This window comes from uncultured Roseibium sp., from assembly GCF_947494555.1.
Classification (GTDB): Bacteria; Pseudomonadota; Alphaproteobacteria; order Rhizobiales; family Stappiaceae; genus Roseibium.
The window spans coordinates 57,672-114,313 of the sequence record NZ_CANLVF010000003.1; the positions used below are offsets into that span (position 1 = coordinate 57,672).

The 56,642-nt window shown below is 54.7% G+C and carries 53 protein-coding genes, 1 tRNA gene and 2 pseudogenes (1 of these 56 only partly in view); 27 read left to right on the forward strand and 29 right to left on the reverse strand.

Annotation, left to right across the window (positions count from 1 at the left end; all coding sequences use genetic code 11):
- Positions 1-189: 189 nt before the first annotated feature.
- Together Q0915_RS15020 and Q0915_RS15025 are read left to right on the forward strand one after the other, a co-directional pair.
- Entirely contained in the window at positions 190-1,437 is a 1,248-nt protein-coding gene (locus tag Q0915_RS15020) for a Zn-dependent hydrolase (protein WP_299474915.1), read from the forward strand.
- Positions 1,430-2,383, forward strand: coding sequence for an ornithine cyclodeaminase family protein (locus tag Q0915_RS15025; protein ID WP_299474918.1), 954 nt, complete (start codon positions 1,430-1,432; stop codon positions 2,381-2,383). Before Q0915_RS15020 ends, Q0915_RS15025 begins: the two co-directional genes overlap by 8 nt.
- Before the next feature lie 268 nt (positions 2,384-2,651).
- On the opposite strand, the gene Q0915_RS15030 is transcribed toward Q0915_RS15025, so the two are convergent.
- Complete coding sequence (locus Q0915_RS15030) at positions 2,652-3,662, reverse strand: LysR family transcriptional regulator (protein ID WP_299544337.1); 1,011 nt, start codon at positions 3,660-3,662, stop codon at positions 2,652-2,654.
- Positions 3,663-3,749: 87 nt separating this feature from the next.
- Between Q0915_RS15030 and Q0915_RS15035 the strand changes: the two genes are divergently transcribed.
- Positions 3,750-4,094, forward strand: a complete 345-nt coding sequence (locus Q0915_RS15035) for a RidA family protein (protein WP_299474924.1) — start codon at positions 3,750-3,752, stop codon at positions 4,092-4,094.
- Between the two features lie 143 nt (positions 4,095-4,237).
- Here the strand turns inward: Q0915_RS15035 and Q0915_RS15040 are convergent, their stop codons facing one another.
- From Q0915_RS15040 to Q0915_RS15050, 3 genes are all read right to left on the reverse strand, one after another.
- Positions 4,238-5,173 carry a HEAT repeat domain-containing protein gene (locus Q0915_RS15040; protein WP_299474927.1) on the reverse strand — a complete coding sequence of 312 codons (936 nt, stop codon included), beginning with the start codon at positions 5,171-5,173 and terminating at the stop codon, positions 4,238-4,240.
- Positions 5,173-6,318, reverse strand: coding sequence for a peptidoglycan-binding protein (locus tag Q0915_RS15045; protein WP_299474930.1), 1,146 nt, complete (start codon positions 6,316-6,318; stop codon positions 5,173-5,175). The genes Q0915_RS15040 and Q0915_RS15045 overlap by 1 nt, the downstream gene beginning before the upstream one ends.
- A gap of 264 nt (positions 6,319-6,582) precedes the next feature.
- Positions 6,583-7,362, reverse strand: coding sequence for a FadR/GntR family transcriptional regulator (locus Q0915_RS15050; RefSeq protein WP_299474933.1), 780 nt, complete (start codon positions 7,360-7,362; stop codon positions 6,583-6,585).
- Positions 7,363-7,611: 249 nt separating this feature from the next.
- Between Q0915_RS15050 and Q0915_RS15055 the strand changes: the two genes are divergently transcribed.
- The 4 genes from Q0915_RS15055 to Q0915_RS15070 all read left to right on the forward strand — a co-directional run bounded on the left by Q0915_RS15055 (position 7,612) and on the right by Q0915_RS15070 (position 13,611).
- Positions 7,612-8,661: a TRAP transporter substrate-binding protein gene (locus tag Q0915_RS15055; RefSeq protein WP_299474936.1), complete on the forward strand. Its 1,050-nt coding sequence runs from the start codon at positions 7,612-7,614 to the stop codon at positions 8,659-8,661.
- A gap of 123 nt (positions 8,662-8,784) precedes the next feature.
- The gene (locus Q0915_RS15060; protein WP_299474939.1) at positions 8,785-10,851 is read left to right on the forward strand and encodes a TRAP transporter large permease subunit; all 2,067 of its coding nucleotides are present in this window, start codon (positions 8,785-8,787) and stop codon (positions 10,849-10,851) included.
- Between the two features lie 55 nt (positions 10,852-10,906).
- Positions 10,907-12,625 (forward strand): D-lactate dehydrogenase, encoded by a 1,719-nt coding sequence (gene dld / locus Q0915_RS15065; RefSeq protein ID WP_299474942.1) that lies wholly within the window; start codon positions 10,907-10,909, stop codon positions 12,623-12,625.
- 359 nt (positions 12,626-12,984) lie between these two features.
- Positions 12,985-13,611: a LysE family transporter gene (locus Q0915_RS15070; RefSeq protein ID WP_299474945.1), complete on the forward strand. Its 627-nt coding sequence runs from the start codon at positions 12,985-12,987 to the stop codon at positions 13,609-13,611.
- 153 nt (positions 13,612-13,764) lie between these two features.
- Here Q0915_RS15070 and Q0915_RS15075 read toward each other — a convergent pair whose 3' ends face one another.
- Entirely contained in the window at positions 13,765-14,145 is a 381-nt protein-coding gene (locus Q0915_RS15075) for a VOC family protein (RefSeq protein WP_299474948.1), read from the reverse strand.
- Between the two features lie 69 nt (positions 14,146-14,214).
- Positions 14,215-14,955 carry an AraC family transcriptional regulator gene (locus tag Q0915_RS15080; protein ID WP_299474951.1) on the reverse strand — a complete coding sequence of 247 codons (741 nt, stop codon included), beginning with the start codon at positions 14,953-14,955 and terminating at the stop codon, positions 14,215-14,217.
- Between the two features lie 241 nt (positions 14,956-15,196).
- On the opposite strand from Q0915_RS15080, the gene Q0915_RS15085 reads away from it, so the two are divergent.
- Positions 15,197-15,796, forward strand: coding sequence for a hypothetical protein (locus tag Q0915_RS15085; RefSeq protein ID WP_299474954.1), 600 nt, complete (start codon positions 15,197-15,199; stop codon positions 15,794-15,796).
- Positions 15,797-15,863: 67 nt separating this feature from the next.
- Here Q0915_RS15085 and Q0915_RS15090 read toward each other — a convergent pair whose 3' ends face one another.
- Positions 15,864-16,925, reverse strand: a complete 1,062-nt coding sequence (locus Q0915_RS15090) for a hypothetical protein (RefSeq protein ID WP_299474956.1) — start codon at positions 16,923-16,925, stop codon at positions 15,864-15,866.
- 170 nt (positions 16,926-17,095) lie between these two features.
- Entirely contained in the window at positions 17,096-18,019 is a 924-nt protein-coding gene (locus Q0915_RS15095; protein ID WP_299474959.1) for a hypothetical protein, read from the reverse strand.
- Between the two features lie 81 nt (positions 18,020-18,100).
- On the opposite strand from Q0915_RS15095, the gene Q0915_RS15100 reads away from it, so the two are divergent.
- Together Q0915_RS15100 and Q0915_RS15105 are read left to right on the forward strand one after the other, a co-directional pair.
- Positions 18,101-19,111 (forward strand): GlxA family transcriptional regulator, encoded by a 1,011-nt coding sequence (locus Q0915_RS15100; protein WP_299474962.1) that lies wholly within the window; start codon positions 18,101-18,103, stop codon positions 19,109-19,111.
- Between the two features lie 282 nt (positions 19,112-19,393).
- Complete coding sequence (locus Q0915_RS15105) at positions 19,394-19,960, forward strand: DUF1638 domain-containing protein (RefSeq protein WP_299474965.1); 567 nt, start codon at positions 19,394-19,396, stop codon at positions 19,958-19,960.
- 186 nt (positions 19,961-20,146) lie between these two features.
- Here the strand turns inward: Q0915_RS15105 and Q0915_RS15110 are convergent, their stop codons facing one another.
- Both Q0915_RS15110 and Q0915_RS15115 read right to left on the reverse strand, forming a co-directional pair.
- Positions 20,147-20,713, reverse strand: a complete 567-nt coding sequence (locus tag Q0915_RS15110; protein ID WP_299474968.1) for a TetR/AcrR family transcriptional regulator — start codon at positions 20,711-20,713, stop codon at positions 20,147-20,149.
- A gap of 3 nt (positions 20,714-20,716) precedes the next feature.
- Positions 20,717-21,250: a dihydrofolate reductase family protein gene (locus Q0915_RS15115; RefSeq protein WP_299474971.1), complete on the reverse strand. Its 534-nt coding sequence runs from the start codon at positions 21,248-21,250 to the stop codon at positions 20,717-20,719.
- Positions 21,251-21,563: 313 nt separating this feature from the next.
- Here Q0915_RS15115 and Q0915_RS15120 point away from each other — a divergent pair, with 313 nt between their 5' ends.
- Both Q0915_RS15120 and Q0915_RS15125 read left to right on the forward strand, forming a co-directional pair.
- Positions 21,564-21,863, forward strand: a complete 300-nt coding sequence (locus Q0915_RS15120; RefSeq protein WP_299474974.1) for a hypothetical protein — start codon at positions 21,564-21,566, stop codon at positions 21,861-21,863.
- A gap of 21 nt (positions 21,864-21,884) precedes the next feature.
- Positions 21,885-22,223, forward strand: a complete 339-nt coding sequence (locus Q0915_RS15125; RefSeq protein ID WP_299474977.1) for a TfoX/Sxy family protein — start codon at positions 21,885-21,887, stop codon at positions 22,221-22,223.
- Positions 22,224-22,322: 99 nt separating this feature from the next.
- Here Q0915_RS15125 and Q0915_RS15130 read toward each other — a convergent pair whose 3' ends face one another.
- Together Q0915_RS15130 and Q0915_RS15135 are read right to left on the reverse strand one after the other, a co-directional pair.
- Positions 22,323-23,306: a LuxR C-terminal-related transcriptional regulator gene (locus Q0915_RS15130; RefSeq protein WP_299474980.1), complete on the reverse strand. Its 984-nt coding sequence runs from the start codon at positions 23,304-23,306 to the stop codon at positions 22,323-22,325.
- Positions 23,293-23,562 carry a hypothetical protein gene (locus tag Q0915_RS15135; protein WP_299474983.1) on the reverse strand — a complete coding sequence of 90 codons (270 nt, stop codon included), beginning with the start codon at positions 23,560-23,562 and terminating at the stop codon, positions 23,293-23,295. The genes Q0915_RS15130 and Q0915_RS15135 overlap by 14 nt, the downstream gene beginning before the upstream one ends.
- Positions 23,563-24,005: 443 nt before the next feature.
- Between Q0915_RS15135 and Q0915_RS15140 the strand changes: the two genes are divergently transcribed.
- Positions 24,006-24,704, forward strand: a complete 699-nt coding sequence (locus Q0915_RS15140; RefSeq protein ID WP_299474986.1) for a type VI secretion system tube protein Hcp — start codon at positions 24,006-24,008, stop codon at positions 24,702-24,704.
- Between the two features lies 1 nt (position 24,705).
- Here the strand turns inward: Q0915_RS15140 and Q0915_RS15145 are convergent, their stop codons facing one another.
- The 9 genes from Q0915_RS15145 to Q0915_RS15185 form a co-directional block, all read right to left on the reverse strand.
- A complete protein-coding gene (locus Q0915_RS15145; RefSeq protein ID WP_366525298.1) occupies positions 24,706-25,173 on the reverse strand; it encodes an IS5 family transposase in 468 nt (155 codons plus the stop codon).
- Between the two features lie 411 nt (positions 25,174-25,584).
- On the reverse strand, positions 25,585-26,580 hold the full coding sequence (locus tag Q0915_RS15150) for an alcohol dehydrogenase catalytic domain-containing protein (RefSeq protein WP_299474989.1): 996 nt from the start codon (positions 26,578-26,580) through the stop codon (positions 25,585-25,587).
- A 7-nt stretch (positions 26,581-26,587) separates the two neighbouring features.
- Positions 26,588-28,063, reverse strand: a complete 1,476-nt coding sequence (locus tag Q0915_RS15155; RefSeq protein ID WP_366525288.1) for a mannitol dehydrogenase family protein — start codon at positions 28,061-28,063, stop codon at positions 26,588-26,590.
- Between the two features lie 11 nt (positions 28,064-28,074).
- On the reverse strand, positions 28,075-28,839 hold the full coding sequence (locus tag Q0915_RS15160; RefSeq protein WP_299474995.1) for an L-iditol 2-dehydrogenase: 765 nt from the start codon (positions 28,837-28,839) through the stop codon (positions 28,075-28,077).
- The gene (locus Q0915_RS15165) at positions 28,836-29,840 is read right to left on the reverse strand and encodes an ABC transporter ATP-binding protein (RefSeq protein WP_299474998.1); all 1,005 of its coding nucleotides are present in this window, start codon (positions 29,838-29,840) and stop codon (positions 28,836-28,838) included. The genes Q0915_RS15160 and Q0915_RS15165 overlap by 4 nt, the downstream gene beginning before the upstream one ends.
- An 11-nt stretch (positions 29,841-29,851) precedes the next feature.
- Entirely contained in the window at positions 29,852-30,685 is an 834-nt protein-coding gene (locus tag Q0915_RS15170; RefSeq protein ID WP_299475001.1) for a carbohydrate ABC transporter permease, read from the reverse strand.
- Positions 30,686-30,698: 13 nt separating this feature from the next.
- On the reverse strand, positions 30,699-31,571 hold the full coding sequence (locus tag Q0915_RS15175) for a sugar ABC transporter permease (RefSeq protein ID WP_282047409.1): 873 nt from the start codon (positions 31,569-31,571) through the stop codon (positions 30,699-30,701).
- Positions 31,572-31,712: 141 nt separating this feature from the next.
- Positions 31,713-33,041 carry a sugar ABC transporter substrate-binding protein gene (locus Q0915_RS15180; RefSeq protein WP_104705224.1) on the reverse strand — a complete coding sequence of 443 codons (1,329 nt, stop codon included), beginning with the start codon at positions 33,039-33,041 and terminating at the stop codon, positions 31,713-31,715.
- 112 nt (positions 33,042-33,153) lie between these two features.
- Positions 33,154-34,200, reverse strand: coding sequence for a LacI family DNA-binding transcriptional regulator (locus Q0915_RS15185; RefSeq protein ID WP_299475011.1), 1,047 nt, complete (start codon positions 34,198-34,200; stop codon positions 33,154-33,156).
- 119 nt (positions 34,201-34,319) lie between these two features.
- Here Q0915_RS15185 and Q0915_RS15190 point away from each other — a divergent pair, with 119 nt between their 5' ends.
- Together Q0915_RS15190 and Q0915_RS15195 are read left to right on the forward strand one after the other, a co-directional pair.
- Positions 34,320-35,279 carry a sugar kinase gene (locus tag Q0915_RS15190; RefSeq protein ID WP_299475014.1) on the forward strand — a complete coding sequence of 320 codons (960 nt, stop codon included), beginning with the start codon at positions 34,320-34,322 and terminating at the stop codon, positions 35,277-35,279.
- On the forward strand, positions 35,276-36,538 hold the full coding sequence (locus tag Q0915_RS15195; RefSeq protein WP_299475017.1) for a class II D-tagatose-bisphosphate aldolase, non-catalytic subunit: 1,263 nt from the start codon (positions 35,276-35,278) through the stop codon (positions 36,536-36,538). The genes Q0915_RS15190 and Q0915_RS15195 overlap by 4 nt, the downstream gene beginning before the upstream one ends.
- Before the next feature lie 176 nt (positions 36,539-36,714).
- Here the strand turns inward: Q0915_RS15195 and Q0915_RS15200 are convergent.
- The 3 genes and pseudogenes from Q0915_RS15200 to Q0915_RS15210 all read right to left on the reverse strand — a co-directional run.
- Positions 36,715-37,167 (reverse strand): annotated as a pseudogene (locus Q0915_RS15200) (3-keto-5-aminohexanoate cleavage protein); the annotation flags it as partial.
- Between the two features lie 11 nt (positions 37,168-37,178).
- Positions 37,179-38,093 carry an alpha/beta hydrolase gene (locus Q0915_RS15205; RefSeq protein ID WP_299475020.1) on the reverse strand — a complete coding sequence of 305 codons (915 nt, stop codon included), beginning with the start codon at positions 38,091-38,093 and terminating at the stop codon, positions 37,179-37,181.
- Positions 38,080-38,385: a metalloregulator ArsR/SmtB family transcription factor gene (locus Q0915_RS15210; protein WP_299475023.1), complete on the reverse strand. Its 306-nt coding sequence runs from the start codon at positions 38,383-38,385 to the stop codon at positions 38,080-38,082. Before Q0915_RS15210 ends, Q0915_RS15205 begins: the two co-directional genes overlap by 14 nt.
- 534 nt (positions 38,386-38,919) lie before the next feature.
- Here Q0915_RS15210 and Q0915_RS15215 point away from each other — a divergent pair.
- The 7 genes from Q0915_RS15215 to Q0915_RS15245 all read left to right on the forward strand — a co-directional run bounded on the left by Q0915_RS15215 (position 38,920) and on the right by Q0915_RS15245 (position 45,582).
- A complete protein-coding gene (locus tag Q0915_RS15215) occupies positions 38,920-39,393 on the forward strand; it encodes a hypothetical protein (RefSeq protein WP_299475026.1) in 474 nt (157 codons plus the stop codon).
- A 344-nt stretch (positions 39,394-39,737) separates the two neighbouring features.
- A complete protein-coding gene (locus tag Q0915_RS15220) occupies positions 39,738-40,271 on the forward strand; it encodes a hypothetical protein (RefSeq protein ID WP_299475029.1) in 534 nt (177 codons plus the stop codon).
- Between the two features lie 215 nt (positions 40,272-40,486).
- On the forward strand, positions 40,487-42,316 hold the full coding sequence (locus tag Q0915_RS15225) for a hypothetical protein (protein WP_299475032.1): 1,830 nt from the start codon (positions 40,487-40,489) through the stop codon (positions 42,314-42,316).
- Positions 42,317-42,472: 156 nt separating this feature from the next.
- Complete coding sequence (locus Q0915_RS15230) at positions 42,473-43,198, forward strand: NAD(P)H-dependent oxidoreductase (protein WP_299475035.1); 726 nt, start codon at positions 42,473-42,475, stop codon at positions 43,196-43,198.
- Between the two features lie 82 nt (positions 43,199-43,280).
- Positions 43,281-43,571, forward strand: coding sequence for a hypothetical protein (locus Q0915_RS15235; RefSeq protein ID WP_299475038.1), 291 nt, complete (start codon positions 43,281-43,283; stop codon positions 43,569-43,571).
- Positions 43,572-43,836: 265 nt separating this feature from the next.
- Positions 43,837-45,285, forward strand: a complete 1,449-nt coding sequence (locus Q0915_RS15240; protein ID WP_299475041.1) for a hypothetical protein — start codon at positions 43,837-43,839, stop codon at positions 45,283-45,285.
- 162 nt (positions 45,286-45,447) lie between these two features.
- Entirely contained in the window at positions 45,448-45,582 is a 135-nt protein-coding gene (locus Q0915_RS15245) for a hypothetical protein (protein WP_299477019.1), read from the forward strand.
- A 438-nt stretch (positions 45,583-46,020) separates the two neighbouring features.
- Here Q0915_RS15245 and Q0915_RS32105 read toward each other — a convergent pair whose 3' ends face one another.
- Entirely contained in the window at positions 46,021-47,094 is a 1,074-nt protein-coding gene (locus Q0915_RS32105) for an acyltransferase (RefSeq protein ID WP_366525289.1), read from the reverse strand.
- A 727-nt stretch (positions 47,095-47,821) separates the two neighbouring features.
- On the opposite strand from Q0915_RS32105, the pseudogene Q0915_RS15250 reads away from it, so the two are divergent.
- A pseudogene (locus Q0915_RS15250) lies at positions 47,822-49,031 on the forward strand (integrase core domain-containing protein); the annotation flags it as partial.
- A gap of 47 nt (positions 49,032-49,078) precedes the next feature.
- On the opposite strand, the gene Q0915_RS15255 reads toward Q0915_RS15250, so the two are convergent.
- From Q0915_RS15255 to Q0915_RS15270, 4 genes are all read right to left on the reverse strand, one after another.
- Positions 49,079-49,155 (reverse strand) — tRNA-Arg (locus tag Q0915_RS15255).
- A 226-nt stretch (positions 49,156-49,381) separates the two neighbouring features.
- Positions 49,382-50,866, reverse strand: coding sequence for a HAMP domain-containing sensor histidine kinase (locus Q0915_RS15260; RefSeq protein ID WP_299475044.1), 1,485 nt, complete (start codon positions 50,864-50,866; stop codon positions 49,382-49,384).
- 50 nt (positions 50,867-50,916) lie between these two features.
- Positions 50,917-52,347: an FAD-dependent oxidoreductase gene (locus tag Q0915_RS15265; RefSeq protein WP_299475047.1), complete on the reverse strand. Its 1,431-nt coding sequence runs from the start codon at positions 52,345-52,347 to the stop codon at positions 50,917-50,919.
- 54 nt (positions 52,348-52,401) lie between these two features.
- Positions 52,402-53,187 carry a TVP38/TMEM64 family protein gene (locus Q0915_RS15270; protein WP_299475050.1) on the reverse strand — a complete coding sequence of 262 codons (786 nt, stop codon included), beginning with the start codon at positions 53,185-53,187 and terminating at the stop codon, positions 52,402-52,404.
- Positions 53,188-53,547: 360 nt separating this feature from the next.
- On the opposite strand from Q0915_RS15270, the gene rpmH reads away from it, so the two are divergent.
- The 4 genes from rpmH to Q0915_RS15290 all read left to right on the forward strand — a co-directional run.
- Entirely contained in the window at positions 53,548-53,682 is a 135-nt protein-coding gene (gene rpmH / locus Q0915_RS15275; protein ID WP_006934271.1) for a 50S ribosomal protein L34, read from the forward strand.
- 56 nt (positions 53,683-53,738) lie between these two features.
- Positions 53,739-54,140 (forward strand): ribonuclease P protein component, encoded by a 402-nt coding sequence (gene rnpA, locus Q0915_RS15280; protein WP_299475053.1) that lies wholly within the window; start codon positions 53,739-53,741, stop codon positions 54,138-54,140.
- A 6-nt stretch (positions 54,141-54,146) separates the two neighbouring features.
- Entirely contained in the window at positions 54,147-55,982 is a 1,836-nt protein-coding gene (gene yidC / locus Q0915_RS15285; RefSeq protein WP_299475056.1) for a membrane protein insertase YidC, read from the forward strand.
- A 192-nt stretch (positions 55,983-56,174) separates the two neighbouring features.
- Positions 56,175-56,642: the 5' portion of a CatB-related O-acetyltransferase gene (locus tag Q0915_RS15290; RefSeq protein ID WP_299475059.1), read on the forward strand. The gene runs 213 nt beyond the window's last position; only the first 468 of its 681 coding nucleotides appear in the window; it begins with the start codon at positions 56,175-56,177; the stop codon falls past the right edge of the window.

Below are 56,642 nucleotides of genomic sequence, written 5' to 3' on the forward strand. Positions count from 1 at the left end.
CTCAGAAGCTTGAGGTTCGGGTTCGTTTTGGAGCTGCCAATGCCTCCCGGTAGCGAACCATATCGACACGCTTTGCAACGCATAGCTTCTGTCTATTTGCCGGCCGACAGCAGCCAACCGCAATATGCGCCGGACGAGAAGCGAGAAGCGTCTTTTTTCAACAGCTTACAAAACCACGAAAGGAAAATCATGTCTGTTTCCGCTGATACGAAAGTCAATATCGACCGCTTCTGGGGTACGATCGAGGCATCTGCGGAAATTGGTCCGGGACGCCCGGGAGGTCTGTCGCGCCTGACGCTTTCCGACGCGGATCGTCAGATGCGGGATCTTTTTTGCCGATGGAGCGAGGAAGCGGGCCTGACCGTCACCGTCGACGAGATCGGAAATATCTTTGCGCGGCGCAACGGGCTGGACGACGCCCTGCCGCCGATCCTGATCGGAAGCCACCTCGATACACAGATCAATGGAGGCCGTTTCGATGGCATCGCCGGCGTGCTCGCGGGTCTGGAAGTCGTGCGTTCCCTCAACGACGCCGGTCATGTCACCAAAAGGCCTATCACCGTCGTGAACTGGACAAATGAAGAAGGCGCAAGATATTCCCCGCCGATGGTCGCCTCCGGATGTTTCGTCGGACGATATACTCCGGATTGGGTCAGAGACCTGATCGGCGACGACAACACGCGCTTTGGCGAGGAGCTCGAACGGATCGGCTATGCGGGCACCGTGGACTGCCGCGCAGGAGACATAGACGCCTATTTCGAACTTCATATCGAGCAAGGCCCCATTCTCGACGCGGAATGCCGCGAGGTCGGGATCGTTACAGGTGCATATCCAACCCACGGCATGCGCGCCTCGTTTTCCGGGCGGACCGCACACTCCGGTCCGACACCCATGGATCTTCGGCAGAATGCACTGGCTGCCGGTGCACGCTGGCTGACCGCGGTCGACGACATCGGCTGGGATTTTGCCGTGCATGACGGCAAGGCAACCGCTGCCCGCCTGACGGCTTGGCCCAACAAGTCCGGCATCTTGTCGGACACAGCCGAAGCGATCTGCGACGTTCGCCATCCCGATCCGGCAACGGCAAAAGTCATGGCGGAAAAAATGCGGCGTGCGCTCTTTGCAAGTGCGGCAAAATCGGGTTGCTCAGTGAATATTGAGGACGAGTGGCACTGGGGTGGCGATATTTTCGATGAAGGCCTGATCGACTCGATCCGTTCGCAGGCAATCCGGCTTGAGTGCAACTGGCAGGACATCAAGAGCCAGGCGGGCCACGATGCCTATCACATGGCACTTCATTGCCCGACGGTGATGATCTTTACACCCTGCAAGAACGGTATTACCCACAACAATGAAGAGCACTGCGAGCCCGGCGACTTCGATGCGGGCCTGAACATTCTGTTCCACGCTGTAGTTGAAAGAGCGGACCGTGACTGAATACGTCTCACACGACGCCGTCGTAAATGCGCTCGATTGGACCGATCTGATCGAACAACTCCGCGGCTGGTTTACGACCGCCAACGTCAATGCGCCGCCGCGACAGGTGCTTGCTGTTCCCGCACCAGAAGAGAGCAATTCGCACCAGTCCGGCTCGCTGTTGATCATGCCGGCCTGGCTCCCGGGCAAGTCGGTTGGCGTCAAGGTCGTTACATTCTTTCCATGGAATGCGGACTTGGGGCAGCCGACGATCAACGCGGGGTACATGCTGTTCGACGGGTCGAGCGGCAAGTTGACATCGATCCTGGACGGCGATGCGCTGACCGAGCGCCGTACTGCAGCAGCCTCCGCGCTCGCTGCAGATTATCTGGCAAGAAAAAACGCCAAGCATCACTTGATCATCGGCACCGGTCAGCTGGCGAAAGCCGTCGGCGAGGCCTATGTCAGGATACGCCCAATCTCAAAAACCATTGTCTGGGGACGTCGTCCTGAGAAGGCCGAGGAAATTGTCCGAGACCTTCGGAGTGCCGGCATTCAGGCAGAAACTGCGCCAGACCTGGAGGAGGCCTGTGCAAGGGCAGACATTGTCACAACAGTGACCGCCTCAAAACAGCCGGTTGTCTTGGGCAGTTGGCTCAGGCCCGGCACACATCTGGATCTGATCGGTTCCTTTCGCGCCGACATGCGTGAATGCGACGATCAGGCAGTAACCCAGGCAGAGTTGTTCGTTGACGACTGGGCCGGCGCTTCCCAGGCGGGCGACCTCTCGCAACCGCTCGAAGCAGGACTTATCGGCAAAAAAGATGTCGCGGCTGATCTGCGTGAACTTTGCTGCGGAGCCCATCCGGGACGCCGGGACGAGACAAGCTATACTCTTTTCAAGTCTGCAGGGCTGTCACTTGAGGATCTGGCCGCGGCCAGCCTTGCTCAAGAGAAAAGAAAGTAACGGCTTATACCAAGCACAAGAAATAAGAACCGATCTGACCGTGTTTGAAGGCTGTTCGGCAAGGAGCAGGTTGCAGGGCGATATGGTTTATCGTCCAAAACCTGCGACGCGGCAGAACAGCCTTCAAACGTGGCCTTCGGTGGCCTGTTCCGGCTCTCCGGACGGCGTTGCCTTGTTTGAACGGCCAACCAGGCCGTCCTGCACAAAGCGCCTTGCCGGCAAACCGGAACAGCGCCATCAGATAGGTCCTTATTTCTTGAGATTGGTATTACTCCAGATCCGGGTAAAGACCTTTCAGCTCTCTGACGAGCTCCACGAATTTGCGCTCCGAAGACTTGAGCTCCTTTTCCGGCGCGTGGATCAGATACACGTCTGCCCCGATCGCCTCATCGGCAATTTCGATCGGCCAAAGAACACCATTGGCGACATCATCCTTGACGGCTGGGCAGGGAAGGATTCCGATGCCCAGTCCGGCGACGATCATCCGGCGCACTTCTTCAAAATTCGTGCTCTCACCCGTGGTGCGCTGACCGATCCTTGCCCGATTGCGCAGGTCAGTCATCGGCTCGAGACCGCTTATGTCCGTCGCACAGGAAAACGAGATGAACGGCTCGCGGCGGAGATCCCTCAGACTGATTGAGGACCGGCCGAAATAAGCGTGCTCCGCTCCGCAGAAAACCTTGAATTCCTCCCGGAACAGTCGGATCGACGGCAAATTGACGACGGGTTTGGGCAAAAGGCAAATGCCGATCGCGACACTCCCTTTCAGAATGTTTTCCAGGATTTCCTGGCTGTTGCGGACGGTGCCGCGAAACATCACCGAGGGATAGCGCTGGTGGTAGAGGCGGAACAACTCGTCGAGGAGCGATGAGTTGAGATGACTGATCACCTGATAGTTCAGCTCGCCCTGTTCTTCGTCGGTCGCATCGCGCACGAGCGAGTGAATGCGTTCAGTAGAGAGAAAAATCTCCTTGCATTCCTGAAAGACCTTTTCACCGCGCAAGGTCAGCTCGAAACTGCGGCTATCCCGGAATACGAGCTGACATTCCAGCTGTGTTTCCAGTTTTTGCAGCGCGTTGCTGACCGAGGGCTGGCTGAGCCCGAGCCGAACCGCGGCTCCGGTAATGCTCCTTTCCTCTGCAATGACGAAGAAGGTGCGCAGCAGATTCCAGTTCAATTCCTGTCCCGCTATTTCCTTCACGCGTTTGCGCCTTGTGTTTTCATTTTGGCCGGAGCTCGCTTTGCCTGAATTCAAATAGACATAGCGGATGTCACGCATAGTTACCAACTATCCGAAGCCATTGGACAAGCCACTCGTCCGAGCGCTAGAACCGGCCCCTATTCCAACTCAGAAGGAGGCCCGACCATGGATCCCAAATACATCCGTTCCGGCAAACGCATGAGCCAGATCGTCATCCACGGCAACACAGTTTATCTTGCCGGTCAGGTTGGCACCGCAGGCAAGGACATCGCGGCGCAGTCCCGGGATGCCCTGGCGGAGGTCGACAAGCTGCTGGCGGAAGCCGGCACAAGCAAATCCAAGGCCCTGCAGGTGATTGTGTGGCTCGCAGACATGTCGGATTTTGACGCCATGAATGAAGTTTACGACGCATGGATTGATCCGAAGAGCCCACCTGCGCGCGCCTGCGGTGAAGCCAAGTTGGCGACACCGGAGTATCTTGTCGAATTCATCGTGACCGCAGCAACCTGACGCGAACACGGTCAGTCCGCTTCCAGGGCACAAAGGTCCTGTAGAAGCGGACTGTCTTGATGCTCTGCGGCACTCCCAGGTTTATGTGGCAAGACAATCGTGACGTCCCGCTTTTGGCTGGCCAGGCGCTCTGTCAGGCCAGCCTATCTTGCAGCAGCGAGATAGTTCTCCAGTTCCGCCTTTACCGCCTCGATCGTCTGATCCGGCAGGCGCTCGTCGGCCAGGTCGTCAATACCTGCAGCGAGGTCGAAACGTGCTGCAAACCGTGTCGCGGCGAGGTCGGCGAGGCGCATACCGGTTTCAGCGCCAGAGGGCGCATCGCCCTGCACCGGTCGGGAGTCGGCCAGCGTTACCGCCGCCAGGGCCTCGATAACGCGGGGACTGTCAATCTCGCGCAATGCTGACAGCAGGAATTCAGCTGTAGCAAGATCCCCTGATCCGGCAGCTGCGGTCAGACGATCCTCTGCCTGAGCGTCTCCCAGTTTCGCTAGTGCGGTATCCACCATCAATCCCATAGAAACGGCAGGAGACGGCGGGGAAACTTCGGTGAGTTCATCGCCTCTGGCGTCCCGCAGTTCCCGAAGAACCGCAATCGTCTCTTCCGTCGCCGGATCATGGGCCAATATTAGGATTGCACCGCCTGCCGTCAGGCCATTTTCGACAGCCTTGCGGATCTGATCACCGACACCTGGCTGTATCGCGTCCGGTCCAAGACGGTAGATCGCAGCAGCAGCGCGTGTTGCGATATCGTCAACCGGGTCCGAGAGTGCACCGGCGAGCACCGGTGCAGTTGCAGGATCGTCTATCCGTCCAAGCATCGTTACGGCCTCACGCCGGACCGTTTCGTTGTTGTCGGCAAGCAAACGCTCCAGTGCGGATATGGCAGCTGCCGTTGGTGCGGGCAGCTGACCGAGCGGCCCGTAGTCACCGGTTTTTACTGCTTCGAACGCCTGAAAAAGGCTGGCTTCGTTGAAGGAATTGGTCACAGTCGACCTCCTTTGCTCTGCGCCCACACCGCCCGACACGACGGTTATGGCGGTGGCGATTGCCACAGCAACAATTGCGAGTTTCCAGCGCATCACGGGTTCATGACATTTGCATGTGCCCGTGGAATGAAAGCGCCAGCGCCCTGGCCACCGACCATCAGGTCCCGCGCATTTACGGTATGGGCACTCACCCCAAGGTGATGCCCAATCTCATGCGCCAGAACATGCCAGAACGGCCAGGCAAGATCGTCTTCAAGCAGACAATTGCCACCGGCCGTACCTGCATCGGCTCCGTCGCCCAGTTTCTCGTCCTGCTCATAGCGCCAGACGAAAAAGACATTGAGATCTGATGCCGCATCTCGATTGGCGACGACCTTGCGCCACTCGTCCGTCCCAGGCACGCCGGTCCATTTGACAATCTGCCCGAGGTTGCCGGCGACGGAGTAGCTCGGATTGACGGAACGCTTTACCAGTTCGACGTTGATCTGATCCTGAAAAAGCTTGTTGGCGTGGTCAAATGTGGGCTGCAGACTACCCGGCTTACGTCTGGTCTGGTGACCGGAGGTATCGCTCACATAGTTGAAGGTCATTGTCACGGTCTTCTTTGACTTCACCGAAACGTCGAGCCTGACAACGGTCGCGGGGCCTTTCTTGGCCAAAATCTGGATGTTCGATTTTGTATGGCCCTTGATGATGAACTCGCGCCCACCGTGGACGAAACACTTCTTCACTTCATGAACAGTCGCAACGCCGGTGTTGGCGCTTACCACCGTAAGATCCGCACCGTCCATCAGGCGAATGCGCCGTTCGCCGTTTAAGGGGACCATTTGCCAACGGGGAATAGTGGTGTTGTCGAACCCTTGAAGCTCTTGTGCCGCCTCGAAGCGTGGCGCGTTCGGACCGGGTGGAGCGGGTGAAACGGGATTGGCACCACCTGGCATCTTCTGAAAAATCTGATCGAGACGGTTCAAGGTATCGCGGCCGACGATGCCGTCGACTGAGCAACCGTCCTGCTCGGTTTGGAACTTGCGTGTCGCGGCATAGGTCTCCTGACCAAAAATGCCGTCCATAACGCCGCCTGCACCGGTGGAATTCGGGAGATTGAAATTGAGATCGACGTAAGCTTTCTGCACAAGGGCGACTGCATCGCCCCTTTCACCCCACTTCATGTATGGAGAATTTTGTGCCGCGGACTGGAGCCGCACGTTGTCCTTAAAGCGATCAGATGTCAGAGCCATTCCGGCAGTCCTCTTCTACGTACGCCCTGAACTGAAACACCCCCAGTCGGCCTGCCTAAGATGCTTCACGTTACGTCAGAATATCGCAAAGGAGGACTTAGCGCGAGTCGAGATTGCGCAATCAACCAAGGGTTAGCCCACGAAGTCTGGCGTGTGATCGGCCAATATCAAGGATCGGCGTTTACCCGGCCAAGCCTTGCCACGGGGCAGTACATCCTGCCACGTTTCCGGCGCCGCACTCACCTGGAAATGATGCTTTCCGCCTTACAAGCCAATGGCTTGCTTTCGTTTTTTTGCCAGTGCTTCCCGGCGATCCCGGTTTTCTCCCACCCGGAATGACATTTCCACGAAGTCAAGATGGTCTCTTGCAGCCGCATCCGCTTCGTCTGCATCACCGGCAAGCACAGCATCGGCGATACGCTTGTGCTGTTCCATCAAACGGTCGCCTGATCCGTCGATGCTGCGCAGGAAGCGGCGATTGTAAAAAACGCCGCGGCGTGTGAGATCATATATGGAGCGCATCATGTGGATCAGCATGGCATTGTGGCTGGCATTGACGACGATGCTGTGAAATTTCACATCCGCCTCTTCGGAGGCTTCAAGATCGCCTTCGACCTGCGCCCGCTGCAGTTCCGCAATCACCTCCTCGATCGCCGCCCGGTCGGAAGGCGTTGCCCGCTCGGACGCGAGCCGGGCCGCGAAAGCCTCCTGCTCCTTGCGGTATTCCAGATAGTCATAAAAGGCGACGCCGTGGCGGGCATAAAGGCTGATCAGCGCGGGGCTCATGGCCTGGCCGGAGAGCTGGGCGACAAACGTCCCCTCGCCGTGGCGGACATGTAGCAGACCGAGATCTTCCAGACGCTTGAGCGCGTCTCTGACCTTTGGCCGGGAAACGTCGAACCTTTCCGACAGTTCCCGTTCTGAAGGCAACCGCGCACCTTCCTGCAGAATGCCCTGCACGATGAGGTTTTCGATCTGATTTGCGACCAGATCGACGACAGATTCCGCGGCAATTGGTTCGAACAAGCTATTCAGGTCACCCATACGGCACCTCCAATAAGATTGGTAATCTTGGTTTACCTCACATGCAAGTATTTTCCCCGATACACATCCGTTTATGCACCTAGATTCAATTCCTTAAGCGCCCACGGCTTGCCGGGTGAGCTCAAATCTGATCACTAGTGGTAAATAAAATTGTTGACTAAGTTAGAAGGTTAATTTTATTTACCTCTGGTTTTTGGTGATGGCAGACCGTGACGGACTGCCGAAAACCACGTGTTTGGAGGAGATAAAATGACCAAGCTTTTGACCAGCCTTCTGCTTGCCGCGGGCCTTGCCGCGCAGCCTGCCCTTGCCGCCGACAAACTGCTTCTGAAAGTCCCCGTTGCGTTTTCAACCGAACTGCCGAGCCTTGGCACGCCGATCCCGCGCGTCGCCGAAGAAGTCGAAGTGATGTCCGCCGGCACGTTGCGCATGAAGGTGTATGAACCCGGCAAATTGGTCCCGCCATTCGAAATTCTGGACGCTGTCTCTTCGGGCAAGATCAATGCCGGCTACACGACGGCCGGCTATTGGGCCGGCAAGATTCCGGCCGCACCGCTGTTTTCGGCGATCCCGTTCGGACCGGAAGCCGGTGAGTACATGGCCTGGATCTATTACGGCAACGGCCTGGATCTGTACCAGCGCATGTATGACGAGGCGGGCTACAATGTGAAAGTTCTGCCCTGCGCGGTGATCGCACCTGAAACGTCCGGCTGGTTTTCCAAGGAAATCAATTCCGCGGACGATCTGAAGGGCCTGAAGATGCGCTTCTTCGGCCTTGGCGGAAAAGTGATGGAAAAGCTCGGTGTCGCAACATCCCTGCTGCCGGGCGGCGAAATCTTCCCCGCCCTTGAAAAAGGCGCCATCGATGCGACAGAGTTCTCCATGCCGGCAATCGACCAGCGTCTCGGCTTTCACAAGGTGGCCAAGTACAACTACTTCCCCGGCTGGCACCAGCAGGCGACCGTCTTTGAGCTTCTGATCAACAAGGACGTCTGGAATGCCGCATCCGAACAGCATCAGCATATCCTGGCCGAAGCCTGCAAAGCGTCCATGGCCGACAGCTTTGCCGAAGGTGAAGCCCTGCAATTCGACGCCCTGAAGCGCAACGTGGAGGAAAACGGGGTCGAGATCCGCAAGTGGAGCCCGGAAATGCTGCAGCTCTTCCGTGATACCTGGGAAGAAGTCGCGGCAGAAGAAAGCGCAAACAACGCCTATTTCGCCGAGGTCTATGCCGACCTGACCGCGTTCCGCACGAACTACGACCTGTGGGAACAGAACGCGTTCCTTCCCCGCTTCTGACAAAGCCCCTGCCGTGCCCGCTTTTTCGGGCACGGCCTCTTTCGGCTTTCAGCGCGCCAGCAAGGGTCTTTTGCCAACGCCGCGCAAAGCTAAGCCGTACCGGACTTGAGGAGGACCGGCACCATGAGCATGAACACGAATTACGAAGGCGATCTCGCCCAGCATTATGAGGCGATCACCGAACACAAGGACCCGGACCGCTTCGGTCTCGCGGTCGCAATCGACACCTTCGTAAAAGCCACCGGCCACGTGGTCATGCTGGCCAATCTGTTGCTGGTCGCCGCCATCGTTACCCAGGTTGTTCTGCGCTATGCGTTCAACGTAAACCTGCCCAAGCTCGATGAACTCCAGTGGCACATCTACGGCCTCGTGACGATGATCGGGGTCTCCTATGCGCTGACCACCGACAGCCACGTGCGCGTCGATCTCATGCATATGCAACTCTCGCGCCGGGCACAGAGGATCGTCGAGATCCTGGGTATCCTGTTCCTGTTGACCCCGTTCATATGGCTGATGGCCGACCAGGGGCTCGACTATTTTCAGGAAAGTTTCCGCGTCAACGAGCGCTCATCTTCCGCCACAGGCCTGCCCTTCCGTTGGGCGTTCAAGGCGATCATCCCGATCAGTTTCGTCCTTCTGGGCATTGCAGCGCTCGCGCGCCTTCTGCACGACGTTCACGCTCTGATTGTTGCGCATCCTTCCGAACGGCAAGGTGCTGGCCTCACAAGGCTTCTGGTTCTGATCGGCATCTTTGCGCTGATCACGGCCGGCTTGTCTACCCTTGTGGAGACGACAGAAGAAATGCTCGTCATTGCGATGTTCATGAGCTTTGTCGGCTTGCTCTTCACCGGATTTCCGGTCGCCTGGACACTGGCCGGAACAGGGATGATATTCTGCGGCCTCGCCTATCAGTTCGACATGGGCAACATGGCCTGGACCGGTCTGGAGGATACTTTCACTGGTCTTGACTACCTGACCCTCGGCGCCGTCGTGAACCGGGTCTATGCGGTCATGTCGAATGCCGTTCTCGTGGCGCTGCCCATGTTTATCTTCATGGGACTGATGCTCGATGAAAGCGGTGTCGCCGAGCGGCTCATGACCTCCATGACGCGTCTCTTTGGCACCGTGCGCGGCGGTCTTGCCATAACGGTGACCCTGATCGGCATCATTCTTGCCGCCTCAACTGGCATCGTCGGTGCGTCCGTCGTGCTTCTCGGCGTTCTGTCTCTGCCGGCCATGATGCAGCACCGGTACTCCAAGACCCTTTCGACGGGTGTCGTCGCAGCCTCCGGGACGCTCGGCATCCTGATCCCGCCGTCCATCATGCTTGTCATCATGGCGGACCAGATGGCGCTTTCGGTCGGCGATCTCTTCATGGCGGCCGCCATTCCCGGCATGCTGCTGGGTGCGATCTACCTGCTCTATATTTTCGTTCTGGCCCTGTTGAACCCGAAAGCGGCGCCGGCGCCCGAAGGCGCAAGTGCACCGGACTGGGAGGCGTTCAAGGATATCCTGGTTGCGCTTGTTCCGCCGCTTCTGCTGATCTTCGCCGTTTTGGGGTCGATTTTCGCGGGCATCTGCACGCCAACGGAAGCCTCGGGCATCGGCGCGATCGGCGCCACTCTCCTGGCGCTTGCCTATCGCAAGCTGACTTTCCGGAAAACCTGGAACGTGCTCAAGGCAACCTTCAACACGACCGCCTACATCTTCGCGATCTTTCTCGGCGCCACGGTCTTTTCGTTCGTCCTGAGAGAACTCGGCGGCGACGAGCTGATCGAAAGCATGGTCTCTTCGACCGGGCTGGGGCCGAGCGGAACGGTCATCTTTATCCTGTGCATCGTCTTCCTGCTCGGGTTTGTACTCGACTGGATCGAAATCACGCTGATCGTGCTTCCGCTGATGCGGCCCATCGTCAACGGGCTCGGACTCGATATCCCCGGCTTCGGTGCCATCGATGAGCCCGCGCTGGTCTGGTTCGTGATCCTGGTTGCGGTCACCCTCCAGACGTCTTTCCTGACACCGCCGGTGGGTTTCTCGCTCTTTTATCTGAAAGGCGTCTGCCCGGACGGCATCAAGCTGACGGATATCTATAAGGGGATCGTGCCGTTCGTGCTGCTGCAGCTCTTCGGTCTGGCGCTCGTCTTCCTCTGGCCCGCGCTCGCCACCTGGCTGCCCTCGGTCGCTTATTGATCAATCCGGCAGGCCGGACTTCCGGCCTGCCTTTCGCCCAGGCATGAGGTTTCGGATGAAAAACGACGCTCTGATTCAAAGGCTGAAGGACGTTGTCGGACCCCGGCACTGTCTGACGGATGCCCGCAAGACCGAACGATACCGCAAAGGTTTCAGGTCCGGCCAGGGCGAGGCAATAGCTGTTGTCGTGCCGGGTACACTCGTTGAGATGTGGCGCGTTCTTGAGGCCGTCGTCGCTGCGGACTGCATCACGATCATGCAGGCGGCCAATACCGGCTTGACGGAAGGCTCGACCCCAAAAGACACATATGACCGCAGTGTCGTGATCATCTCGACGCTGCGTCTCGACAAGCTGCATGCTCTGGATGATGGCCGCCAGATCGTCAGCCAACCCGGCGGGACGCTTTTCAAGCTGGAAAAGCTCCTGAAGCCATTGGGACGGCAACCTCATTCGGTGATTGGCTCGTCCTGCATCGGCGCGTCCATCATCGGCGGCGTCTGTAACAATTCCGGCGGGGCCCTTGTCCGGCGCGGCCCGGTTTATACGGAACTCTCCCTCTACGCGCAGATCGATGCGGCAGGCGAACTGCAACTGATCAATCACCTGGGCATAAACCTCGGCCAATCCCCTGAAGAAATTCTCGGCAAGCTTGATCGGGATGAGATCGATCCCGCACACGTTGACTGGGAAACCGGGCGGGCCTCGGACGACACGTACGGTGAGCGTGTGCGCGACATCGATGCCGAGACCCCGGCGCGCTACAACGCTGACCCGCGCGGACTTTACGAGTCCTCCGGTTCAGCCGGTAAAGTGGCCGTCTTCGCTGTGCGACTTGATACCTTCCCGATCGAGACCGGCGACAAGGTCTACTACATCGGCACCAATGACGCCCGCCAACTGACGGATTTGCGTCGCCGCCTTCTTGCCGACCTGCCAGAGCTTCCCGTCAGCGGCGAATATCTGCACCGCGAGTGCTTCGACGTTGCCCATCGGTATGGCAAGGACACGGTTTTGATGATCGACTGGTTCGGCACCGACCGGTTGCCCTTATTCTTCGCCTTGAAGGGAGCGACCGACGCCCGTTTGAACAAGGTGCCTTTCCTGCCGAAAAACCTGAGCGACAGATTCATGCAGTTTCTGTCCCGCCTCGCACCCGAAGCCTTACCGTCGCGAATGCTCGACTACCGCGCGCGTTTTGAACATCACCTGATCCTGAAAGTTTCCGGCGCGACCGCTGCCCAGACCGAAACGATCCTCAACGAAACGATCGGAAGTGACGGCTGGTTCCTGTGCGACGACAAGGAAGCGGGCAAGGCCATGCTGCATCGTTTTGCCGCTGCGGGCGCTGCGGTGCGCTACGGCGCGGTTCATACTGGCGCGTGCGAGGACATTCTGGCACTCGATATTGCCCTGCGGCGCAACGACGAGGACTGGTTCGAGCAGTTGCCAGAGGAGATTGAGGATCAACTTGCAGCCAAACTCTACTACGGGCACTTCCTGTGCCACGTCCTGCATCAGGACTATGTCGTGAAAAAAGGCTGCGATCCGAAAAAACTGAAGGCACGGCTTCTGGAAATCCTGGACCAGCGCGGCGCCGAATATCCGGCCGAACACAATGTCGGACACATTTACACAGCTAAGCCAGCCCTTGCCAACCACTACCAATCGCTTGACCCGACGAACAGTTTCAACCCCGGCATCGGCAAGATGTCGCGCGAAAAACACTATGCGCAAGGTTGCTGCGGTTCGCGTGGAAAAGAAGCGGCCGAGTAATTGTATCCGGTCGCTCGAACTGGTTTGAACGCGGCTGCGAATCTATAAAACTGGAACAGTCTGCTTCATGATGGTCACCGGACAATAGTCGGGCGCACGTCAATTTCCGGATTGTGGCGAGCGCCGGCTTTCGTGGCAATCATTCCAACGGCCGAAAACCGAATTCGATGAGAACTCCGGAAAGGTCGGGCCCGCCACTGCGATTGCCTCTGATTGAGAGTTGCGCTTCACCTTGTGGTCGCAGTGTCGTTGTGGTTTTACAATCACGACTGGAGCATTGACGGACAACACTTTCACAGACAACAAGGTCGGCCCTGTGAGTTTCCAGTCAAGTCCCGTTTGAGATTGGAAGTGGTGGTTTGACTGAATTTCTCGCAGCAACTTTAACCGGGATTACTTTGGGACTGGCAGCCGGAATGGCTCCAGGCCCCCTGATGACATTGGCCATCACTCAAACTGTGCGTCACGGATACAAAGAGGGATTTTTGATCGCGGCAGCTCCGCTTGTAACTGACGTTCCTATTGTGCTGACACTATTTTTTTTGCTTCGGGAACTGCCTGGACAAGCGCTTGGCGCTCTTGGGATGGTTGGGGCCCTATATGCTCTGTTTTTGGCATACGAAACCGCCAAGGCTGAATCCGTTGGAGAAGCCGGCTCTGCAACCGCGCCTGCTTCCCTGAAGAAGGGAGCTCTTGCCAATTTTCTGAGCCCTCACCCTTACCTGTTCTGGATTACTGTAGGCGTACCTTACGTGTTAGCTGCGCACGAAAAGTCGGCAATGGCGCCTTGGGGTTTCATAGCCGGGTTCTATCTTCTGCTGGTTGGTTCCAAAGCAGGTGTCGCAGCACTGACGGGGCGATATCGGGGCCTGTTGACCGGCCGGGCTTACCCCTATGTCATGCGCGGCCTTGCGCTTGCGCTGGTCATCTTCGCAATTCTCCTTTTCCGCGAAGGCTTGCATTTCTTTTCCGCTGACGTGCAATAGCAGGGTTTGTGTCAATGCAGCTGTCTGGGGAGTTCATTCGGCCCAAATACGACTCCTCTCGCGATGAAAGGTGCATGGCACCGCTGTGACGCGCCCATGCATCCCATCACGTTCCAGCTCTCGGAGTTTGGTCGGCCCTGCCCCCTGACTTGGTCAGTTCATCGAGCTGATGCCAAAGACGTTGCCCTCCGTATCCCGGCAAAGGCTCACCCAGCCGAATTCGCCGATGGAGAATTTGGGCCGCAGAACCTGGCCTCCGGCAGCATCAACGCGGGCTTCTTCGACAGCGCAGTCTTCCGCCGAGAAATAGACAACCGTTCCACCCACGCCCGGAGAAGCGTGCGCCGATTTTGACAGGGCGCCACCTGCACCATAGGCGCTCATGTCGGCAGGGAAACTCATCATTTGGGTTTCACCGGTCGGGTCACCTATGGGTTCAAGCTTGCAGTTCAGCACGGTTTCGTAGAATCGGACGGCGCGATCCAACTCGTTCACGTAGATGTCGAACCATCCGACGGCGTTCATTTTCGACATAACCAACTTCCTTTCGTCGTTGCATATGCCACTCACCTACCAAGCCGTCAGGAGCCTGTATTGTAGATATCAGACATCGAACTTCCGGGCGTATTTTTCGGGCGTGTAACCCGTCGCTTTCCGAAAGGAATGGATGAAATGGGACTGGTCGGCATAGGCAAGCGACGGCTCGCCATCCAGCGATTGCTGCAACCGGAGAACTTTCAGGAAATCGTGCGGCGCGAACCCGGTTGTCTTTTTGAGAACGCGCTGCAACTGGCGCGGCGACAGGTCTGCGGTCTCCGCCATGTCGGCAACGGTTCGGATCCCGTCAATATTCTGGAAGATCTTTTCGGTAACGGGATTGGCAACAACTTTTTTGTCCGCAACCAAACCGTCCACGAACTTCGACATGACGTCCTGCTTGGCTGCAAAATCCTGACCGATCATCTCTGTGTTAAGCGAAACGAGCGGGAGGGGGCCGGTATAGCTGCTGTTCACCATCCCATATGCCACCGGCTCGCGATCTCGTTGCCAGACACCGGGCAGGAAGCGAATGTTGACGTAGTGAAACGACGTTCCGAGGTTGAGTTCTTCCGACGAGGCCTGCAGACGTGTGATCCCCGCGACCTTCGGGTCAAGCTGGTCGAAGACCGCGTAAGTACAGGCGTCGGGCAATGCATGGAACCGGTAGTCCGACGTCAAGGCCAATTGCGTTTTCAGTTCCAGAAAGCGGTGTACGATGCCGCTCAGATGTGCAGGCGGAAGGGCCTCGACAAACTGTACGGCATCTACTGCCTTCTCCTTGCTGTTGCCTTTGGGATCGTACATCTGATGCGCCCGTCCGTTTTTTTGCCTGATCTCCTCAAAACATTCTATCTGCGCAATGCGAAAGGCAAAACCGGCGGGCATAGCGCTTTGCACAGACCTGTGGTCTAATCGGGTTGCAAAACAACACTTGCCACTTTGTATTTTGCAGTATTGATATTGTGTTTTCATAAAAAGTTGGAAACTATCACTGGCGCTGCTTTCGACAATTTCGCAATAGACGAAAGGCTTTCAGCTTAGCCCAATGCCCGAAAATCTTCGATTTTTAAATACAAACTCGGCGATATTCAGCGTCATTGCAGTCCTCATGTTGAATACGATTGGTGTGTCTTATAATTTTGGCATCTTCGGATCACTTGGACTGTCGTATTTCGATTTCGCCGATACCTCTGATTTCTTATTGGCAGCTTTCAAAAGTCCGATTGCTTTTGCTTTCGCTTTATTCCTCGCCATTATTTCCTTCAGGGTATTGGCAAATAAGTATCGAATAGATTTTACTTCTGATGTTTTTGAACTTCGGTTCTACATCTATGTTCTGGCCGTGTTTTTTGGTTTAGTGGTCGCCCCAGCATCAATTGGATACATAAATATTAGAGCGGCAAATGAGTATAAAACGCCGAGCAGGGAACTAAACACTATTGCCTCCATGTTCATTGGCCAATTTCCACGTGTAAAGATTTACTGCGAAATGCTTCAAGGCAACAAAAAAGAAACAATATTAATCAATGGAACACTTGCAGCTGAAGCTGGCGACATTTATTTGATAAAACTGCGACCTGATGAATCTCTAGCAGCAACCGTCGTATCAAAGTCTTGCGTTAAGCTTATAGAGACTGACTACTAAATTGAGGACAATACGAACGACGCAAATCAAAAATGAATTTATATGAAAACGATGCGGTAAAGTCAGATTAGCGTGCGGGGCCTGTTGCATTTCGTTTGCCTGTACAAACCTCATTATCGATGCCGTGCTCAACGTGACAAATTAAGTCGCATGTAAGTTTCCTGATGCTGTGCTGGCTGATGGTTCCGTCTCCGGTGCTTCGGCGACTGAAGAAACCGTGTCTAAACGAAAAAACAAGCTCAATGACTTTCGGGTTTTTGCTCGAAAGATCAATCAGTTTGCGATGCAGCCATCTTCCGGCTGCCAAAATTTCACCGGACTCGAACACTCTGAAAATAACCAAGCCTTCGCGGTTCTTTTGATTGACCTCACGATCGGAAGACGGGTTACCAATCACAGGTGAAGTGGAAAAAGCGTACACAGTTGAAATGTGCGGCGAACTGTAACCAGCACGCTGCGCTAGCCCTCCACCCAGCGAATGCCCAACCGCTACAATTTCCAGGTCCGGCCCAAAATCCCCAAGCAAGCTTGGAACCAACTGCATTACAAGTTCGGTTGTTGCATGATACTGGTCGGTGGTAATTGGATTGAATTTAGTAAGCCACCTGAAGTTTGAATACCAATCTCCCAAATCGTCTAATTCGGTACCACGAAATACAATCGCAACCCTGTTTGGGCCGGCTGCACTTGTGTCTCTCCAGACACGATAGCTTAACCCAGGGACAGAAAGCCGAACGCTTTTACGTTTTACTTTGTAATTTTCGGTCGAATAATCAGGAAGATGGCGCCATCGCGCAAGGTAACGCGTACTACGGTCACACTTTAAGGTCAGTCTACCACTAGGATCTATTTTCTTGTCATACGAAGCTTCCGACAGCAGTCCGTATTGCCAAACGCCCCTTAGTCGCGCGTGTATTTTAGCGTTTACGACTTCTTCTATTGGGCGGTATTGCCCGCCGAGAAATTCTCGCTTTGTGTCGGCAGATCGAACCAGCACAAAGTCTGATTTGTTTTTTTTGTTTCCGTAGGAGTCCTGACTAAAGGCACTGCTCTCGATTGCACAAATGCACGCAAGAGCAATGACCAAGGCCTTTAAGAAGTGGAAAGTTGTCATGGCTCCGAGCTGCATCCAAGTGTACCCGTTTGTGTCTGGGAACGACAGCTTAGGAGATCTCCTTTTGCAGACTCAAGTCACACGAAATGACCTTGAGAGAAAAGCAGCCAAATAGGCTGATAAACCAAGACAACAATTGGTGGTACGCTCCGCAGTCAGTGCTACCAAATACACCGAGACGACCTTCAAGCCTGCACCGCCACTGCCGGAAGGAGTCTACCCATTATGGCCATGACCGTTGGCCAGCTTTCAGCATCTGCCATTCCGCGGCGGCAGCAAAAGGGATTGCAAAACCCCACCACCATGCCATCGATTTCCGCAAGCGAGGTGTCAGCGACGGGTTTGCCTGAATAGGGGCAGGCTTCATTGATGGCGTCGGAGATATCTCCCTTATAGGGTTTGCCCCGCAGTACGGGCTGGCGCGGCCAGTCCTTGCTGCTTCCCGAAGGCAGGTCGAGATGCAGGTCGTCGATCTTTCTAAGCTGTGCATCCGCGCACGCGTGCCACCTTCGAAAGGACGGAAGGGCGTAGATTGTCTCGACATAGGCTTTCGTTACCTCGGTGAGCTCAAACCCATACGTGATGAACCGTGCGACAATGGGAGCGAATGCAGCATCTGCGGCGCAGAATGTCTGCCCGCACAGGTATGGCCCGCCTGAAACACCCAAGGCCCATTCCAACAACGCAACAATCTTGTCGGCATCTTCCTGCTCGAATTTGCTCGGAACGAAGCCCCGGTAACGCGCGTGCAGGTTCATCGGCAGGGACTGCAGTGACGAAAATCCGGTTCTCGCGCGCGCCGACAAGGAACGCGCCATCGCCCTGGTTTCGGGCGCCACGGGCCAAAGTCCCGCGTCCGGATGGCGCTCCGCAAGAATATCGGCTGCAGCGGCACTTTCCCAAATCAGCGCCCTGCCGCTTTGCGTGTCTTCCAACAGGATCGGAAGAGACGTCGCGGGCGCGTGCCTGACGAGCGTTTCAGCGAATTCCTCGGAAAACATCGGCACGTATGATGGCTGGAAATCGATGCCGAACGCATCCACCTCCAGCCAGCCGCGCATCGATTGGTCCGAGTAAGCGTATTCGCCAAGCAGCAATTTGTAAGCCATCAACTGATCCTCGCTCGTGCCTGTGAAATTCCTTCGTTGAGCACCTAGACTAGCCAAATCCGGTTTGGCATAAATGACATCATGCCCAAGAAAACTGCCAAACTGCATAGTGTCGTTTTTTTCATTTATCCGGGGGTCAAGCTTCTGGATCTCGCCGGCCCCTTGCAGGTGTTCAATGATGCCACGGACCAGCTTTCGGGAGCTCAGACCTACCGCACCGCGCTGGTCTCAGCGGACGGCGCAGAAGTTGCGACGGACACACCCGTCAGCGTTCGTTCCGAACCTGCGGCCCAATGGTGCAATCCCATCGACACGCTTGTCGTGGTTGGCGGCCGAGGCGCACAAGCGGCCTCCCGTAACGCGGTGGTGGTCGACACGCTCAAAAGGCTGGCAAACCGGTCGCATCGGATCGCCTCGATTTGCACCGGAGCTTTTTTGCTCGGCGCTGCCGGGCTTCTGGAAGGCCGCAGAGCCGTAACGCACTGGCGCTATTGCACTGATCTTGCACGCGACCACCCCGAGACGAGGGTCGATACCAATCCGATTTTCATTCGGGACGGACATATCTGGACATCGGCAGGCGTGACTGCCGGAATTGACCTGGCGCTTGCGCTGGTCCAGCAGGACCTTGGCAGAGACGCATCGCTATCAATTGCACGCGACCTTGTTGTCTTTGCTGTCAGGTCCGGAGGCCAGGACCAGTTCAGCACCACGCTTCACAGCCAGGTGTCGGATCAATCCAGCCGCTTTGATAAGTTGCACGCCTGGATGCAGGAAAACCTGCACGACGACTTAAGCGTCGAAGCGCTCTCGGACCGTGTCGGCATGAGCCCCAGAAACTTCGCCAGGCAGTATCAGGCGTCAACAGGCTCGACACCGGCAAAAGCTGTTGAGGCGATGCGCGTTGAAGCCGCCCGCAGGTATCTTGAAGAAACGGATCTGACCGTTGTACGCGTCGCCGAAATCTGCGGCTTTCGAAGCGACGAACGGATGCGCAAATCGTTTATTCGCACGCTTGGCGTGCCGCCGCACGATTATCGGAGACAGTTCCAGGGTGAGGTGTCCTCAACGCCGCACGACGAAGAAAGCTAGATCGGGCACCAATCGCGCGGCCGGCTACCGCTTTGATACGACACGGCAGAAAAACGTCGGAATCCGGATCGGTGATGACGCAGATCATGCGCAGACTGCCGGAAAACAAGGGCCTAATGTCATTTGAGCCAAGACGAACGCGTGCGACATTGATTTCTCGAAGCGTGGGAAGGACGTAGCGGTGCGAAAGGTACGGTCGAACAGCACATTGGACGACAGGGATCTTCTGCAAGACCGGGAGAGGTCCTCAAGTTCAAGAAGGGTGTCGGAAGCACGCTTCTTTTGGCCTGTGGCGCGCTTGGCAGGGAGATCGTTTGGCTCATCGAAAAGAACGGCCTGAAGCATCTCGACGTGCAATGCCTGCCCGCCAGCTTGCATCATACGCCCGACAAAATTCCCGAAGCGATACGGACGCAAATTCGCGCCAACAAGGACAGATACGACAAGATTTTTGTCTTGTATGGGGACTGCGGCACCGCCGGGGCGCTCGACCGGGTTCTGTTGGAAGAAGGCGGATGCGAGCGGATCGCAGGTCCGCACTGTTTCTCGTTTTACTGGGGAAACGAAGCCTTTGCCGCATATGGCGAGGATGAGATCACGACCTTCTATCTGACCGACTTTTTCTGCCGGAGCTTCGAGAAGTTCATCTGGCAGGCCTTCGGTCTCGACCGGAACAAGAACATGGTCGATTTCGTCTTCGGAAACTACGAGAAGCTCGTCTACATGCCGCAATCCGACGATCCATCGCTGGAGAAGAAGGCACGCGAGATAGCCAGCCGCCTCGGTCTCACCTATGAACGGCGTTTCGTGGGCTTCGGTGAACTGGAGACGGCAATCCGCAGCGCCTGATACGCCTTGCGATACCAGGTGACCTGAACGTGTTGGCGCGTTTCATGTCGGGTAAGGGATGCGCACAGAGCTCCGGGCACTCGGGGTCTTTACCGGTATGAGCTTTTTTCCGAAAACAGCCGGACGAACCGACCAGAACAGATTGCCTGGGTGCAGGACGGAGCCGCCATTCACCCCTGGGGTTGTTCAATGGCCAAGATCCATAACATCCATCAGCCAGTCGATGCTGTTCAAGCATTGATCCAGGGTCAGACTAATCTCATTTGGAGCAGCATCCGCAGCAAAAACAAAGCCGTGAATGTAGTCGATCAACAAGTTCAGCATAACGTCGCCGGGGTCACCGCCATTGAGAGCCTGTGTTCTGTATTTGACTTGAGATGTGAAGTCACGAAGCGACTGAGGCATGCAATTTGGCGTGCTTAGCAGAAAACGAACAAGATCGGCGTTTTTCAGAGCAAGTTCGATATAGCGAACCAGCAAAAGCCTAAGCTCAGCCCTTGGCGTGCCAACAGAAACGCTTGCGTCAATACCTTCGAAAGTCTGGGCTGCAATATCGCGCAGCAATTGCTCCCGGCTACCAACGTGATACTTCACAGCCATCGCTGTTACGCCCAACTTGGCAGCGATCGAACGAAAGGTAAGCTCCTCCAACCCGTAAGTTTCCAAAATTGAGTGGGCACATTGCAGGACAGTCTTCTTATCGACACCGCCTACAAGCTTCTTTGGTCTTCCTCTACGTTTCGGCTCAGACACGGATCAGACCACCTTATATCTCAACTCCACCAACCCCGATGGGAAGGATTTTGTGTGCGTCAGCTCAAGATCAATGTCTGCCGGCAGCTCGCCAAACAATCGAATGCCGTCCCCAAGAAGAATGGGAACAATCGCCAATTTGAAGTCGTTGATCAGCCCCAACTTGAGAAAAGATTGCACGATGGCTCCGCCGTCGACATAGATGCGTTGCCACCCTCGTCGATCCACCTCTGCCACTAGCTCCTGTGGCGACAGATTCATGATTTCTACCTTCTCAGCCAATTCGGGTGGCACGTCCTCATTCGCGATTGAGTTGCTCAGAACCACAACAGGTTTTTCATAAGGCCAAGCATCAAATCCTAGTACGGTGCGATATGATCCGCTGCCCATCACAATGACATCAATGTTGCTGAGGAACCCGGCAAAGCCATGATCTTCATCGGCTGTGTTTTGTTTCATCAACCAATCCAGCGAATGGTCTTTTCGCGCTACATATCCATCCAGCGTGATAGCCATCATGACGTGTCCGGTGGGCATATCAACCTCCAAAAGAGTTATTTATACAATGTATAAATAACTCTCGAAAAGACCACAATACGCCTGAATTTTTGTGGAAAAACACGCACCGTACCGCGGCAACCCGGTTGAAGCGGACCCAATTCCGATCTTCGCGGCAGATGCAATAACAGGCCACATCGCGCACGGGTTTTGGTGTTTCAGAAGGTCGCGACAAAATCGCTGATCCGGACACGCATTGCGATTAGGTCAAATGGCAGAGATGCAGAACGAAGTAGAGCTCTAACCCAAGTCGGTCAGACCTACTTCTGGCTTTCCCGGGCGGGGTTGTTTAATGGGCAATACACTGACCGAATTCGTCCCGCATGACGACGAAATCGCGAAAGTCGTGCGCGCGCACTATGATCGACTGACTGACGGTTTCGCCCGCGCCTTGGCTCACGAAATTGATGTGTCGCCAACACAAATCGAAATCAAGAAACTAGCCGGTTTTCTGGCGGTCGCGGTTCAAGGGCTTTGGGCGTATGCACGCGGAACCGACAAGATTGGCAACCTGGCGCAGCAAGCGGAAATACTGATCGAGCTTGTAGAACTCAAATTCGCAGCCATGTCTGGTAAAGCGAGAACAACATGACGGTTGCGCAGGCCTTTACACATGGATTTTGACTTTTACCAAGATCTATTTGCCCCATTTGGTGAGATCACGACCCGGAAAATGTTTGGTGTCGACGGGATTTATTGTGATGGGCTTTTCTTTGCAATTGTTGCAGACGATGAACTCTGGCTTAAGGTTGATAGTGTTACACGGGCTGCGTTCGAAGCGGCTGGCGCTGAACAATTCATCTATCAAATGAAGAACAAGTCCACTCCGATACCGTATTATCGAGCGCCGGAAGATATCTTTGACGATGAAGAAAGCTTACGCTTCTGGACGCAGCACGCCCTTGACGCAGCGTTGCGAAATCGAAAACCCTCAAAGAAGAAAAAACAGTAACTCAAATTCTTTAGCATTGACGTTTCAATTTGATAGCGCGTATCGGCTATTCGCTGCATTGAAAAAGTGATGACCCTTTTCAGAGCTCCAGAATGCGGATCAGACCCTGAAGCTTATGAGCGTGCGCAAAAGTTCAATCTGGCTCCGGACCCCGACTTTTTCAAAAATACGCCGCAGATGCGTGCGCGCCGTATTTCGCGAGAAGCCGAGTTCAGCGGATATCCCTGAAAGATCGAACCCGCGCGCAATACGGTCGAGGATCTCAGTCTGGGTTTGCGACAGGCCGAAAATCAGCTCAGCGATCCGGATCTGTTTTGACAGATCGGGATCCTCCCCGAAGAGAACATAAACGCGGCAGTCGGCAACCCTAACCCAGCATGTCAGCAGAGCGCCCTCGCCGTCTTCGCCAAGCACCACAGGAAAAGTGACCGAGTTTTCCCCGGCTGAAGCGACCTGACTGAACTGGCCGAACCCTTTGAGTTTATGGGACCGGGAAACCGTTTCCCGAAGTCCCTTGTCCCAGGACGGACTGGACGCGCGCAGCGTTCCGTGGCTGATCGTCAGTCCTTCGAAGGTTCTAAGACATTCGGAAGCGGCGGAGTTCAGCCAGACAACCCCGCAGTCCTGGTTGACCTCGACAGCAGGGGAACTGATATCCCGCAGGGGTTCAGCCCAGCAACCGTGGAAAAGGATGCGCCATCGGCGGCCAGACCGTTCGAAGAGCCGGAAATTGTGTGACAGGTTTGGTGCGATCAGAGGATTTTCGGTTTCGGTCGCAATCTCATCAAATGTAGCCCATGCCATATCGCCATGAACTTCAATTGTAATGTTTTCGCGCCGAATGTCGGCGTGAATGGGCCCGGGCGATGCATCCATGGAGTCAAAGACGTTGCGCCGGAATTCCTCATACCCTCTGGCGATCTGCATCGTGCCGCATTCCATGATGCTCTGGAACCGTTCGTCCTGGACCCAGTTTTTTTCCCAGGCGGTTCTGTCGCGGGCAAGATACGTTGAAAGATCCGTCTCGATTACGGACTGGATTTCTGCCCGTGCCGCCTGAAGTTCCGGGTCATGCGCCGTCATATTTTGCCATTACCGTATCCCGTGACCGCCTGGTGCGTTGTCGAACAGTGCCCGTTGAACCGCCAAACAGCAGATAGGCCATTTGAACGACAAATGCCGCGACCCGAACGTACCATTTTTTAAACCTGACCGGTTTTGGAAAGAGACCGGTGTCATCTGCAAAGAACTGGTAATAGGCATCCTGCTCGCTCGTGGTCTGCCCACAGAAACCACCTGTTTTTTGTTTGTTTCGAAGCATCTGGTTCCAGTTGCTCATTGTCGGACCTCCGATTGCGATCCGATGCAACTAGCACCGTTTGTTTCATGCATATGTCACCCCAGAGGATGACATTGGGCCGGGTTGCCAAACTGAAAGTCTGTTGCCCTTGAGTGGCGAATGCAGCTCGGCCCATGCGGATAGAGTGCGTTGGCTATACATTGCCCGTCCGCTATCCCGTCGACACCTGCCCTCAAATCCTGCCTTCACGGCCGTGAGAACAAGAAACCGCATTGCGATCAGGGAAAATCATCGCCAATGCCACTAGCGCGAAGAACCGCTGCAATAAACGCATTGATTTCAGCACGCGCTCTTTCATTCATGAGGCTTTTGCCAAACGCCCCTGCATGCAATTCTCATCCAGGTGCAAGGGGTCTGCCTGGACCTGTCACGGAATTGCACCGCTCCTTTGACTTGGTATTTTGCCACAAAGGAGAATGTTCATGGGATCAAGTGGGCTGATCCTCGACAATTGCGGCAACCGGAAAGAGCTTCAGAGCAACCGAATCTTCGATTTGACGAATTTTTTACGCCTGAACCAGGATCTACCAACAGGCATTTGCCTGTTTTATGACGCCAAATTCACGCCAAATCGCTCATATTCGAAACTCCTAGTATGCGCATCAGGAATTACATATTTTTCAGGGAGTTGTAGTATGGCTGGTGATTTGTTTTTGAAGCTCGACGGAATAAAAGGTGAAGCACAAGATAAATTTCATAAAGACGAGATCGATATCTTAAGTTGGTCTTGGGGAGCTACTCAGTCCGGCACAACCCACATGGGAAGTGGATCAGGGTCAGGAAAAGCCAAATTCGAGGATTTAGTATTCACAAAGTATATCGACAAGGCAACGCCGGCACTCATTCAGCATTTGTCTACAGGGAAGCATATTTCAAATGGGCTTCTTTGCGTTCGAAAGGCAGCCGGAGCGAGTCCACTTGAGTACATTAAATTGGAAATCAAAGATCTTATTGTAACCGGCGTAAGTTACTATAATAACGAAGAAGACGAGCGAATGGTGGAATACATAGCCCTGGATTTTGCCGAATACAAATTTATTTATACTGAGCAAAAACCGGATGGCTCAAAAGGTGCCGCACCGGAATTTTCTTGGGACATTTCGGCGAATGAATTTACGTAAACTAGGTTCTGTTGACAAAGCCGCGTAACCAGATGCGTGCGGCGGCGAGATTGAGGAAGGCACGGAAGTTGGCCGCGTGTTTCTCATGACTAGTAGCGATGCGCCGACAGTGTTTGATCCGGTTGGTTAACCGCTCAACGTGATTTCGATGACGGTAGAGATACGGACTAAAGCAGATCGGATCGCGCTGGTTCCGATGGGGCGGGATGTTCGACAAGCCTCCACGTGAACTCACGAATGTTCTTATCTCGGTCGCGTCGTAAGCCTTGTCGGCAAGAACCGTTCCGCCGCTCGGCAGGTTTTCAACTAGAGCCCGAGCCATCAAACTGTCATGCTGCTGACCGCCGGTAATCATGACTTGGAGCCGCAGTCCGTTCGCATCAACAACAGCGTGGATTTTGGTCGTCAGCCCTCCGCGCGGTTGAATGGCGAATGCGGCTCGGCCATGCGGATAGAGTGCGTTGGCTATGCTTTGCCCGCCCCGCTATCCAGTCGACACTCGGCCTCAAATCCAGCCTTCACGAGCGTTAGATGAAGAGACCGCATTGCGATGAGATAAAATCATTGCCAATGCCACTTGTGCGAAGAACCGCTTCAAGAAACGCATTGATTTCAGAACGCGCTCTTTCATTCATGAGGCTTTTGCCAAACGCCCCTGCATGCAACTCTCATCCAGGTGCAAGGGGTCTGCTAGTTCGTTAACAACAGAGCTGAGATTTGGGTGACCTTGCAAGTGCATCATGCTTTGCCAAAAGGGGCACATATGTGATTGAACACACGATCGACATTCGACAAAACCTTGACGACCGCACTGTCACAGCTGCTGCACAAAGGATTTGCGCCAACGAAGACCTCACCGTTTTCAAAAATCTTGGCAACGTCAATCGAAGGCCCACTGCACTTTCAGACTTTTGCTCGGTGGTGCGCTGGCGAGAAATCTTGAAATTTCCTCGAGTGGCAGTCTGTGCGAAACCACGCGATCAATTTCGGAACCGTGGCCAGTTATGATGTCCAATGACCTTGGGATGTTGTGGTTTAGAGAATGCGATCCAGCAAGCGTCAATTGCCTTCGGAAAACCTCGAAAGGTCTAAGATCAATCTTCGCATCAGATGGACAGACGCCGAAAAAAAGACCTTTGCCTCCGTTTGCCATATAGTCGGCAAGTCCTGCAGCAACAGCCGGAACGCCCGTTGCTTCAACCGCAAGATCTGCTCGATGATGCCACTCTTGTAGGTCACAGGAGCCGCTTGCGATTGCTTCGAATCCAAAGCTCGATGCTAATTCAAGACGGCTGTCCGAGATGTCGCAGAAGGTTACCCTTGAGATGCCTGTCGACTTAAGCGCCATTCCCATGAGCAATCCCATCGGTCCGGCACCAAAGATCAATGCCTCTTCCATCCACGGAGCGTGAACTGCATCGACGCCATTTAGAACACATCCCATGGGCTCTGCCAAAGCGGCCTGCTGGAAACTCATGTCACCGATGGGATGCACGTTGGCGGCATTCACGAGACTCAATTCAGCAAACCCTCCATGGGTTGTTACACCGTATGCGCCAAGCTTGTCACAAAGATGCGCCCAACCGTGCCTGCACGCCCGACAGGTGCCACATTCGAAATTCGGGTCAACAGCGACACGGTCTCCGGAGGTGACATTTGCTACACCTGACCCAACATCCACAACGACGCCAACATATTCATGACCAGGTACAACGGGAAAAGCGCCAGTCCCATAGTTGTCTTTCAAAACTTCGTAATCGGTGTGACAAATTCCGCTTGCCTTGACTTCGACAACAACTTCACCCGGCCCTGGCGCGGGATCCGGCAAATCCTTGAACTGAACTTCATTTTTTCCGGTGAAAACGACAGCCTTCATAGCGTGATTATCCTTGCAGGTATGATACCAACGCTGCTTCCAAACCTTCGGACCAGATAAGCGAAAGCCAGGTATGAAACCGGACTTGGAACAGGGCGTTGTTTCCTAGATCCCCGTAGATGTCACTTTGGTCCAACCATGCTTGCGGATTGGACTTCGCTGCCCGGGCAGTAATCACTAGCCTATCCCACACAGGATCATTGGGCTCTATGATAGTGCCGTCTTCCCGTGTTCCCTCACACATCCTCGCCCAGATCGCCTGGGACAGCGCGAGACCGTCAACGGCGTCACCGTTGGCAAGCGCGTCACGCAAGGTTGGAAGAACAAATCCCGTCTGGCGCGAATAGCCGTCAAACGCCACTCGTCGCACGGTGTCGATGATCTCGGGATTTGAGAACCGTCTGTCGATCAGATCGACATAAGAGGCTGGTGCTACACCCGGGGCAGCTTTTACCTGAAGTGCGATCTCAATCCTTGCAATCTTGCGAAAAAACGCACCAATCAAAGGGTGCGACATACATTGTGAAATGTATTCGAGAGACAAAATTTCACCCGCATCGGCGATGATCTGATGACCACCGTTTAATATGCGAATTTTCATCGTCTCGTGGGCATGTACGTCCTGCGTGAATGTCGCGTCGACTTTGTCCCAATCGGGACGCCCGGCACAAAAGTCGTCTTCAATTACCCATTGACGGAAATTTTCATGGGTTACCGGGGCTGCATCATTGATGCGGAATTGCCTGGCCAGTTCCAGTTCCCTCGGCCCGGTAGCAGGAACAATGCAATCCACCATGGAATTGGGGAAGGAGCAATTCGTATCAATCCAATCTGCAAGATCCGGATCGGATAGGCGCGCGAGTGAAACCAGCGTTTGTCGCAAGATTGCGCCGTTGCCTTGCAGGTTATCGCAGCTTTGGCAGGTGAAAGGCCCCGATGACTCCCTGCGGCGTGTTTTCAGTGCCGCAATCATGGCACCGAAAGCTGTTCGAGGACTGTCGGGATGAGCGGCATCATGTCGGATGTCAGGATGATCCGAATTGAATGCATTGGTTACAGGGTCAATGTAATATCCGCCCTCGGTGACGGTAAGCGAAACAATGCGGATTGCAGGGTTGGCCATTTGCCGTATCAAGGCGGCGTTGTTTTCCTCGACGGGCACGAAGCCGATCATTGACCCGACGATTTCCACTGAAGGTCCATTGGGGTCCAACTCGATCAGGGTTGTCAGGTAGTCCTGTGCTGACAACCGTTTCCGTTGAGCTTCGTCGCCCCGGCGAACACCTGCACCGATGATCCCCCAATCCAGCGCCTCTCCCTGCTGCATCAGCCGGTGCAGATACCAGGATTGGTGCGCACGGTGAAAGTTACCCAAACCGATGTGCACGATGCCCGGTGTAATGGCCGTGCGATTGTAGGTAGGAATACAAACACCTGCGGGCAAATCGATAAGTGCTGCGTTTGAGAGTTTTTGCATTGGCATTGGCTTCAGCGTCAGCTCATCCAGTTGCCGCCGTCGACATTCAATGTCTGAGCGGTAATGTATCGGGAGGCATCCGAAGCGAGAAACACGCATGGATCGGCGATATCACGGGGATCGCCCATACGGCCCAACGGAACGGCTTCACCAACTTCTCGCTTTTTCTGGCCGCGGGGCTTGTTCTCATATTGGGAGAACTGCGCGTCAACGACGTCCCACATCGGGGTGTCGATGACACCCGGTGCAATGGCATTCACGCGAATGTTGTCAGTTGCCAACTCGAGCGCCAGCGATTGTGTGATCGAGATGATCGCTGCCTTGGTTGAACAATACAGTGTGATGTTGGGTTCGCCACGACGACCGGCCTGGCTTGAAAAGTTTATGATCGCGCCGCCGCCGCGCTTTTTCATGAACGGTATCACCGCCTGACAGGCGAAGATTGTTCCTCCAACATTGACGTCATATTGGCGGCGGTAGTCTTCTGGCGTGATCCTGTCGATAGAGGCCATGTTGAAGATACCCGCATTGTTGACAAGGATATCAATGCCACCCAACGCGTTTTCGACCTGTTGTGCGTTGTCCGAAAGCGCGTCGAAATCCATCACATTCATTTCGACAGGCAGGCCGCCAATGGCCTGTGCCGTTTCTGCGGCGTCATCCTCGCGCAAATCGGCAACAGCAACTTTTGCACCAGCATCGGCCATTGCCTCGCAAACTGCGCGACCGATCCCACGCGCACCACCGGTCACGAGAGCAACTTTTCCATCGAGCGTTCTCATGACATGCGCAACCCTTCGGAATTGAATTTGTGGATTTGGGAAGAATTCGGCGTCAGGAAAACGGTGTCACCGTGCTGTACTGCGACGTCCCCAAGTGCCCTCACGGTCATCGGGTCACAGCCCGGAATGCCATGGACATGAATGAACGTATCTGACCCCAGATGCTCGGCCACGCCGACAGTGCCCCTCCAGGGGCCATCGGTGGTTGAAACATCAATATGTTCCGGTCTGACCCCGATTGTCTGCGCGTCGTGGTTCTCGGCCCCGGCCCCTTCAATGAAGTTCATCTTGGGGCTGCCAATGAAGCCCGCTACGAACTTGTTGCGCGGCGTTCGGTACAGCTCCAACGGGCTACCCACCTGTTCGATCACGCCTGCGCGCAGAACGACGATCTTGTCGGCCATGGTCATGGCCTCGACCTGATCGTGGGTCACGTAGATCATTGTCGTGTCGAGTTTTTTGTGAAGCTCGGAGATTTCCATGCGCATTCCGACCCGCAACGCGGCGTCAAGGTTCGACAACGGCTCATCAAACAAAAACGCTGCGGGTTCGCGCACAATGGCCCGACCTATGGCAACACGCTGACGCTGACCGCCGGAGAGTTGACCGGGACGTCGGTCCAGGTAATCTGTCAGGTTGAGCGCCTTGGCCGCCGCAGTGATCCGCTTGTCCTGCTCTTCTACACTCATCTTCGCCATTCGCATGGGAAAGGCGATGTTCTTGCGCACCGACATATGCGGGTAAAGCGCGTAAGACTGGAATACCATCGCCAAACCACGCTTGGCAGGTGCGGTTGCGGTAGCATCTTCGCCGTCAATTTCGATAATGCCCGACGTTGTGTCTTCCAGACCTGCGATGAGACGCAAGAGTGTTGATTTCCCGCACCCGGACGGGCCGACAAAAACGACGAACTCCCCATCATCTATTTCAAGGTCCAATGGTGGAATGACTTCCACATCACCAAATTTTTTTTGAACCTGCCTCAGCTGAATGCGTCCCATTTTCTTGTTCCTTACTTCACGGCACCGAAGGTCAGTCCCCGGACGAGTTGTTTCAGGCTGAACCAACCCATGATCAGAATGGGTGCAATAGCCATGATTGAAGCGGCACTCAGCTTGGCGTAGAAGAGTCCTTCAGGGCTGGAATAGCTGGCGATAAATGCAGTCAGCGGTGCCGCATTTGCGGCCGTAAGGTTGATCGTCCAGAAAGCTTCGTTCCAGGCGAGAATGATGTTCAGGAGAACTGTCGACGCCATGCCGGGGATCGCCATCGGTGTCAGTACGTAAATGACTTCATCACGCAGTGACGCCCCATCCATACGGGCGGCTTCCAGAATTTCGCCCGGAATTTCCTTGAAGTATGTGTAGAGCATCCAAATGATGATCGGCAAATTGATCAGCATCAGAACGATCGTCAAACCAAGACGAGTGTCGAGCAGGTTGAAATCCCGGAAAACCAGATAGATTGGCACCAACACACCAACCGGTGGCAACATCTTGGTCGACAACATCCACATAAGCACATTCTTGGTGTGTTTGGATGGAACAAATGCCATTGACCACGCTGCAGGTATCGCAATCAAGAGGCCCAAAAACGTGGATCCGACGGAAATAATGACCGAGTTGGAGAAATGCTTGAAGTAGTCAGATCTGGCCTGAACCGTCCCAAAGCTATCGGTTGTCCAGCCACTTCCGAACAGGATCTCCAAAGGCGCCCGGATCGCATCTTCTTCGGTCTTGAACGCCAGGATCAGGATCCAGAGGATGGGTATGAACATCAGGAAACCGAGCGTTCCAGCGATTGCGGTGTTGGTGACCTTGGCTTTGGTCGAGATTGCGCGTGCCATGATCGATCTTCCCTCAAGCGTCCAGATTCTTGCCGATCATCCGCATCAGGAAGATCGCAACGATATTGGCGAGGATGATGGCGATGACGCCACCGGCGCTTCCCATGCCGACGTCAAATTGCAAAAGCGACGAGACATAGATCAGATAGGTGAGGTTTGTCGTCGCGGTGCCCGGACCACCATTGGTGGTCACCAGGATTTCGGCGAAAATCGACAATAGAAAGATCGTCTGGATCAGGATGACCACCGTTATCGCCCGGGCCAGGTGCGGTAACATGATGAACCAGAATCTGCTTCCCCAACCGGCCCCATCCATTTCAGCAGCTTCCAATTGCTCCTGATCGAGCGACTGGAGTGCTGTCAGGAGGATCAAGGTAGCGAATGGCAGCCACATCCAAGACACGATGAAGATGATCGATGCCAACGGGTATTGGCCGAAGAAGTCTATGGGCTGGAATCCGAGGCTTGTAGCAAGATTGCCAAATATGCCGTTCACGGGGTTCATGAACATGTTCTTCCAAACAAGCGCAGAAACGGTTGGCATCACAAAAAATGGTGCGATAACCATGATCCGTATAAGTCCGGTCGCAAACATGGGCTTGTCCAGCAATAGCGCAAAGCCGATGCCACCGATCGTTGTGACGCACAAAATACCGCCAACCATCGCCAGCGTGTTCGTGATTGCGGCCTTGAAACTCGGGTCCGTGACGAACCAGTAGTAATTCTCCCACCCTGCAAAGGGCGTTGTCCCCGGCTGCAATAGGTTGTAGCGCAGGAACGAGAAATAAACCGTCATACACAACGGGATGAGCATCCAGCCGAGGAGTAACAGAACCGCAGGCGAGATCATCATTCGTGCAGCGGATCTTGACGCTTTCGTAGACATGCGTTTCGCCCTCCCAAGTCGAATTGCGCTGCCGCATTTGAGAAAAAATCCAAATCAGATCTTTGCCAAAACGCCCCAAAAAAGCTTTTCCGGGAACTGAAAGGGCCGAGGCACGTGACCCCGGCCCATCCAGGGAGGCGGTTACTTGATGTAACCTGCTTTTGTCATTTCGCGGACGGCGAATTGCTGGCTATTGGCAAGCGCCTGCTCGACTGACTGTTGACCGGCCAGAGCCGCAGCAACCTGTTGGCCGACATAGTTGCCGATGCCCTGAAACTCAGGGATCGCGACGAACTGGACACCCGTGTAAGGCACCGGGTCACGGGTCGGATCTGCCGGGTCTACAGAGAAGATCGCATTCTTGATGGTCTCCGCAAAAGGCGCTGCTTTCAAAAGTCGCGGGTCTTCATGGACGGAGGCACGTGTGCCGCTCGGCACGGCGACCCAGCCTTTGGTTTCGCCCACCATTTCGAAGTACTCTTTGGACGTTGCCCATTTCAGGAAGTCCTTGGCGGTGTCAGCTTTCTGAGAGCTTGCAGGGATAGCGAGAGCCCAGGACCAGAACCAGCCGGTTCCCTTGTCAGTTTCCTGCTTGGGTGCCTGGAAGAAGTCTGTAACGTCTGCAACCGAGGATGTCTCGGGATTGCGCACATCATTTGCAGCCGAGGTTGCGTCCACCCACGTCGCGCACTTGCCGTCCTTGAACAGCGCACGGTTTTCGTTGTGACCATTGCCGGAAGCGCCCGGAGGGCCATAGTTGGTCATCAGGTCGACATAGTAGGTGATCGCAGCGTTCCACTCGGGGCTATCGAGTTGGGGGTTCCACTCCATGTCGAACCAGCGCGCACCGAATGCATTGGCAAGGGTGCCGACAAAGGCCATGTTCTCGCCCCAGCCAGCCTTGCCGCGCTGACATGTTCCGTAAACGCTGTTGTCCGGATCATGGAGCTTGGCCGCCATTTCCGCGAACTCGGTATAGGTGGGCTGCCCTGTGGGGGCTTCAATTCCGGCCGCTTCGAAGAGGTCCGTCCGGTAAAACGTGAACGAAGTCTCGGAATAGAGCGGAACAGCATAAAGCTTGCCGTCCGCAGAAAGACCGTTTCGAACCAACTGAAAAATATCTTCCAGATCATAATCGGGGTCGTCAGCGAAATCGTCCAGCGGTGTCAGCCAACCGTTGGCGCCCCAGATCGGAGCCTCGTAAGCACCGATGAACATGATGTCGAACGAACCACCGTTCGTTGCGATGTCTTGAGTAGTTCGTTGACGAAGAACATTCTCCTCCAGAACGACCCAGTTGATTGTATTCCCGGTCGCCTGTTCCCATTGCGGTGCAAGCTCCTGCATAACGATCATGTCAGCATTGTTGACCGTAGCGATCGTGATTTCTTCCGCCATAGCCGCGGATGTCATCCCGGCTACAAGTCCGAAGCTGACTGCCGTGCTAAGCAGTGTGCGTTTTATAAACATCTTCGTCCTCCCAGTTTTACACATGTAAAAGATTGCATGGGAAATGCCGGGGGTCAAGAAATTTTTTGCACATGTAAAAAAATGATTACGCGTTTTCCTGTTCCGCGAGCACTCAGGTGGATTCTCGAATCCTGAGCGCCGCTTCCTTCAGAACTGCGACCGATGCATCGTCGCGTTCTCCTCGGATGCGCTCCAACAACATGCGAACACCAGCGTCGCCGATGCCTTCAATGTCTTGTGCGGCGGTGGTGATGGCCGGAAACATGAACTGGCTCAAAGGGTGATCGTCGTGTCCGGCGATCCGCAGGCCGCTTCGACGCTCCGGGTTTCGCGCAAACAGTCCGTGTTTGTTTGCGCCACGTATCGCTCCGATTGCTATGCGGTCGTTCGCGCAAAGGATCGTGTCCGACGTGTATTTTTGGCGGCTGAACTGCTCATCCATGATACCGAGGCCATAGGCCTCGAACTGCCAGGATTCATCTGCGCTGCCGGATTCAATAAACCTCGGTTCATACCCCAATTCATGCATCTTGGCTTGATAGGCGTCCTGGCGTTCTATGGCATTTGAGTTCACGCGGGGCATGCTCAGAAATACAGGCGGCTCGCCAGTCCGGCAAAGATAGTCGACGATTGCCGCAATGCTTTGCGCATTGTCCGTCCCAACGAAATCCGAGCCTTGAATCTCCACCGCAGGGCGTGAATCAGTAAAGACAATAGGAAAATCCTCGCGCGCCAATTGAAACGCCTCTGTCGAGCTTTCCAGCCCAAGGGGCGCAATTATGGCGCCATCCGCACTCATGGACCGCAGTCGCGCGACGGCTTGGGCCTCGCCTGTCGCATTGCCGTTCGAGCTCTGAGTAATCACAGTATATCCCGCGTCCCTTGCGGCCCGTTCGATGGCTTCCAGTAGGCTGGTGAAAAACAGGTCCTTATAGTGCGGAATGATCACACCAATCAGGCCGGAGGACTTTCGGTTCTGTCGAGTCGCTATGAAGTTGTAAACATAGTCCACTTCAGCTAATCGCTCTTTGATTTTCCGCGACGTCGATGGCTTTACCGTCGATGGATCTTGAAAATAGCGCGAAAGGGTTGGGCGAGAGATGCCGATAGCCTCGGACAGCTCTTTCATCGTGGCAATTTTTTGTTTGGCTTTCACCATCAAAAAGATCTCCTTCCAGCGAAATTGCTATCGTATTCTTCAACTTTTTTAAAGTGAGAAGCTAATATTTTGACACATGTAAAATTATGGTCTACACCTTCCCCGAAAAGGAGGAAGGCATGTCTCAGACAAGAACCATTGCGAGTGTGGGGGAAGTACTTGTCGAGTTTGTTTCCCACCGGCGCAACTGTTCACTGGAACTGATTTCAGACTATTCAGGACCTTATCCCAGCGGCGCTCCTGCCATATTTCTTGATCAGGCCGCCCGGATGGGCGCTCGTACTGAGATGATCGGTGGTGTGGGTCGTGATGGCTTCGGTCGGAGTGTCGTTAAGCGATTGAATGCGGATGGCGTCGGCACCCGGGGCATTCAGTTCTCGGAAAACCGCAGTACCGGTGTTGCCTTCGTTTCATACTATGACAGTGGTGATCGCGACTTCATCTTTCATTTATCGGGAACGGCCGCTGATCAATTCGAAACGCCTTTCTCTCTTCTGGATCCGGCACAAACCATCCTCCACGTTTCTGCTTCGTCGCTTGGCGCCGAGACGATGCGCAGCAAGATATTGGCAGCTGTTCGACAAGTTTCCGCCGCAGGCGGTTGGATCACATGTGACCCCAACGCTCGTCCCGAACTGATGAGTGATCCTTCTGCAGTGGGCGCTATCCACGAAGTAATGGACTGCAGTTATTGTTTACTTCCAAGTACCAGTGATCTTCGGTTTTTGTTTCCCGATTTATCTGAAGAAATCGCCGTGAACCGGCTTCTAGACGCTCGCGCCGAGATCATCGTTGTCAAACGAGGCGCAAGCGGTGCCACGGTTGTCGGACAAGGCGAACGGTTCGATTTCCCAGGGCACGACGTGAATGAAATCGACCCAACGGGCGCCGGTGATTGCTTCTGCGGGACTTTTGTCTCGCTGATTTCACAAGGTGTTCCTCTTTTTGAAGCAGGGCAGAAAGCTAACGCTGCAGGTGCCATCGCCGTGACACGGCGAGGCCCAATGGAGGGTAACTCCAGCCCGGGTGAAATTAAAAGATTGCTTGAAAGCGCCAAGCCCAAGGAGTTCACAGCATGAGCCTCGTTCATGACCTGATCGCCCGAAACCGCAGTGGCGACCCCATTGGCCTGCCGTGTTTCTGCACCGCGAATGAACATGTACTGCGTGCGGTTCTTGCCTATGCTGCCGAAACGGGATTTCCCACGGTGATCGAAGCGACCTGCAATCAAGTCAATCAAGACGGGGGGTACACGGGTATGACACCCCGGTGCTTCATGGGGTGGCTAAGCGGCATGGCAAAAGAGGCTGGTGTTTCGATGGACAAGCTGATCCTTGGTGGTGACCACTTGGGCCCCAATCCGTGGAAATCGGAGCCCGTCGCACAAGCCATGGAAAAGGCGCGCGAGTTGGTGAAACTCTACGTCGAAGCAGGGTTCACGAAAATTCATCTGGACGCCAGTATGGCTTGTGGCGGCGAACCAAATCCAAGCTTCGGTGAGATCGCGAAACGCGCGGCCGATCTTTGCGCAACTGCAGAGGCTTACGCACCAGATCCGGACAAACTAATATACATCATTGGCACCGAGGTTCCGGTTCCCGGCGGCGAAACCGAAGAACCTGAAACACTGGATGTCACATCTGTTGCACGATTCCATGAAACCATTCAGACGCATCGCGACGCCTGGGCGGAAAGAGGATTGGATGCCGCCTGGCAGCGCATCGTTTCAGTGGTCACCCAACCTGGAGTGGACTTTGGTCACACGTCGGTCTTCCCATTCGTCCCGGACAAGGCCCGTCCACTCAGCGAAGCGATTTTGTTGGAAGATGGACTGACCTATGAGGCGCACTCGACAGACTATCAGTCAACGGCTGCCTTGACCGATCTGGTCAAGAACCACTTCTTCTTTTTGAAGGTAGGTCCGGAACTGACGTTCAGATTTCGGGAAGCCGTCTGGGCCCTGGTCTCCATCGGAGAGCAGCTGGGGTCTGGCAAGTCGTCACGGCTCAGAAACATAATAAACGACCGAATGAACGAAGCCCCCTACTACTGGCAAGACTACTACAATGGCAGCGATGAAGAACTTAATGTCCTGAAGATCTACAGCTATAGCGACCGTATCCGGTATTACTGGGCGGATGCCGAGGTTGCCGAAGCACTGGATGACCTGATTGAGACACTCAGCATCAAATTAGCGCCGGAGACGGTCGTATCCCAATCATTTATGGGGCTCGAATTCGGTGAGATGCCTAGTTCGCCGCGCAAACTGATTGAGCAGCATGTTCAACGTTGTGTTGATCGCTACTTTGAGGCTGCTGGACAAAATGCTCACCCATAAAATTGACCGGCGATGTTTAGGGGACGATCCGTGCGTCAAATTTCCGGTTCGTCCAATAACCGCACACAGGTGAATTGAACTGCTCCGAGATTTTTCGGCACCTGGACGAGATCGGGTCTGGAGACTGTTGCGGTCGCGAGTTTGAACCGAAAAAGGTACTCGAGACGGCCTTAGTTGGCTCCGCCCCGAATGTAATCAGATGTGCTGATATAGACCAGATTGCCCTCGCCCGCATTGTAGGAACCACAATCGAGCGTGCAGATATCCGGGCATAGTTTTTCGATATGCGACAGCCGCGCTGATGGGCTGATCAGGTCCGTGCCTTCCTGCAATGGCAGCGGGTCATCGCCTCCGAACACGGCATCGCCCCCCATTCCGGCGGTAAGGTTGATAATCACATCGCGGTTTCGATTTCTGATCCTTTCGACAACCTGCTGGTACAAGTCGGCATCGCGCGAGCCTGCACCGCTGTCCGGATCGCGCACATGCAGGTGGACAATCGCTGCACCCGCCTCGGCGGCCGCGAGCGCAGAGTCTGCTATCTCGTCGGGTGTCACCGGAACAAGTGAGCTTCTTTTGGGGCCGTCACCGGCCCCTGTGACCGCGCAGGTGATAAAGGTTTTCGACATAAAGGGCCTCGTTACGTTTCAGTGGTAAGGAACCCATTCAACGCCGCAAGCGCGTCGTCCGGAGCTTCCTCGGGAATGAAGTGCCCAGACGGCATCGGCGCGAATTGCGCCTGTTCACACCAGGCCCGCCAGATACGCTCCACGTCGAAGTGACGACCGACAACACCTCGCTCGCCCCACATCACAAGAGTCGGACACGCGATTTTCTTGCCAATATCCCGATCTGCCTGATCATGTCGGCGATCAATATGGAACCCTGCCCGGAAACACTCGCACATCGCGGTTATGGCGTCTGGTGTTGCGTTTGCCTCCAGGTAAGCCCGCAAGGCGTGCGTGTCGTAGTTCACGGCCTTGTCGGACAAGCCCGTAAGGATCAGCCTCAGGAAAGCCTCGGGGTTCCCTGCGATCAGCGTTTCCGGTACTGGATAATCCTGCGTCAGAAATGAAAAGTAGAAATAGTCCTGGGCGATTTGGTCATTCGAATTTTCGTAGAAATCCAGCGCTGGAATAATATCCATTACGACCAGTCGAGTGACATTCTCCGGATGATCGAGTGCAAGGCGTCGCGCCACCCTCGCTCCTCGGTCATGGGCAACGAGTGCAAATTTGTCGTGCCCGAGAGTCCGCATGACCTCCAACTGCTCGGTAGCCATTTCGCGCTTCGTATAAGCGTTTTGGAGAGGATCATGGCTGGGTTTGTGTGTTTCGCCGCGCCCCCGGATATCCGTCAATATCACCGTAAAACGGTCGGTCAACTCGGGAGCGATCTGGTGCCAGCACAGATGTGTCTGAGGATCGCCATGCAGCATCAGCAGCGCAGGACCTGTCCCACCAATAAGTACGAGTACCTTGCCACGAGCCGTCTGCATCCAGCGCCGCTCAAACTCCGGAAGTAGCTTTGCGTCGGCCTCTTCAAAGGCTGTCATTGATCCACGCCTTGAAGTCGGCCACGACGGCTTCGTCGCGTTGAAAGAAAGACCATCGCCCGATTTTTCTGACGCTCAGAAATCCTGCGCGGCGCAGTAATTCCAGGTGACGGCTCACGGTCGGCTGCGCCATTTCGAGCTTTTCGGTCAGCAAGGTGACGCAGACGCCGATCTCGGACGGCTTGCCCGTAACTTGATGTGAAAAGTGGGCATCTGGTTCTGAAAGCCAGCTTAGAATGGAAAGCCTCACATCACTGGCAAGGGCTTTCGATTGTTCGAGTCGATCGGTCATAACCTCATATACATAGTTATAAAGCTATGAGTCAATGTATTGATTTTCGTCAGTCAAGGAATGGGACTCTCCAGGATGCTCAAGAGCGGTCGTTCGTGCTTGGTGCAGCAACAAGTAGAATGGGCTCGCAGCTAAACTTTGTTGCATTTGATACGAAAGGCCACTTTGACCCCTCGTTTCAAATATTCATCCGTTTTACCGCCCCTCAAAATACCGAGGCGCTCGATGCGGAGAGGATGAATTCGCCGGTCTGGTGGCAGGCGAATGTTTTTTCAAAGACCCAGGATCGTCTGCCGCGTCGGAGCCGCTACCAATCAGCTAAAGGCCGCGTGACGGCTTTCGCAAAGCTGTCCGGCAAGTCGCTGCCTCGGGCAGCAAGGCTTTCTGACTTCCATGCGCTTGAGAGATCCTGGGCTACAAAACGTATGCACATGATACAATTGAGACACCTCTCAAGTTCTACTGGATACATAGGGTTCCTAACTGTCCTCCATCAGCAATTAGGTTGAAACCAGACCGAGATGGAGAAAGAAAATGGCTTGGTACGCGAAGTTTGATGGAGTTGACGGCTCGCTGGATGCGACAGAAAACAGGCGGGATAGCGCCACCCAAGGCGTTTCGAAAGAAGGTAACAAGGGTGGACAAGTCGAAACTACATGGAAAATCGAAGAAGGTGAGGCCTACGTAAAACCGCTAGAGCTCGCCGCCGGTGATGTTGGCGCGGAAACAACACTCGCACGCGGGAAAGCCGTTATCGAACCTGAAACCCTTCAGGTGTTTGAAATGGAAACGGTTGACCAGTTCAACTTTGCCGTTGGTGGTATCGACACGCAGCCCGCGTCAGACGGCATCAACAAAAACGAAATGGTTGACATCCCGGTCCCCATGGAACCGGAAACAACGACACAGGCTGCGGACTTTACCGTATGGCGCGACAGTTTGGGCGTCGGCACGGAACCCGAAGCAATAGTGCCGCACTACACACAGTTTGATGATATTTTGTTCTAGATCGCCCTATCACAACAACGCATAAGCTTGGGACCACAGATTGGTTCTTCTCCAGGCGATGCGCAATGCGGTCAGATTTCGCGCCGCGCAATTTGTTTGAGCTGCCCGCCAAAGGGCGGCTCAACAGCGTTTTGCAAAGATGCATTCAGGTCCTGCAATTGCGTAGGTTCTTTGTTCGCACTGTCATTCCCAATTCTCTCTGAAACGAAGTGGTTCGCCGCGAGTGGCCTGCCGGCTGAACCACATGATCGGTGAGCGCGTGGAGCCGGTCACACATGCGGCCATTGACGCCCATTTTCAAAAAGATGTTTCGGCCGAATGACAGTTAGAAGAAAGACATTTCAATGACCCAGGACTTCAGCGAACCCGAGTTCAGCACTGGCCAAATCTCGACAGACCGCATGGGTTCGCGGCCAGACACCAAACCTGACCGGAATGCCGCTTCCGCTGAAAGCGGCCACTCTGCAAATGGGCCAGCAACAAATGCACCCCAGTCCTTTGATTACGAAGAACACATGGAGATTGGAGTGCTGGTCGCTTTGCTTCTGCCCGCGGTTCAAGCTGCGCGTGAGGGAGCGCCTTCCGACGCCACGGCGCAGTCTTTGGTAAACACCGGGAGCTTTGCTTTTTTGCCTCACCTGGAAGGAACCCACGAAAACGATCCACGCGAGGATAACGATGGCACAACATATCCGGCCGGTGGGACCGGTGATTCCTTCCATTTCCGCGCATTGGTGAGCGGAGAAACAACAGGGCCGTACCTGCGCCTTGAGCGGGAAAACGAAGTCCCGGAACATTCTGATCAGAGGATTTTTGACGACGAAGCAACGTCCGATCCGGCGATGGCCAGCCTTACGGACAGCATCATATTTGCTTGAGAAGCCTGCAGGAATGTCGCCCGACCGGGTTCACTCTCGATTTTGCATTGGGTTCGGACCTTTGCCTCGCTCCCTTTCACTTCGCAGTCGTTTCACCGCAGCCAAGCCAAAGCAAGAACACGAAGGCCTGCGTCAATGGCCGGGAGAGCTGCGGCGAAGGCCGCACGCTTTGGCAGAGCGTCTCCCTTGTCACCGCAAAAGGGTTGGAAATGAAATTGAAGGTTTACACAGCGGGCATCGCGCTGACGATGTTTGTCAGTTCTGCTGCCATTCCGTCGGAGACACATCTCACGCTTGAAGACTGCATTTCTGCGCCAGAAGTGCCTTGTGTGGATATCATTGTCAATCAGCTTCTAGCGGGCAGTGACAGCCATCCGGGGTCTCCCGCCAACGGTGAACACGCAAACCGGATCGTGAATTTGCTCGCGCTGACGCCGCGTCTCGAACAAGCCGAGCAAGTGGCATATTTGTTGCCCGATCAATTTCGCGAGAGCGTACTTGGGACAATTGCCACCCACTATGCCGAACTGGGGCAGCTTGACGAAGTACGCAGGCTTATGCGGATGGTTCAGGATATCGAAACCCGAGATTACATCCGGTTTGCAATTGCCAAAACCGAGATCGCGCTTGGTAACGAGGATGTTGCCGGGGTTTTGGTTGGTGCAATCGAGAGTCCCTCGATCCGCGACGATGCTCTCAGCACCCTGGCTGCCAGCCTTATTGATGCTGGCAACTTTGATGGTACGTTCGAACTCAGCAGGTCGGTGAGCAACCCGATTGTCCGTTCTTTTGTTCTTTGCCTTATCATTGCGTCCGCGACGGAGCCGGAACACATCAAACGCGCCATCGGCCAGGCGGATCAGATAAAGGACCCGTCGGATCGGGTCAAAGGGCTGGTGCAACTCGCTGCGTTTCTTGCTTCCCATGAATGGCAATCTGAAGCCCTTGAGCTTTTCGCCAGGATCGAAAAAGATCTTGAGCACCTTCAGATCAGCGATGATGAAAAGCAAAATCTGCAAGAAATACTAAACGGGCGGCTGATCGAGTTGGGCTTCCTCGACATGGCTATTCCTGCAATAGCTCGAGTGCAGAATTTAGATACACGCATCAACTTGCTGACTTATGTCGCGCACCACTACACAATATATGGCGAAACGGAAAAGGCAGAGGCGTTTTATCGGCAAAGCCTTGACCTTGCGCGCGCAACCTCGGACCCGCGTGCGCGTGATGAGCAACTCGCCTACATTCTTCCCCGCCTGTCGCTTGCCGACATCGCCCTTCGTGAGCAGGCCCACACATTCGCAGATCTGATCGAAGACCCGAAGCGCCGCGGCGAGTTGCTTCGAATTCTCGCTCTGGAGTTCGCAGCGCTCGGGCAGTTCGAACTTGCCGAGAACCGTCTTCGTTCAATCGATGATCCGGCGATACGTATCGAAGGGCTTATGACCCTGTCCAGGGATCTCGCCCAGAGCTCCATGACAGCACGAGCTCAAGCCATTTTCCGGGAAGTCGTTGAAGAAATTGAAACCGGCGGCAGTTTTGCGACGCTGCACATTGGGACGCAGCAGGAAATCATAAAGACAGCAAACCAACTGGGCGCTTTTAGGCGTGCCAGGGACTTCGTTTTGCAGATCAATGAGCCGAATACCAGAATTATTGCCTTGTCGGAAATAGCCCTTGCCACACTTGAGGCGGGCGATGAGCAAAATGGCAGAGCCTGGCTGCACGACGCGGCACGTGAAATTGACCAGGTTATTGGTGCCATGCAGCGCATCGATCTGGCTTACAGACTGGCAATTTGGTCCGAACACATTGGAGACCTGCGCGAAAACAGCACAATCCTACAGATGATCAAGGACGATGAGTTGCGCCAGCTTTACCTTTATGAAGTTGCCCGGCATTGGCTGACCATCGAAGGTCGCCAACAAGATGCGCGTGAACTTGTCGACCGGTTCGGTTCGAGCGACGTGAGAAAATCCATTCGCGAACGCGAGATAGAAAACGCTTTGAGGAAAGCACTGAGGCTTGAAAGCGGCCAGGAATAGGAGCGCAGCTTTCCCAAAATCACGCAGCCTTTGCAGCGCTGCCGGCTATTGAGAGACGCGCACGCATTCGTCACATGAAGGTCCCTAGAGTCCGTACCCTAGCCTCCCACAGACATGCGCTTCTGGAGACCAGTCGCCACATCGGAGTTAAGCGCTATGCATATCCATATCGTGCACGCCCATCCGGAAAAGACATCCTATAACAATGCACTTACCGAAGCGGCTTTCGAACATCTTGCGCATGCCGGTCACAACGTTACGAAAAGCGACCTCTACCTGGAACAGTTTGATCCGGTTGAGCGAGGTGCCCACTATAAAAATCGTGCTGATCGAGACGTATTCGCGGCCCTTAACGAACAACGGCATGCGTCCGGAAACGATACGCTTCCGATAGATGTGCACCGTGAGATCGAAAGCCTGCGAAGCGCCGATCTTCTGGTCCTGCAGTTTCCATTATGGTGGCATGGCCCTCCGGCAATCCTGAAGGGCTGGATGGACCGCGTGTTTGTGAACGGCGGCCTTTTTTCCAGCCGGATGCGTTACGATACCGGTTATTTCAGCGGCAAGCGGGCATTGGTATCCGTTACGACCGGTGCACCACAAAAGGCATTCGGTCCAGGCTGCCGCGGCGGCGATTTTGAGGTCATGCTCTGGCCTTTACACTATTCCTTGCACTACACGGGCTATTCCGTTTTGCGGCCCTTTGTTTCCTACGGAATTCAGGGTCACGGATACAGTTACGAGCGCGAAGATTCGCTGCGCGTCAGACTGAAACAGAACCTGTCCGCCTGTCGTGGTTACCTTTCCAAAATTGATGAAATCGAGCCGCTCAAGTTTCCGGGATGGTCTGACTGGGATGAAGACGGACGCGCCTTAACCTGACCGCAAATTCGAAAACAGCGCCTCGAACTTTTCTGAATTATTCAAACTTTTGTGTGCCCACCAAATAAATGGAGTCCGTATTTTGGCACCTGATCTGACTAGAAAAATTATTCTCGCATCTTTGTTTTTGGTATTCGCTGCAAACAGCGCACTTGCGCAAAGCAGATGTCCTACGATTTTTTTCGGTTACTCAAACCACAAAACGTGCAACGAGCTGCTGCGCGATAGAAAAGATAAAGACAAAAACGAATTGACGGCTTCAACCGATCTTCGCGTGGCTGAAAAAGCGGCGGATCCAAGCGCAAACGACTGCGCAGTCCGCGCGAAAGAGAAGAGCAAAGACAGCTTAAGCGGGCTTCCGATCAAGAAGTGAATGGCAGATTTGCCGAAAAGCCCGGTCCGGGCACTCGATGGAATGCCGGCATCGTACCCAGCGAATTTTGGGGCCTCGTTCGGCTGGGCCGTGACCTCACTTGGTTTGACATATCCGAGCGATGAATGCGGCCTGCTTCGATAAATGTGAGTGTTGCGCCTGCCGTGACTACAACTCGTTACAGATTGACCCGGCGCTGGCATATGTCTGCGACGTTGTGATTGTACAAACAAACGAAATTGCTCCTCAAACCGTGAGTGGTTTCATGCCAAACAGCACTGCGAAATTCTTGACCATTTGCCTTCTGATCCAATCGCTGTCGGGCGCCGCTTCAGACCCGGTCGCCGCTTCCAGCGAAAGCGCAGCCCTCAGAGACATAAGCAAAATTCAGGTTGATGAGCGCCGGCTGACAGAGGCTGTCGCATCGAGAACACTGACGTGGCTGACGGGAAGCCCGGCGAACAACGACTACATTTCCGTCGGTCGTCTGGCCAATTTTTTCGGCTTCGTGGGACTAAGAGTTGCAAGTGGGCACGGCCTCAAGCGAAGCGAGGTCGCCCGCGAAACATTGTCGGTGTTGAACGAGCAGCAACGCAGACAAATGATGTTGCTGGTGCAGGCGCAGAAGGACGCATTGGAAAAAGCTCATACAGCGCGCCGGGAGATGAACCGTGCGCTGGAAGGGCTGCTCGCATTTGAACCCGTCAGCAGGGAGCAGTTTCTTGACCTCGGGCGTGACTACGGTGCGCATGAGGCGGAGCTCGGGCGCGTGCTGGCGCAAACGTTTGGCGACATTGCTCAAACGCTCTCAACCGACCAACAGCGGGCGCTGACCGGCATCCGCACGACGCATCTGTCTGGCGAAGCACGCCATGGCAACGGCGGTGGCGATCTGAAGTTGAGACTTTCAAAAGAGGACAAGAAAGAGCTTGTGAATCTTACGGCCAGGTTCCTAAGCTGGACGACCGGATCGCAGGAGTTCAATGACTTTGAAGTCGTCGGCAAACCAAGTCAGCATTTTGGTTTTGTGGCGCTGCGCATGGACTCCAACCACGGTGTGAAACGCGGCGTTGTCGCAAAGGAAGTCCTGGAGATCCTCACGCAGTCTCAAAGTGACAGGCTTAGGGAAGCCTCCATCCAAAATGCAACGGAATTTCCGAGGTTTTTGGCGGTCAGAGCGCAGCTGATGCGAGTTCTGGAAATCTCATTGTCTGGCGACGTTATCGATCCATCTCATGCCGCGTATCTCGGGGCTGAGATTGGGGAAATCGAGGCAAGAATGACCTGGTCTCAAGCCATGGCAATGCTGGATGTCAGAAACAGCCTCTCGGAATCCCAGTCGGCGGACCTCTTGGCAATGAGGGCGAAATACACCGCCAAGACCGAAGCCTCAGGTTTGGAAGATCCGATTGAGCGGGGTCGTCATCTCTTTGCCCAATGTGCGTTTTGTCATAATTCCGATAATCGACTGCCTATTGGTCCTCCGCTCGATGACATTGTCGGCAAACCGATTGCAAGCGACCCTGCCTTCAAACGCTACTCGCCTGCACTGGTCAGATACGCCAGGTCGCAAAGCACATGGACCGAAGAACAGCTGGATGCGTTTCTACGGTCACCAAAGACCCTGGTTCCCGGAACGGTCATGAGCTTCGACGGCTACGATCAAACCGAAGACCGCTCCGCGCTGATTGCCTATTTGAAGACGCGAAAGTGAGCACCTATGGGAGTTTGACCGTATGGCCAGGTACTCGAAGCAAAATGATGTCTGACCAGGTTGCGGTTAAGGCGTAATTTTCCGGTGCTGCGCTGTCACGGTACGTCGTTGGTGGAGCGTCATAATCTGACTTTGAAGAAAGAGGCAATCCAGCCTCCGGGCATGAACGGTCTACAGCTGCAGTCCAAATTCGTTTCATTCGTCAGGGAATTCAATGAGGAACGCCCTCACGAAGCGCTGGCAATGAAGGCCCGGGTAAAGTCTACAGATACTTACCAAGGCCATATCAGCACCTGACTATCCCTTTCATGACAAAGACGCGATGGTAACGGCGTACGGACGGATCTGTGCGAATCGTCGGAAGATCAATGCTTCGTCCGTACTGGCCGGTCAAAATGTCGGGATCAAGGAAGTGGAGGAAGGAATTTAGCTTATCAACGTCATGAGCTATGACCTAGGATACATCGAGCTGGAGCAGAGAACACTAGAAACAATCAACAACCCGTTCGGCACAAGGTTGTAATCCATGTCTCCGGATCGGACACAGACAACTCTATCTTTGCGCTGAAGGTCTGCCAGCACAATCCAGCTCTTATCTTCCGGAGAATATCTTTTCCGCGTCTTGCGGCGGATATTCTTCACCGTCCGGTCTGCTGCATGCCGGTGACTTTGGTTCTTCTGTCTCATACTTCTTTAGTTAATTGTTTCGCGGTCATTGTCTGAGTATAATGCAACTCATACCTGAGATCTTTGAAGGTAATTTTGAATGAAAATACGTCTAAGCCAATTGCTCATCGGCCTCTCTACTACCTTATGAACTAGCAATGAAATTTGTAGAATTAGAATTATTGATAAAATTTTATATAGTTCAAATACAACAGGCTCTATACCTACCCCCTTAATCAAGAACGATAGTTTTTCGGAGCCGATTTTCACAATTCCAAGAAAAAATACGTGAACGATGTAAGCTGAATAGGAAGCATCACCAACTCGCTTCAACCAAGCGAGGATCGAGTTATGGGGAATAATGTTTTCTTTTCTCACACTAAAGTACAATACCGTTGAAAATAGTATCGCATTTGCATAAATAAACGCCGTACTTTTGCTTTCCTCCGCGTAGTACAAACAATAGACAGTCATCGCGCCTCCCGAAAGAAGCAAGAAAAACATCGAATATTCTAAATTCCGCTCTTTGCTTCTGATGAAATGGCTTATTATGATACCGCCAATAAAGTATGGAAAGCTCAACTTGATATGGTCAAATATCATTGTGTCATATACGTAACTCACTGCAAGTAACAGACACATCAATAACATACTGAGATTTGAACCCACAGAGAAAAATAGAATTCCGAATATTGTATAGAACAATATCTCATGCTCTAATGACCAGCCTACATATATGACTGGCCACGCATCTTGAGGAAAAACGAAGAAACTCTTCAATATCCATAAAAATCTCTCGATCCCAACAAGTTGAATTACATCGCCATAGTCATTTCGAAGAATTAATGCGTGGTCCATCCCTCTAAGAATCATTGGCAAAACCATTATTGCCGAGAAAATGAAATAGAGTGGAAATACTCTCAGATATCTCTTGAGCATATAGTTTCTTAGTGAATTCTCTCGACATAGTGTTTCAGTAATGACAAAACCACTAATTACAAAAAATAATCTTACACCTAACCAGCCATAGTCATCGAAAAATGGAATAATTACGTGCTGATAGGAGATAGACCCTAAGTCAGTGTGCAATACAATTACCTGTATTACTGCTATAGCTCTTAGTATTTGTATTGATCTAAACATATTTAATTGTAATTTTCTCGCAAATTTAGAAATAAACGAGCAATAATTTCCATTGATTCTATGAATATGTGATTAATTTTGGGTATTTATTTTTTATCTTGCCATTCCACAATTTATAATAGTATCTTATATGCAGTATTTTTGTTTTATTCCTTAAGTTTACTAATTACTTTTTTCTAGTAAATTTATGCAGTTTTCGCGTGTAATTATCTTCCGCCAACTGTCCGACAGAAACACTTGACCGTGTATCATTACTGCCGAGGAGTGCTCCACCTTATTACCCCGCAAAACGGTCGCGGTTGGTGCATCTGGGTTCTGAGTGCAAGCAACCTTTGCATGCCACGGGTGGTGCGGGAGGAAAAACGCCTCGTCCCCAGCGTGATCCGTTGGCAGGTATCCATCCGGAACAATAGTAAAGCGCGGTAGAGGCAGCTCACGCGGTCGAGCGGACTGGATGCAGATTTGTCCGTGAGCGCCGGTTTATCACGTCTGCCACGAATAATTCCTCGAAACTCCGCAACCTTCATCAGCCGAACTATCATGCAGCGAGCAACATTTAGGCGATACGTTCGTCAGAAAATCGCGAAGAGCATCTCGTATCCAAACCGTTTCAAACTCAATACTTGAAACGTTAAACTGATCTAAACTATTTGTGCCTGACCCGAGACATAGGTGACAAAGCGTTCCGGACACATAGGCAACACTTTCCGTTTTTCGGGAGGTGTCGATGCCGTGGAAGGAAGTGTCCATTATGGAGGAACGTCTTCGTTTCGTGGCCGTCTCTTGGACGGGGAAGGCAAGAGCGCTGTTTGCCGTGAGTTCGGCATCTCGCGCAAGACGGGTTACAAGATCTGGAACCGCTACCCGCGGGAGAGAATGGAGGCGTTTTGCGACCGATCCCGTCGCCCGGTGCGCTACACCAATCAGTTACCGGAGCAGGTTGAGCGCCTGATTGTCCAGACGAAGAAGGACAAGCCACATTGGGGCGCCCGCAAGGCCTGTGCCCGGCTTGACCGGGTATCCGGGAAATCCTCGTCAGGAAACTTGCCGGCGATGTGCGCATTCCAGCCCAAAGCACGGTGCATGCCGTGCTCGGCCGCCACGGTCTTGTCAAGCGCGCCCGCAAGAGGCGGCGCGCCAGCAAGGCCGAAGGCACGGCTCTGTCGGCAGGGCTCCGGCCCAATGATCTGTGGTGCGCCGATTTTAAGGGGGAGTTCAAGCTGGGCAACCGGCGATACTGTCACCCTTTAACCGTCAGCGATCATGCGTCCCGCTATCTTCTGATGTGCGAGGCCTTTGATACCACGAAAGAAAAGCCGGTCATCGAAGCCTTACTGGCTCTGTTTCGAGAGCGTGGTCTGCCGTCGTCCAGCCGGACCGACAACGGCTTGCCCTTTGCCTCGCCGAACGGGCTCTATAACCTGTCCAAGCTATCGATGTGGTGGTTGCGTCTGGACATCAACATTGAGCGCATCAAACCTGGTCACCCGCAGCAGAACGGCCGCCATGAGCGCATGCATCTGACACTGAAGAAAGAAGCGACCCGGCCTCCAGGCATGAACAGTCTCCAGCAGCAGGCCAAGTTCGACACTTTCCTCATAGAGTTCAATGACGAACGTCCGCACGAAGCTCTGTCAATGAGAACACCGTCTGAAGTCGACAATGCCTCGGTAAGGGCCTATGACGGCCTGCCAGACTTGGACTATCCGTTCCACGACCGGGACGCCCTGGTCACCGCTAGTGGACGCATCTGCATGTACAGAAAGAAGATCCATGTCTCCACCGTCCTGGCGGGTCAGAGGCTTGGCATCAAGGAATTAGAAGATGGAATTTGGCTGCTCAGCTTCATGAGCTATGATCTGGGATATATCGATCTGGAGCAAAGAACACTACAGACAATCGACAACCCGTTCGGCACGAGGTTGCAACCCATGTCTCCGGTACAAACTGTTACCTATGTCTTCGGGCTGGATACTGGAAAATATGGCGCACCGGGGAGGATTCGAACCCCCGACCCCCAGATTCGTAGTCTGGTGCTCTATCCAGCTGAGCTACCGGTGCTTATGGGCGCGAAGACCGGGTTGTCCTGATGAGTGGCATATGGACAACCGTCTAGGCTCTGCGAGGCGGTGTGTGCCCCGGACAGGGCGCTTACGTACTGCGGTCCGGCAGGGAATGCAAGCGCCTTTTTGAACTTTTTTTCAAGGAACTGTCACACAATTCCATAACTGCCGGAAAAGCCTGAGTTTAACGCGAATGCCCGGTTCACTCATGTATTACCATGGCGTCAGGCAGGGCGATCGGGAACCTTCAGCTTGAAGCAGGCACCTGGCTTGGTTTCATCCAGATGAATGGCGCCGCCATGCGCCTTCAAAAGCTCTGCGACGATCGCAAGACCGAGCCCGACACCGCCCTTCTTCGACCCGCTGTGGAAGGCCTTGAAGAGCGCTTTCTTGATGTTCTCAGGAATGCCCGGACCGGTGTCAGAGATCATGACGTGAACGCAGTCGCCGTCCCTTACCGCATCCATGGTGATCCGGCGTACGAGCGTTTCGTCCTTTTCGGCCTCCAGCGCCTGCAGGGCGTTTCGCACAAGGTTGAGCAGAACCCTGAAGATCTGTTCGGGATCGGCATCGATCTCGATATGCTCCATGACCTTGTTTTCGAACGCGACCGTCTCATGGTCGACGAGCCCGAGCACATCGGCCACATCGTCGCCGACGCGCTGAAGGGCCAGAAGCCGGCGTTGCGGCGGACGTTCCTGCGCCTTGCCGTAGGACATCACCGCCTGGGTGTAGCCGACTGCCCGGTCGAGCGTTGCCAGGATCTTCGGCGCAAGACGGCTGACGGTCGGATCCGGGACATGTTCCAGACGTTCCAGAAAGAGTTGCGCGGACGCAAGCAGGTTGCGCAGGTCATGATTGATCTTGGAGACAGCAAGACCCAGGTCGGCCAGTCTCTGTTTCTGGTGGAGAGCTCTTGAAAGGGCTTCTTCCATGGCAGCAAGACGGATTTCGGCATCCCCAAGTTCGTCCTTGCGGCCGGACACCGCAATGATCCTGGAGGTGTCTTCAGGGCTTTCGGCAAAGCGTTCCATGGACCGGGTCAGACGCCGGAGCGGGCGAATGAAAAGTGCCCGCAGCGTGATATAGACTAGGCTTGCGGTGATGATCGAAATTACCAGAGACAGCGCCAGAATTCGCCCGGAAAAGGCGAGCATATCCTGCTGCAACAGGCTCACCGGCAGGACAACATCAACACGCTCGGTGTGACCCATCTGGCCCAGACCAACCACGCGCATCGCCCCATCGCCGCGATAGGTCAGGATCTGGAAACTGCCAATGATGGAAGTCCACGGATTGACCTTGGCCATGTCGACCACAAAATCGACTTCGCCGGGCACATCATTCATGGCAATCAGGCTTCGCCGCGTGCCCTGATCAAGCGAAATGGCCAGGGCTCCGGTGGTGTTGAGAAGCTGTTCCTGGAGCCTGGGAGCGATCGTGCTTGTTTCCGCCAGCACCGACGCGGCCACGCCCGCAGTGGTCAGGCGGTCCATCAGCCAGGTGTTGCGGTAGTTGGCGATCGACGGAACGTAGATGAACACTTCCGACAGCATCACGAAGACGACCGTCAGCAGCAATAGTTTGCCGGACAGGCCGCCAAGACGGCGCCGGTCACTGCGGTCAAGCGGCTGGTCGCCCGGTCCCGGCCGGCCATCCTTATCCTGTGTCGGGACTGCTGCGCCTTCCGGCGCACCCTCATGCTTCATGTCCATTCGTCCAAAAAATCACCGGCATTTACGGCAATTGCAGCAATATCTTATCCAAACCTGCGCAAAATGCCGAGAATACGGCGAAGCCAAACATTATTTGGCGCGTCCGCATAGTACGAAATTGCCGCACGCCGCACCAGCTCACCCAGCGTCGGATAAGGCGCGATGAAACCGGCAAGGTCTTTCATGGTCATTTTTTTCGAGATTGCCAGCGAAAGAAGATTGAGAATTTCGCCGGCCTGGGCACCGACGATATCGGCTCCGAGCAACCGTCCCCGCGGACCGGCGATAAGTTTCAGGCGGCCCTCCGTCAGTCCTTCGGCCTGCGCCCGGTCGTTGCCGCGATAAGTCGCGCTCAGCACCTTGACCTTATTGCCATGACGGCTTCTGGCCTCGGCCTCCGTCAAGCCGATATGGCCGAGTTCCGGTGAGGTGAACGTGACCCAGGGCACTTTTGTATTATCCATCTTGATCGGCATGCGGGACAAGATCGACCGGATGACAAGGCCTGCCTGATAGCCGGCGACATGGGTAAACTGCAGCCCACCGGCGACATCGCCGATGGCGTAAGTCTTGCGGTTGCTGGTCCGCAGTCCCTTGTCCACCTTTATGCCCTGCCGGTCGTACTTGATCCCGGCGGCGTCAAGTCCGAGGTCGGCTACATTGGGGGCCCTGCCGGTCGCGACCAGGACATGACTTGCGTCGACCTTGACCGTTTTGCCGTCGCTACTCCGCGCAGACAGCGTGATTCCGGTCTCCGACTTTTCGATCCTTTCGACGGCGGTCTCTTCAAGGATGTCGATGCCTTCGTTCTTCAAGGCGTCTAGAACCACGGCGCCAAGCTCAGCATCGTCTTTTGCGAGCGCCCTGGCCGCTTCGAAGACAGTCACGTTTGCGCCGAGACGGCGATGCGCCTGCGCCATCTCCAGGCCGATCGGGCCTGCGCCGATAATCGCCAGATGCTCGGGACGCTCGCGCAGCTCAAACAGGGTTTCGTTGGTTAGGTAGGGCACCTGATCGAGGCCCGGGATCGGCGGAACAAACGCGGTTGAGCCCGTTGCGACCACAAATCGGCGCGCCTTGATGTCCACCTCTCCGGCGCGAACGGTTTCAGGCCCGGTGAATTTGGCAGTCTCCCGCAAAACCGTCACGCCAAGACCTTCGAAACGTTCCTGCGAATCATGCGGCTCTATTGCCGCAATAACGCTGCGGACGTGATCGTTCGCGGCGGCGAAATCGATATCCTGGCCTTTTGAGCGGATGCCGAATGCCTCGGCCCGGTGCGTATTCGATGCAGCCTTGGCCGCCGCTATAAGGGCTTTGGACGGCACGCAGCCGTAGTTCAGGCAATCTCCACCCATCAGGCCCTTTTCGATCAGAACAACGTCAACCCCGAAGGCGGCAGCAGCTGCGGCGACCGAAAGCCCGCCGGACCCGGCTCCGATCACACAAATGTCCGGGGTGAGCAGATTTGCCATGGAGGGCTCCATTTCAGGAAATTGATCGCGATTCGGAAAGTCTAGACGAGGCGGTCAGCGCGCGCGGACTTTTTTCAGGACGACAGGGATGAGGCTGGCAATTCCAAGCGCAAAGAAAGCGGCCAGCAGTTGAGGGGTCACGAGAGCGGAAATCTCGATCTGGCAGGTTCCGGCGGTTGCGCAGCCGGGGTCGGCAGCTTCCTGAGCTTCGATCACGCTGTCGAGGCCCGATCCAATAAAGGCAAAGGCAAAGGTTCCCGGAATGATGCCGAAAAATGTCGCCAGCGCATAAGTCGGCAGGCGCATTTGAAAAATAGCCGGCGCAATGTTGACCAGCCAGAACGGAAAGACCGGTGTCAGCCGCAAAAACAGAAGATAGCTGAGCGCCTCGTTTCGAAAGCCTTCCGCGAGACGGGAAATGAAGGGCCCTGCCCGCCTTGTCAGGACTTCACCGAAGGAGGAACGGGCGACCAGGAAAACGGCACAAGCGCCTAATGTCGCCCCGATTACAGTCACGAGCCCACCGGTGATCCAACCGAAGAGAAAGCCGCCTGCGATGGTCAGCAACGATGCCCCTGGAAAGGAAAGAGCAACGCACACCACGTAGGTCAATCCGAAAACCAGAATTGCAAGAATGAAGTTCTGATCGACGAAGCCGATCAGGTCCTGCCGCTGCATGATCAGGTTGGACAGTGTCAGCTGTTTGTGCAGGCCGAGCGAAAAGGCCGCAGCCATCAAGGCAACGAGAATGCCCAGCGGAAGCCATTTCTTCCACTTGCCGGGCGGCGACGCCTTGACGTCCGTTTCGACGATCTGATCCGTTTCTTTCGACCCTGTCATAGTGTCGGCCTTAACCCCCAGCTAGTCCATTCCAGTCAGCTCTTCGAGCAAGGCGGTTCTTGGTGCCGCCACAATCTTCTCATAGCCAGATGTACCTTAAAGCTCTTAAAAAGAACCATGCTTCACCGATAAGTGACGCCATGGTGTTGCTCATTCACCTGTGCGTGATCGGATATCGGCAGGAGATTCTTGTCGCGCAACGTTGACTTGAAGCTATGCGGAGCTTATAAGCGCGCACGACTGGGACATGCATTCGGACCCAAGGCTGTTATGAGCCGCGCTCTTCCAGCGCTTCGAGTGCTTCCTCCAAAGAATTTAAAATGAACAAGGGCCGCGCTGAAAGCCGCGCGGGGAAGAACAATGAAGCGTACGTATCAACCGAGCCGTCTTGTCCGCAAGCGTCGCCACGGATTCCGCGCACGTATGGCCACGAAAAACGGCCGTCAGGTGCTTGCTCGCCGTCGTGCAAAAGGCCGTAAGAGCCTCAGCGCCTGATAGGCAACCTGTCAGCTCGCCGATTGTCGGCGTCTGCCTACACCTTATCAGTGGCCATGGACACTTTGAAGAAGCGCTCCGAATTCCTCGCGGTTGCCAAAGGCGGCCGGCTGGGTCGGCGCGCTTTCCTCGTTCAGGGTCTGCAGCGCGATACCGACGGTGCACCACGCGTCGGCTACACCGTCACCAAAAAAACCGGCAATTCGGTCATGCGCAGCCGCATCAAGCGGAGGCTCAGGGCTGCTGTTGCCGCGCTCAACGTCGATGATATTCCGCAAAAAGCGGACTTTGTTCTCGTTGCGCGCGATGCAGCGCTCACTCTTCCCTTTCAAAATCTCGTTGCAGACCTTAAGTCTGGCCTAAGCCAAGTGCTGGACCCGAAGACACCGCGCGGACGGGATAAACCGCGCCGCAGTCATCGCTCGTCTCAGCCCACACCGCGCAGGAAACAGGGGTAACTCCAGTTGATTTCTGAAAACCGAAACACGATTCTGGCGATCGTATTGTCCCTGATTGTTCTGCTTGCATGGCAGTATTTCGTTGCAAGCCCGGAGCTTGAGCGCCAGCAGGCTGCGCTCCAGGCCCAGCAGGAGGCGGACGCAGCCCGCCAGACCGCAACGCCGGGCAGCGCCAATCCGGACGCACCGCAACCCTCAGCAACTTCAAGCGGCGACGCGGCGCTACCGGCACAATCCGTCGGACAAAACGCCGTTTTCGGAAGCCGCGCACAAGCGGTTGCAGCCAGCCAGCGCATCGTGATCGAAACACCGAAGCTGGAAGGATCAATCAACCTTACCGGCGGCCGTCTCGACGATTTGCGTCTGAAGGACTACCACGAGACTGTCGACAAAAGCAGCCCGACAATCGCGCTGTTTTCGCCGAAAGGCAGTCCGCAACCCTATTACACCGACTACGGCTGGGTTGCCGACCCGGGCTCCGACGTGGCCCTGCCCGGTCCAGACACGGTCTGGTCCGCGGAAGGCAATTCGCAGCTGACGCCGACCACGCCGCTGACACTGACCTGGGACAATGGCGGCGGCCTCGTGTTCAAACGCACGTATTCCGTCGACGAAAATTACATGTTCACCGTCTCCCAGACCGTCGACAACAGTTCCGCGTCCGCTGTGACGCTCTATCCTTACGGCCTGATAGCGAGGCAGGGCATCCCGGAAACGACGGGCATCTGGATCCTTCATGAAGGCCTGCTCGGCGTCTTTGGTGAAGAAGGCCTGCTGGAAGTCGACTATTCCGATCTGGAGGAAGAAGGCACCAACCGGCCTGCAAGGGTCGACAATGGCTGGCTTGGCATCACCGACAAATACTGGGCGGCGACGCTCATTCCGGTCCCTGGACAGGAGTTCCAGCCCAGCTTCAGTTTTTCCAATGCGACAGGGAATTTCCAGGCGGATTTTCTCGGGAACGGCGTCTCCGTTCCAGCCGGGAGCACCGCAGAAACCAGTTCGTATCTTTTTGCAGGCGCCAAGGAAACAAAGCTGATCGATGCCTACGAGGAATCACTTGGTATTGCGCGGTTTGAACTCCTGATCGACTGGGGCTGGTTCTACTTCCTGACCAAGCCGATGTTCTTCGCCATAGACTATTTCTTCCACCAGCTCGGCAATTTCGGCGTGGCCATCCTGGTGGTGACGGTGATCATCAAGCTGATCTTCTTCCCGCTCGCGAACAAGTCCTACGTTTCCATGAGCAAGATGAAGCTGGTGCAGCCTCAGATGACGGAGATCCGGGAAACCTACAAGGACGACAAGCAGAAGCAGCAACAGGCTCTTATGGAGCTTTACAAGAAGGAAAAGATCAACCCGCTGGCGGGCTGTTTGCCGATCCTGATTCAGATTCCGGTCTTTTTCGCACTCTACAAGGTGCTTTTCGTCACGATCGAGATGCGCCATGCACCATTCTTCGGTTGGATCCAGGATCTGTCCGCGCCCGATCCGACGTCGCTCTTCAATCTGTTCGGACTGATCCCCTGGGATCCACCGCAATTGCTCATGCTGGGCGTCTGGCCGCTGCTCATGGGTATCACCATGTTCGTTCAGATGAAGATGAACCCGGCACCGCCGGACCCGACACAGCAGATGATTTTCACCTGGATGCCGGTTGTCTTCACTTTCATGCTCGCGTCCTTCCCGGCCGGTCTTGTCATCTACTGGGCCTGGAACAACTTCCTGTCGATCGCGCAGCAGTATGTGATCATGCGCCGCCAGGGGGCCAAGGTGGAGCTTTGGGACAATCTCGGGTCGATGTTCAAACGAAAAAAACCCGCGTCCGACGACAAGGGCTGACAAGCCCAAAAAGACCTGATACACACCGAGGCCTCGCACTTTGCGGGGCCTTTTTATTGAACACAGGAGTGCACAGACCAATGATCCGATGAAGCAAGACCTGTTTTGCAAGGCGAAGTCGCCGACCGGCAGGTCGATTGCGCTGTAAACGCACCAATTTCTTCCCTTGAATCTTGCTCTTTTGGAGGTCTCATGCACGGACCGTCACCCGACACGCCGCATCCGTTCCACGGTGAACCACACACGGTTTTCCTGAAGAATTTCATTACAAGCCCCAACATCGAAGTCGGCGATTACACCTACTATCACGACTTCGAAAACGCACCTGACTTTGAGAACCGCAATGTGCGCTACCACTTCGAAGCCATCGGCGACCGGCTGAGAATCGGCAAATATTGCGCCCTGGCGCATGGTACGACTTTCATCATGAATGGTGCGAACCACGCCATGACAGGGTTTTCGACCTACCCCTTCCACATCTTCGACCCGGAGTGGCAGGAGCAGTTCGACCCTTCGTCCATTTTCGACCATCTGCGCGGCGATACCCTCGTCGGACATGACGTTTGGTGCGGCACCAACGCCACCATCTTGCCAGGCGTCACTATCTGCTCCGGCGCAATCATCGGGGCGCATGCCGTCGTTGCTTCAGACGTGCCTCCC

What these genes read in the sequence shown, in the direction of transcription:
- Q0915_RS15210 (WP_299475023.1), bottom strand. Translation starts at nt 38,385, where the DNA reads ATGACCGATCGACTCGAACAATCGAAAGCCCTTGCCAGTGATGTGAGG.
- Q0915_RS15095 (WP_299474959.1), bottom strand. Translation starts at nt 18,019, where the DNA reads ATGGCTTACAAATTGCTGCTTGGCGAATACGCTTACTCGGACCAATCG.
- dld (WP_299474942.1), top strand. Translation starts at nt 10,907, where the DNA reads ATGAAAAACGACGCTCTGATTCAAAGGCTGAAGGACGTTGTCGGACCC.
- Q0915_RS15085 (WP_299474954.1), top strand. Translation starts at nt 15,197, where the DNA reads ATGCCCGAAAATCTTCGATTTTTAAATACAAACTCGGCGATATTCAGC.
- Q0915_RS15165 (WP_299474998.1), bottom strand. Translation starts at nt 29,840, where the DNA reads ATGGGACGCATTCAGCTGAGGCAGGTTCAAAAAAAATTTGGTGATGTG.
- Q0915_RS15040 (WP_299474927.1), bottom strand. Translation starts at nt 5,173, where the DNA reads ATGCGCTGGAAACTCGCAATTGTTGCTGTGGCAATCGCCACCGCCATA.
- Q0915_RS15150 (WP_299474989.1), bottom strand. Translation starts at nt 26,580, where the DNA reads ATGAAGGCTGTCGTTTTCACCGGAAAAAATGAAGTTCAGTTCAAGGAT.
- Q0915_RS15195 (WP_299475017.1), top strand. Translation starts at nt 35,276, where the DNA reads ATGAGCCTCGTTCATGACCTGATCGCCCGAAACCGCAGTGGCGACCCC.
- Q0915_RS32105 (WP_366525289.1), bottom strand. Translation starts at nt 47,094, where the DNA reads ATGTTTAGATCAATACAAATACTAAGAGCTATAGCAGTAATACAGGTA.
- Q0915_RS15245 (WP_299477019.1), top strand. Translation starts at nt 45,448, where the DNA reads ATGAACGGTCTACAGCTGCAGTCCAAATTCGTTTCATTCGTCAGGGAA.
- rpmH (WP_006934271.1), top strand. Translation starts at nt 53,548, where the DNA reads ATGAAGCGTACGTATCAACCGAGCCGTCTTGTCCGCAAGCGTCGCCAC.
- Q0915_RS15170 (WP_299475001.1), bottom strand. Translation starts at nt 30,685, where the DNA reads ATGGCACGCGCAATCTCGACCAAAGCCAAGGTCACCAACACCGCAATC.
- Q0915_RS15140 (WP_299474986.1), top strand. Translation starts at nt 24,006, where the DNA reads ATGGGATCAAGTGGGCTGATCCTCGACAATTGCGGCAACCGGAAAGAG.
- Q0915_RS15240 (WP_299475041.1), top strand. Translation starts at nt 43,837, where the DNA reads ATGCCAAACAGCACTGCGAAATTCTTGACCATTTGCCTTCTGATCCAA.
- Q0915_RS15120 (WP_299474974.1), top strand. Translation starts at nt 21,564, where the DNA reads ATGGGCAATACACTGACCGAATTCGTCCCGCATGACGACGAAATCGCG.
- Q0915_RS15100 (WP_299474962.1), top strand. Translation starts at nt 18,101, where the DNA reads ATGCCCAAGAAAACTGCCAAACTGCATAGTGTCGTTTTTTTCATTTAT.
- Q0915_RS15030 (WP_299544337.1), bottom strand. Translation starts at nt 3,662, where the DNA reads ATGCGTGACATCCGCTATGTCTATTTGAATTCAGGCAAAGCGAGCTCC.
- Q0915_RS15050 (WP_299474933.1), bottom strand. Translation starts at nt 7,362, where the DNA reads ATGGGTGACCTGAATAGCTTGTTCGAACCAATTGCCGCGGAATCTGTC.
- Q0915_RS15020 (WP_299474915.1), top strand. Translation starts at nt 190, where the DNA reads ATGTCTGTTTCCGCTGATACGAAAGTCAATATCGACCGCTTCTGGGGT.
- Q0915_RS15035 (WP_299474924.1), top strand. Translation starts at nt 3,750, where the DNA reads ATGGATCCCAAATACATCCGTTCCGGCAAACGCATGAGCCAGATCGTC.
- Q0915_RS15130 (WP_299474980.1), bottom strand. Translation starts at nt 23,306, where the DNA reads ATGACGGCGCATGACCCGGAACTTCAGGCGGCACGGGCAGAAATCCAG.
- Q0915_RS15125 (WP_299474977.1), top strand. Translation starts at nt 21,885, where the DNA reads ATGGATTTTGACTTTTACCAAGATCTATTTGCCCCATTTGGTGAGATC.
- Q0915_RS15055 (WP_299474936.1), top strand. Translation starts at nt 7,612, where the DNA reads ATGACCAAGCTTTTGACCAGCCTTCTGCTTGCCGCGGGCCTTGCCGCG.
- Q0915_RS15180 (WP_104705224.1), bottom strand. Translation starts at nt 33,041, where the DNA reads ATGTTTATAAAACGCACACTGCTTAGCACGGCAGTCAGCTTCGGACTT.
- Q0915_RS15260 (WP_299475044.1), bottom strand. Translation starts at nt 50,866, where the DNA reads ATGAAGCATGAGGGTGCGCCGGAAGGCGCAGCAGTCCCGACACAGGAT.
- Q0915_RS15270 (WP_299475050.1), bottom strand. Translation starts at nt 53,187, where the DNA reads ATGACAGGGTCGAAAGAAACGGATCAGATCGTCGAAACGGACGTCAAG.
- Q0915_RS15060 (WP_299474939.1), top strand. Translation starts at nt 8,785, where the DNA reads ATGAGCATGAACACGAATTACGAAGGCGATCTCGCCCAGCATTATGAG.
- Q0915_RS15090 (WP_299474956.1), bottom strand. Translation starts at nt 16,925, where the DNA reads ATGCAGCTCGGAGCCATGACAACTTTCCACTTCTTAAAGGCCTTGGTC.
- Q0915_RS15205 (WP_299475020.1), bottom strand. Translation starts at nt 38,093, where the DNA reads ATGACAGCCTTTGAAGAGGCCGACGCAAAGCTACTTCCGGAGTTTGAG.
- Q0915_RS15075 (WP_299474948.1), bottom strand. Translation starts at nt 14,145, where the DNA reads ATGTCGAAAATGAACGCCGTCGGATGGTTCGACATCTACGTGAACGAG.
- Q0915_RS15175 (WP_282047409.1), bottom strand. Translation starts at nt 31,571, where the DNA reads ATGTCTACGAAAGCGTCAAGATCCGCTGCACGAATGATGATCTCGCCT.
- Q0915_RS15230 (WP_299475035.1), top strand. Translation starts at nt 42,473, where the DNA reads ATGCATATCCATATCGTGCACGCCCATCCGGAAAAGACATCCTATAAC.
- Q0915_RS15045 (WP_299474930.1), bottom strand. Translation starts at nt 6,318, where the DNA reads ATGGCTCTGACATCTGATCGCTTTAAGGACAACGTGCGGCTCCAGTCC.
- Q0915_RS15155 (WP_366525288.1), bottom strand. Translation starts at nt 28,063, where the DNA reads ATGCCAATGCAAAAACTCTCAAACGCAGCACTTATCGATTTGCCCGCA.
- Q0915_RS15190 (WP_299475014.1), top strand. Translation starts at nt 34,320, where the DNA reads ATGTCTCAGACAAGAACCATTGCGAGTGTGGGGGAAGTACTTGTCGAG.
- Q0915_RS15265 (WP_299475047.1), bottom strand. Translation starts at nt 52,347, where the DNA reads ATGGCAAATCTGCTCACCCCGGACATTTGTGTGATCGGAGCCGGGTCC.
- Q0915_RS15185 (WP_299475011.1), bottom strand. Translation starts at nt 34,200, where the DNA reads ATGGTGAAAGCCAAACAAAAAATTGCCACGATGAAAGAGCTGTCCGAG.
- Q0915_RS15160 (WP_299474995.1), bottom strand. Translation starts at nt 28,839, where the DNA reads ATGAGAACGCTCGATGGAAAAGTTGCTCTCGTGACCGGTGGTGCGCGT.
- Q0915_RS15215 (WP_299475026.1), top strand. Translation starts at nt 38,920, where the DNA reads ATGGCTTGGTACGCGAAGTTTGATGGAGTTGACGGCTCGCTGGATGCG.
- Q0915_RS15220 (WP_299475029.1), top strand. Translation starts at nt 39,738, where the DNA reads ATGACCCAGGACTTCAGCGAACCCGAGTTCAGCACTGGCCAAATCTCG.
- Q0915_RS15115 (WP_299474971.1), bottom strand. Translation starts at nt 21,250, where the DNA reads ATGCCCACCGGACACGTCATGATGGCTATCACGCTGGATGGATATGTA.
- rnpA (WP_299475053.1), top strand. Translation starts at nt 53,739, where the DNA reads ATGGACACTTTGAAGAAGCGCTCCGAATTCCTCGCGGTTGCCAAAGGC.
- Q0915_RS15135 (WP_299474983.1), bottom strand. Translation starts at nt 23,562, where the DNA reads ATGAGCAACTGGAACCAGATGCTTCGAAACAAACAAAAAACAGGTGGT.
- Q0915_RS15080 (WP_299474951.1), bottom strand. Translation starts at nt 14,955, where the DNA reads ATGTACGATCCCAAAGGCAACAGCAAGGAGAAGGCAGTAGATGCCGTA.